The organism is Carnobacterium alterfunditum DSM 5972 (assembly GCF_000744115.1).
GTDB lineage: Bacteria > Bacillota > Bacilli > Lactobacillales > Carnobacteriaceae > Carnobacterium_B > Carnobacterium_B alterfunditum.
The window spans coordinates 2,287,745-2,345,415 of sequence record NZ_JQLG01000004.1; the positions used below are offsets into that span (position 1 = coordinate 2,287,745).

Below are 57,671 nucleotides of genomic sequence, written 5' to 3' on the forward strand. Positions count from 1 at the left end.
CGTCTGTTGGAGCTGTTTTAGCTATTGCAGATAAATTGGAAAGTGTTTTAAGTTTCTTTGCAGTTGGAATGATCCCAACTGGATCAAACGATCCATATGCCTTGAGACGTCAAACCTATGGTATTGTTCGTATTATTGAATCGAAAAATTGGATTTTTCCAATGATCTCATTGAAAGAAAATATTCTAACGGCCTCTGTTATCGCACAAAGCTCCTTGATCGAAGGTTACAAGTCAAGTGCTGCACAAGTAGGGGATTTTACTAAAGCTCGTATCCGTCAATTATTAATGGCAGAGAGCATACGCCATGATGTAGTTGATGCAGCCTTAAGTTCTCACCAAGAAGATTTACTAAAATTGATTGAATCTAGTCGAGTCTTGAACAGCCATGTATCAGATGCTGTATTTAAACCGACGATCGAAGCGTTGACCCGGGTCGTTAATCTAGCTAGTAAAGGTGAAGAACTGCTTGACCAAGAAAAAATAAAAGTGAATACTGACTTATTTGAAACGAAGTCTGAAAAATTATTGCATGAAGCATTTGAAGAAATCATAAAAACGATAGACGAAAGTGATAGTGCTAAAAACTATGTAGCATTTGAGCAGTTGCAACCATTGATTGAGGAATTTTTCAATGAAAATATGGTCATGACTGACAATGAGGCCATTCGCAATAACCGCTTAGCTTTATTGATGGAGATTTCTAATTTCGTTTTATCTTTTGCTAGTGTAGACAAATTAGTAGTTAAGTAACCTTTAACAAATCAGTTTACTTTATGCTCCACTAGGGATAGAATTTTCCTTAGTGGAGTTTTATTTTTTTAGCCAGATAAAGGGGCGAGCAGAGATGATCAATTATCCGTTAACGATGAAACGAGTATATGAAAAAAGTGAAAAAGAAGATGGCTATCGTATTTTAGTGGACCGAATATGGCCCAGAGGGGTATCGAGAGAAAAAGCTGATATAGATGATTGGACAAAAGAAATCACTCCAACGACAAAAATCCGTAAAGAATTTGATCATCAACCGCAAAAATTTGATTGGTTTAAAAAAGCTTACTGGGCTGAATTAGAATCAAATCCTTATGCACAAGAGTTTATTGAACATGTTTTCGATGAGTTGCAGCAATCGCCAGTAACGTTTGTCTACGCCGCAAAAGATGAACAATTCAACCATGTGGTGATTTTAATAGAATTCGTTCAAACTAAAATGCAATAGCATACTTAGTAAATTGTTTGAAAAATAAATAAATCCGTTTGGAGGACACTATGTTAAAACGTTTTTTCAGTTATTATAAACCGTATAAAAAATTATTTATCTTAGATTTTGGCTGTGCGATACTCGCAGCTATTTTAGAGTTATCTTTTCCAGTTGTAGTCAACCGTGTGATCGATGACTTATTGCCTTCAGCAAATTGGACATTGATTGTAACGATTTCGCTATCTTTACTCTTTTTGTATCTCGTGAACACTTCTTTGCAGTATGTCGTTGTTTATTTTGGGCACAAACTAGGAGTGAATATCGAAACAGATATGCGCCGTGAATTGTATGGGCACTTGCAAGAACAGCCTTTTAGTTATTACGATAATCAAAAAACCGGCAAATTAATGACGCGCTTGACTACCGACTTATTTGAAATATCAGAAGTTGCCCATCATGGTCCAGAGGATGTATTTATCACTTTTATTACTTTAAGTGGGGCTTTCTTGTTGATGTTAACGGTCCATGTTCAACTTGCTTTGGCAACGTTTGTGATGGTCCCTTTTATCACGATCGCATTAGTGTTCTTTAATAAACGAATGACCAAGATCAATACAAAGATTTTTAATGATTTAGGTGAATTCAATGCTGGAATCGAAGCTTCTGTCAGCGGCATACGTGTTATTCAAGCTTTTGCTAATGAAGAGCACGAAGCCGGCCGATTTGAAGTATTGAATAAAGCTTATCGAAAGTCGAAAATTTTATTTTACAAAATGATGGCAATCAGTTCTTCGTATAATTATTTTCTGATCCGTTTAATTAATTTGTTTGCTTTATTTTTTGGTGCTTATTATACGATCCAAGGCGAAATCAGTTATGGTGACTTTGTAGGCTTTATCTTACTAGCTAATATTTTTGTTCGGCCGATCGAAAAAATAAATACGATGATTGAAAGTTACCCTAAAGGAATTGCTGGCTTCAAGAGGTTAACCGAAGAATTGGATAAAAAACCGGCTATTCAAGATAAGAAAAATGCGATTGAAGTAGACCGCTTGAAAGGCGATATCGACTATAAAAATGTTTCCTTTTGGTATAATTCATCAAAAAAAGTTTTAGATGGGATCAATTTATCGATTCGTGCGGGAGAAACGGTTGCCTTTGTTGGACCAAGTGGAGCAGGTAAGACGACTATTTGTAATTTGCTGCCTCGTTTTTATGAAGTGAGTGAGGGTGAAGTAACCGTTGATGGAATCAATATTCAAGATATGACCATGCAGTCATTGCGGAATCAAGTTGGCGTGGTCCAGCAAGACGTCTATCTTTTCCCGGGAAGTGTCAGAGAAAATGTTGCTTATGGGAAACTGGATGCAAGTGAAGCAGAAATAAGTGAAGCCGTTCGATTAGCTCATTTAGAAAAGGTTGTAAACGATATGCCTAGGGGGCTAGATACGATCATTGGTGAAAGAGGTGTGAAATTATCTGGTGGGCAAAAACAACGATTATCCATTGCACGAATGTTTTTAAAAAATCCTCCGATTTTGATTTTAGACGAAGCAACTTCTGCTTTAGATACTGAGACAGAACAAGTGATCCAAGAATCCCTAAATTCATTAGCAAAAGGCCGCACAACATTGATTATTGCACATCGATTAGCGACTATTAAACATGCTACGCGTATTATTGTGGTAGATGAACAAGGAATAGTTGAACAAGGCAGTCATCAAGAATTGATCGCAACTGATGGTGCATATAAGAAGTTGTATGAAGCTCAATTTGGTCAATGAAATCGATCAAAATAAACCACTAGTGGGATTTTTATTTTCCTTACGCTAGTGGTTTTTTCTAGTTAGTCCGTTCAAGGGTAATGATCAATAAATGGGGTTTATTGTTGATTCGAAAAGGGAATATGCTATTTCCGATTCCACGGCTGACGACTAGTTTTTTTGAAGAGTCTGCCTCACTAGTGTAGATTCCGTTGGTGTATTTAGGAAACAAGCCTTGACCAGGGGCGTATAAAGGGCCGATAAGTGGGAGTCTTATTTGTCCACCGTGGGCATGGCCGCTAAAGGTGATGTCCGGTTGGATCAATGGGTTGGAAGTTAAGTACTGCTCAAAGTATTCAGGGTGATGAGCGAGCAGTAGGGTCGGTACACCATCGCTTAGGGGATCTAGTAAAGGTATTTCGTCAGGATAGCTTTCATCGCTAACACCGGCTAAAATAAGTTGAGCACCGTTAACCGCTAAGGTGAGTTGCTCATTATTTAACAGAACAACACCGCTATTTTTAATGTTATATTCCCACTCTGGTAAGTGTCCGCTGCTTGTTTCGTGATTCCCGGATATGGCATAGGTTGGTGCAATAGCGACTAATGAACGACCAAATTCCTCTAACGGTATCTTGCTTAAATCAGCCGTACGATCGATCAAATCTCCGGTCAAGAAAATGAAATCAGGTTGTGCTTGCTTGATGGCTGAAAGTAAGGTCTCAATTGAAATACGATTTTTTTCAAAATGCGTATCAGATAGATGGACGATTTTTAATTGATCTAACTCTTGCGGTAAGTCATCTAATAGGATGGTTTGATGCTCGATATCTAATGAACGGTTCTGTTGATAGCCATATAGGCAAAAGGTGATAGCTAGACCAATAAACAGAAGAAAAACAAGTATGATTTTTTTCATATGATCTCCTTATTGAAAACTTTTTTTAAAGTATAGCATACTTTGAAAGAGTTCTTGCTCCTAACAATTTCATTTTAAAAGCTTCAATTGAAATAAATTAAGGTATAATGAGCATAAAAAGAGTGTAAAAATTGAAAAGGACTGATTTTTTATGGAGGCAACTAAAAGAAGAGACAGCATTGTTTCGATTTTATCACAGGAAAATAGACCGCTAAGTGCCAGGAAATTAGCGGCATTGCTAAGTGTGAGTCGGCAAATCATTGTAGGCGATGTAGCTTTATTAAGAGCGAGCGGTGTCGATGTCATAGCTACTCCAAAAGGATACGTATTAGAATCGGCATCTATGACAAATAAATTTGTCGGCCAACTAGCTAGTCACCACAGTGCAGCGGAAACAAAAACTGAATTGTATGCGGTAGTGGATAATGGGGGAGAAGTAGTAGATGTTATCGTTGAACATCCGATATATGGGGAGCTGAGAGGGCGGTTATCGATTTCTTCGCGTTACGATGCAGATCGATTTATGGAAACGATAGAGAATAAACAAGCCAATTTACTATCTGAATTAACAGGTGGTGTTCATTTGCATACCATTGCATGTGCAGACAAAAAAACATTTGATCGTATCAAAAAAGAGCTTGATGATTTAGGCCTATTGTACAAGAATTAAAAGGTGTCTTGACAACTTGCTGAAATCACCTATAATTAAATTTATCGATGTGTCTTGACACGTGTAAAGGTGCATTTAATGATAGGAGTTGTTGATATGAAAACGAATAAAGTTCATAAATTGACCATAGCGGCGTTATTAGTAGCTGTAGGTATTTTGATTCCCATGATCTCACCGGTCAAATTAGTCTTAGAGCCAGCTTCTTTCACATTAGCTAGCCATGTTGCTATTTTTATCGCTATGTTTATTTCACCGATGGTTGCGATAACTGTAGCTTTGGGCACAGCTGTAGGTTTTCTGTTGGGAGGGTTTCCAATTATCATCACATTAAGAGCTTTGACTCATGTCATTTTTGCAGGGTTAGGATCTTATATCCTGCTTAAAAAGCCTGATATTCTTCAATCCACCATTAAAATACAATTCTATTCTTTTTTTATCGGTGTGTTGCATGCTGTTTCTGAGGTGGCTGTCGTTTCTGTTTTTTATTTTGGTGGAGAAATGACAACGGCTTATTATACGCAAGGATTCTTGCAATCTGTTTTCTTATTAGTCGGAGCAGGTACGATCATTCATAGCATGATCGATTTTATTCTTGCTCATGCTGTCTGGAAATCGCTGATGAGTCGTAACTCATTTGCTGCAACTGTGGCCAAAATAAAATAAATAAATTGTTCTTGAGAACCCAGTACTTTTAAAACCCTATCAGGTTTTTAAAAGTACTGGGTTTTTTCGTTAGTCTCTAGATAAGGTAATAAGGCAGTACATAAATTTAAATGCGAAATCAAACGTGTAACAATAAAATAATCAAATCGTATTTTTGCATCGATAAGGTTTACGCCGGTGGTTTTAATTATAATAAATTGTTTGTGTTATTCATTTTAAAAAATTGTTTTTTTTCACAGAATGTGCTATTATGAAAAATGTATAGTTCTGTCTGATAATAGATTTAGAGAATAAAGTCGCACTTGTTTATGAGTGCGGCTTTTAGAGACTGGATAGTCTTTCTGACAGGACCTAACGTTCTTTATTTTTTACTAAGAGGTGAACAGCTTGGCAATGATGATTCCAGAAGAAACTGTCAATAAAATACGGCAAGAAACTAATATAGTGGATGTTGTCAGTCAGTATGTTCAATTAAAAAAGAAAGGTAAAAATCTTTTTGGCTTTTGTCCTTTTCATGAAGAACGAACTCCTTCATTTTCGGTAACAGAAGAAAAACAAATTTTTCACTGTTTTAGTTGTGGACGTGGCGGTAATGTGTTTACTTTTTTAATGGAAGTCGATGGACTCACTTTTCCAGAAGCTGTCATTAAGACAGCTGAACTGGGTCAATTTCAACTAGATGATTCCTTAGTACACGATCACGACCATAAAAATAAAACGAACGACTCAACAAAAGAAAAACTGATTCGTATCCATGAAGAAAGTGCTGAATTATTTCATCATATTCTGTTGAATACAAAAATCGGAGAAGATGCTTTAGCGTATTTAACTCAAAGAGGATTGACTCGAGATATAATTGATACATTTAATATTGGGTTTGCTCCGCGAGAACGAACTATGCTGCAACAATATTTACTTGGGAAAAATAGTGAGCAAGAATTGTTGGGAAAAACGGGTCTATTTGTGGAAAAAGATAATGGAGATTTGCTTGACCGATTTTACAATAGAATCATATTCCCCATTCGAAACCAGCAAGGGAAGACCGTTGCTTTTTCGGGGCGTATTTTTCAGCAAGAAGCTGATGAGGGCGCACCTAAATATTTAAATAGTCCTGAAACCCAGCTATTTAATAAACGAACGGTTCTGTTTAATTTTGATCTTGCACGTCCATCCATAAGACGAGAAAAAGAAGTTATATTATTTGAAGGTTTTATGGACGTTATAGCAGCTTGGAAAGCTGGGGTGACCAATGGAGTCGCTTCAATGGGAACCAGTCTTACAAATGAGCAAATCCATTTGATCGATCGAGTAACGGATCATGTACTGATTGCATATGATGGAGATCCGGCAGGAATTGAGGCAACCAAGAGAGCCAGTGATCTTTTAGCAGCAGAGACTAATTTTGATATCGATATTATTCGTTTCTCTGAAGGTATGGATCCAGATGAGCACATTAAAAAAAATGGGGCTGATGCTTTCAATGAATTGATCGCTCATGGAAGAGAGACGCTTTTTGGCTTCAAAATGGCTTATTACCGTAAATCGCTCAATCTATCAAATGAGAGTGAACGCTTAGGGTACATTGAGAAAATATTAGCTGAACTGCTCTCGGTCACTTCGGCTGTTGAACGTGAACTTTACTTTAAACAATTAGCGAATGAATTCGAACTCTCTATTGATTCTTTAAAGGAACAGTTTCAGCAAAAATTTCATGATTCTCGTAATCAACGAACAAAAGAAAAACAACAACAAACGTATCCAAAGCAGACTGTTGAAGTGAATTATCCTCAAGTACACATGCAAAAAAGAAAACCAGATAACATTGAATATGCAGAGCGTTTATTATTAAATCGCTTGTTTCATTTTGAAGAAGCCTGGATAATCGTTAAAGATGGTTCAGCTGATTTTCATTTTGTGCACGATGAATACCAAATGTTGTTTATTTTATATGAAAGTTTCCGAGAGCATACAGATAATGAAGGGCCTATTGATGCGTTTATTGACTTTGTAAAAGAATCAGAATTGAAAAATCTGATTGTTGAAATTGAGCTTTTGTCAATAAGCAATGAGATCTCTGCAAGAGAAGTAGAAGATTACCTGGATATGATTTCAAGGAAATCGGTTCTTCAAATGCGTTTGAAAGAAAAACAAGAAGCCCTGACAGAAGCATCTAGGCGAGGCGATAAAGAGCAGCTTCGTGTATTAATGATTGAAGTAGTCGATCTATCTCGTTTATTAAAAAATAAATAAGTGAAATCCTGGTAACAAGTGTTAGTAATTTTAAAAGGGGAGGCTTTTTAATGGCTGAAAAAAAAATAACAACAAAAAAAGCGTATGATAACGAAGTCAAGAGTTTTATCAAAGAGCACAAGATAGTAGGGACCGTTCATTACGATGAATTAACAAATAAAATAGCAACTCCTTTTTCTTTAAATGCTGAAAAAATGGATGCACTGATCCAAACAGTTGAAGATGCAGGTGTTGGAGTGGTTGGAGACGATGGTGGCCCAACAGCTCGACAACTAAAAATCAAAGAAATGAAAGCAGAAAAAGACGCAGAAAAACCAGAAGACTTAACAGCTCCTCCTGGAGTAAAAATCAATGACCCCGTCAGAATGTATTTAAAAGAAATCGGGCGAGTGAATTTATTGACTGCAGCTCAAGAAGTTGAACTGGCTATAAAAATCGAAGAAGGCGATCAAGAAGCACGCCAACGTCTTGCAGAAGCTAACTTGCGTTTAGTTGTAAGTATTGCCAAACGCTATGTTGGACGTGGGATGCAGTTCTTAGATCTGATCCAAGAAGGAAACATGGGATTGATGAAAGCTGTTGAAAAATTCGATTATAAAAAAGGCTTTAAATTCTCTACGTATGCTACTTGGTGGATCCGTCAAGCTATTACGCGTGCGATTGCCGACCAAGCTCGCACCATTCGTATCCCAGTACACATGGTTGAAACAATCAATAAGTTGATCCGTATCCAACGTCAATTATTACAAGATCTAGGACGCGAACCTACACCGGAAGAAATCGGAGCAGAAATGGATCTGCCAACTGAAAAAGTTCGTGAGATCCTAAAAATTGCTCAAGAACCGGTTTCTTTAGAAACTCCAATCGGGGAAGAAGACGATTCTCATTTAGGCGACTTTATCGAGGATCACGATGCAACTAGTCCAGCAGAGAACGCTGCTTACGAATTGTTGAAAGAACAATTAGAAGATGTGCTAGATACACTGACAGACCGTGAAGAAAATGTATTGCGTTTACGTTTTGGTCTTGATGATGGGCGTAACCGTACACTTGAAGATGTCGGCAAAGTATTTGGCGTTACGCGCGAGCGTATTCGTCAAATTGAAGCTAAAGCACTTCGCAAATTGCGTCACCCAAGTCGTTCAAAACAATTAAAAGACTTTTTAGAATAACAAAATAAAATGGTCGTCCAAAATGAGCGTTACTTGGGCGATCTTCTTTCGTTTATAGAGATAAATATGAACGATAGGTAAAAAAACTGGTATAATAGTAAACGATGTAAAAATGAAGGGATGAATGACATGTTATCATTTGAAGAAAAAAAGGCTATCTTTGATAGTTATGAAGAACTGACTGCAACAAAAGTATCGATGAACCGATTGAATTACCATTTTAAAGATAGTGCAGTACCTAAGACAATGGCCGTACGTTTCCTACACCCGAATGGAAATGCGTTGATTTATGCAGGCTATTTGCCTAAAGAAGAAACAGATAAAGGGTACATTTCTGTTAGAGACGAAACGGAAGAAACCATCCGTTCATTAGTGGATCAAGCAATTGCTCATTTAAAGAAAACCGCTGATGGCTATGAAGAAGGCTACACTGAGCTATGGTTCGACAATAAAGGCGATATCTTAAAGTTGGTCTATGATAATCCTACATGGCTTGTAGCATTGCCAAATGATCAAGTTGAAGGAGTTTTTCATTCTAAAGATGCCGCAGAAGGTTACTTGATGGATGAAGAGTTCTTCGAAGGATAAGCAATTTATTAAAAGAAAGAAGTGATAAGTATGGATGAAAGTCAATTATCGCTACGTTTAAGCAGAGCTGCGTCTTATGTTGAACCGGGTGATCATTTAGCAGATATCGGTTCTGACCACGCTTATTTGCCTTGTGCTTTAGCAAGTAAGGAAAAAGTTGCTTTCGCTATAGCGGGGGAAATTGTTGAAGGCCCATTTCAAGCGGCACAAAATCAAGTGAAACGTTTAGGGTTAACAGAAAAAATCAGTGTTCGTTTAGGTGATGGATTAGAAGTTATTTCTCCAGAAGATGAAATAACGGCTATTACCATATGTGGTATGGGCGGTTTATTGATTGCGGCTATTTTAGATAGTGGGCTTAAAAAAGGCCATCTGACTGGTAAAGAACGTTTGATTTTACAGCCGAATATAGGCGAAAAAACGTTACGCGAATGGTTAGTTGCACATTGTTATACCGTTACGGCTGAAGAACTTATTGAAGAAAATGATAAAATTTATGAATTGATGGTCGCAGTAAAAGATCCATCAAAAAAACCAACGGCCACAGCGACCCAGTTGACGTTTGGTTTTCATTTGAAAGATGAAAACTCTGCTATTTTTAAAAAGAAGTGGCAAAAAGAACTTGAAAAAAATCAGCGCATTCTTGACAGCTTAACAAAATCAAGTACAGACCAAACCGCTAAAAGTATACAATTTCAAGCAGAGATCCAAGAAATAGAAGGGGTGCTGAAATGACTGAGACTTATGGAAGTGAGTTTATCCAAAAATTTGAATCATTTGCTCCAAAACAATTGGCTGAAGCTGGGGATCCGGTTGGGTTAGCAGTAGGAACCTTGAATAAACCTATCAAGAAAATGATGGTCACATTAGACATTCGTCCTGAAGTAGTGCAAGAAGCGATTGAAAAACAGGTTGATTTTATTTTTGCTCATCACCCGCCTATTTTTCGTCCAATCAAAAATCTAGCTACAGACAATGCACAAATCAACATGTACGCTGATTTGTTGAAGCAGGATATAACCGTTTATGCGGCTCATACGAATTTGGACGTGGCTACTAACGGTATGAATACGTGGCTAGCAGATGCGTTAGCATTAAAAGAGACTGAAATTATGCATGTAACGAAGCAATTTTCTTATAAAAAAATTGCGGTATTTGTTCCTAGAGAAAATGAGGCAGAAGTTCGAAAAGCTTTAACAGATGCAGGAGCAGGTCAAATAGGTCCCAATTATAAGGATTGCACGTATACCTTTGAAGGTGTTGGACGGTTTACACCAATCAATCAGGCCAATCCTAAAATAGGAGAACTTGACCAACCTGAGCGTGTAGCTGAGGCTCGAATTGAAGTCGTTTTTCCAGAACAATTAACGCAAACGATTGAAAAAGCTTTATTTGAAGCTCACCCGTATGAAGAACCGCCATACGATCTATATACCATTGAAAATTTTGTTGATGAATATGGTTTGGGAAGAGTGGGTAATTTAACTGAACCTATTTCAGTTCATGACTTTGCTCAAAAAGTGAAAGATCTTTTCGGGGTATCAGGCTTACGTTATGTTACGCCGGATAAAGATAAACTGATCCAACGCGTAGCAGTATGCGGTGGAGATGCAGGGAAATACTACCCAGATGCGCTTAAAAAAAATGCAGATGTTTTTATCACTGGAGATGTGTATTACCATACGGCTCATGATATGTTAGCCGATGGATTAAGTGTGATCGATCCAGGTCATCACATTGAAAGTATCTGTAAACCGCGATTAGTTGACTTGTTTACAGAATGGAAAACAGAAGCCGAATGGGATTTTGACATCATTCAATCGGATTTGAATACGGATCCTTATAGCTTTATTTAAAAAAAAAGATTTTTGAAAGGAAGATATCTGTTATGTATGAAAATCTTGTACCACGTTTTATTCGTTATGTAAAAACAGAGACCCGTTCTGATGAGAACAGCTCGACGACCCCTTCAACGCAAAGCCAAGTTGAATTTGCTAAAACGTTAATGGAAGAGCTAAAAGAAATCGGACTAAGCGATATCGCTTATAATAAAAGCAATGGCTATGTGACGGCTACTTTGCCAAGTAATACAGCTAAAAAAGTACCGACGGTCGGCTTTATAGCCCATTTAGATACGGCTGACTTCAATGCGGAAAATGTGAACCCGCAATTCCATGAACAATACAATGGAGAAGCAATTGTCTTAAATGAAGAACAACAAGTTGTTTTAGATCCGAAAGATTTTCCTAATTTAAAAAATTATATTGGTCAAACATTGATCACGACCGATGGAACGACTTTATTAGGCGCTGATGATAAAGCTGGGATCGCTGAAATCATGACGGCTATGGAAATATTGATCAATGATGATTCTATTGAACATGGCGATATTCGTGTTGGTTTTGGTCCTGATGAAGAAATTGGTATCGGAGCAGATCGTTTTGATGTTCCTGGATTCAATGCGAAATTTGCTTACACCATGGATGGCGGTCCAGTTGGCGAATTAGAATTCGAGAGTTTTAATGCAGCAGCAGCTGTTGTTAAGATCCAAGGGAAAAATGTTCACCCAGGCACAGCTAAAAATACGATGGTAAATGCTGCGAAAATCGGAATGGCTTTTGATGCGTTGTTGCCTCAAGATGAAGTGCCGGAGAAAACAGAAGGTCGTGAAGGATTCTATCATTTAGTGGGAATCACTGGTGAAGTTGATGAAGCAACATTAACGTATATTATCCGAGATCATGACCGCAAAAAATTTGAAGCCCGTAAAGCCTTTATGTTGGAACAAGCGGCTAAATTAAATGAAGCTTATGGAAGCGAACGCGTCACGATCGAATTAAATGATTCTTACTACAACATGGGTGAGATCATTGAAAAAGATATGACCGTAGTCGATATTGCTGAAGAAGCAATGAATAATTTAGCTATCAAACCAATTATTGAACCGATTCGCGGTGGAACAGACGGCTCTAAAATTTCCTTTATGGGGCTGCCAACACCGAATATTTTTGCCGGCGGAGAAAACTTTCATGGCCGTTATGAATTTGTAGCAGTTGAAAGTATGGAAAAAGCTACAGCTGTTATTGTTGAAATTGCGCGTCTAAATGCTGTAAAAGGAGTTTAGTGAATGACTATAGTAGCTGCTTACCTTCTTTTATGCAATAGTCTTTTGTTTCTGCTGATGGGCATAGATAAACGAAAAGCGGTCAAGAGACAATGGAGAATTCCTGAAAAGACGCTTTTAGGTTTAGGTCTTGTTGGCGGCGGGTTTGGCGGCATCTTAAGTATGCATTTGTTTCGTCATAAAACGACCAAAGGATCTTTTAAAGCAATCTTTACTCTAGGAACAGCCGTTGCTATTTTCTTATTCGTCTATTTTTTATAATTTCATGAAATAAAATAAAAGGCTGTATAATTTTTTGTGTTGATAGACTTAATCTAATGGCATTACTTACTCAAAATTTATGAAGGAATAGGGTTGCTTGTAGCCTAAAATGAAGCACTGTGGGCAAATAACGCCCAAGTGTATCATGTTTGTAAGCTGCTAAAGCAGCAACAACCATGACAACTTTCTTTTAGGCTTCAGGCGTTCCCTTGGCTCTCCACAAGCAAACCCGTCCATTCCAGAATAAATTTTTTTGAAGCATCCACACCATTTGTTGTAGAACCAAATAAAAGGACCTATACGATTTTTATTTCGTATAGGTCTTATTTTTTGCGTATGTTAAAATAAAAGGGACAGAAGTTGAATGAGAGGATGTGTGAAACACTATGGGATTGCAATTTGTTTTAGGCCGCGCGAATCGTGATAAACGTTCGGTCCTGCTCGATGAGATAGCAGAAATTCTGACGAAAAATACAAAAGAGTCTATTTTTTATTTAGTGCCAGACCATATTAAATTCCAAGCTGAAATGACAACGCTAGAAAAGCTAAGTGACTATCCTTATTTTAAAAAGAAACCGATGATGGGCATGATGCATTTACAAGTATTCAGTTTTACACGATTAGCTTGGTACTGGTTAAAAGATACGGATATTTATGCTAAGCCACAGTTAACAACGACTGGATTATCAATGCTGATCCGTAAATTATTGATCGAACATGAAGAAGAATTGACTATTTACCGTGGGGAAGTTAGGAAAGATGGCTTTGTTCAGCAAATGACCGATTTATTTTTAGAATTGCGCAGCGGACGTATCTCACAAGTCGATTTAGATCAAATGATCATTAATTTAGGGAATTCGCCTAAAGAAGCCGATTTTAAATTGAAATTGCGCGATCTATCTTTGATCTATCAAGCATTTGACGCAGCTTTACTGAATAAATATATCGAGTCAGAAGACATTGTGTCTGCATTGATCCAAAAAGTAGGCGAATTAGATTTATCCGGCACGACGATTTTTATTGAGAGTTACTATCAATTTACTGCTCAAGAACAAGCGCTCATCCTAGCGTTAATGAAAGCCGCTAAAAAGGTAACCATTGCACTGACTGCAGACAAAGGCTATGCCGTTGAAAAACCGGAAATGCATAATCTGTTTCAAACATCTGGTACGACTTACTATAAATTGTACCAATTGGCTCGCCAAAATAATGTACCTGTTTATAAAGATAAAATCATCCAAGAAATAGATGCAGCTTATTGTGCTGAATTAAATCAACTGGAAGCGTTTTGGGTAGAGACAAGTCAACTCACTCCAGCAACTCATAAGCCTTTATCTGATCCTGATACAGTCGGAAATAGCATTGAGATATGGGCAGCAGAAAATAAACAAGCAGAAATAACACATGTTGCGAAAGAGATTCGTAAACTGGTCGCCTCTGGCCATTATCGGTATAAAGATATTTTGGTCTTGACCCGTAATATGGATGATTATTTAGCCATCATAGAACCCTTATTTATTAGCCATAACATTGAGCTGTTTATTGACAGCGCAGAATTGATGAATCAACATCCGCTCATTGAAGTCCTAGATACATTAGTGAACATCTACAAACGCAATTGGCGCTATGCAGATGTGATGCGGCTGCTCAGGACAGAATTAGTGATTCCCATGACGGATGGGCAAGAACCGCTTGCAAAAGAACGGACGCAACGTGTGAGTCAGCATATCCAGCGCACACAAACATTCAGAGAACGAGTAGATATCACCGAAAATGTGCTGCTGGCCTATGGATACGAAGGTTACCACTGGACAAAAACTGAGCCTTGGCATTATACACGTTATTTTTATGAAGATGCAGCGTTCCAGTCAGACAATGACCAACGCATCGAACAAATTGCTAATTCTATCAAAGCCGATCTTTCAGGGATACTGATCCCATTTTTTAAACGGTTAGAAAAAGCCAAAACGAGTAGAGAGGCTGCTAAAGAACTCTATTTATTTATGGAAACTATCGGTGTTAAAGACCAGATAGGCTTTTGGCGAGATCAAGCCATTGAAGACAATGATCTTGAAAAAGCACGCAAACATGAACAAACGTGGCAAACTTTTTTGCAGCTGTTAGATGAGTATGTAGAGGTATTAGGAGATGAGCCGTTCGAACTGGATAGTTTCCACGCTATTTTAATGACTGGATTTGATAACGCTACTTACAGCATGGTTCCGCCAAGTATTGATCAAGTGACATTTTCAGGAATTGAAGGCACCCGGATCGGAACTGCGAAAGTCACGTTCATGCTAGGTGTTACAGATGCTCATTTGCCAGCTAAAACCGAAAATAAAAGTATTTTGACTGAAGAAGACCGCGATTTATTTTCAGATTTCTTAGACGATACACAGTATTTAAAGCCAGCTGTTGAAGCCGTCATGGCCTCCGAACCATTTATTGCGTATCAAGCTTTCTTAGATTCTTCCGAAAAATTGATTTTTAGTTACCCGACAAGTGACGAAACAAAAAACGGTCCGAAATTATCACCCTATGTGGATCGGATAGCAAAAGCATTCCATCTGCCTATTCAAACGAAATTAATGGATATCACATCTTTAGAAAACCCAAGCGAAACAGAATTATTGCATTTTGTTGGAACGAAGAAAACGACCATCAGCCAGCTTTTGATGGTTTTACGCAAAGAGCAAGATCAAAAAGGGCAATTGAATGCATTTTGGCAAAATCTATATATTTTCTTTAAACGAGATAAACAAGTAGCCCGTGATTTTAATCACTTGCTCGTTAGTTTAGTTAAAAAAAATCTGCCGATGCCTTTAAAGAGTTCGATTGCGACCGATCTGTATGGCAAAGACTTGTATTTATCTGTTTCTCGACTAGAAGCTTTTTATGCAGATCATTATGGTCATTTCTTGACTTACGGGTTGAAACTAAAAGAACGAGATGTTTTTGAACTTTCACCAGCTGGTACGGGGGAATTCTTCCATGATGCACTGGATCAGTTATTTAAAACGATCATTCAAAAAAATCTGAGTTTCGATCAATTAAACGAAGAGTCCCTTGAGGAATTAACGGCAGAAGTCTTGACTGAACTCTATGGCAAGGCGAAATTTTCGATCCTAAATGCGTCTAATCGAATGAAATACATTCGTGATCAATTAGGCCAAACCATCAAAAAAATGGTGTGGGTCATCGGCAATCAAAGTCGACGCACAAATATGAAGAACATTCAGACCGAAGTATTATTTGGTCAAGTCGCGCTTCAAAAAGGCATTGAGGGATTATCCTTTCCACTCAATAATGGCGGTACTCTTTATCTGCGTGGCAAAATCGACCGAGTGGATGCTATGTCGCTCGGGGATGAGTATTACCTGAGTGTAGTAGATTACAAGTCAAGTGCGCATAAATTTAATTACCAGGATGCCTATTATGGATTAGCGATGCAGATGATCACATACTTGGACACGGCGCTTCAAAATGCAGTTGACTTGATCGGTCACGAAGCTAAACCCGCGGGTGCGTTTTACCTGCACGTATCCAACCCTTTTATGAAAAAAGGAACTTTTTTGGATGAGGATGCCTATATCAAAGAATTATTGAAGTCTTATAAAATGGATGGATTGCTGCTTGAAGATGAAGAGATGCTTCTCTCGCTTGATCCAACGATCGAACCGACGACTGCTTCACTGGTCTATCCTTTTAATCAATTAAAAAGTGAAGCCTTAAAATCCAATAAATTTGTCACCCTAGACGAAATGACGGCCTTACGTCAACACAATAAAAAATTGATCATCGATGCCGGTAATAAAATAGTTGATGGCGTCACAACGCTGAATCCTTTTTATGAAAAAAGACAGTTTATTCCAACCGTTAATGGACCATTGCGTGCCGTGTCGCAATTTGATGCGATGTTGCCAGAAAATAATTACCGCCGGATGGATCCATTAAAAAGAGAAGATATTCTTAAGAAAATACAAGAAGAAGAGGAGGAAAATGAAGAATGATGAACCCACTTCCGCTAAAACCTGAAAATAGTCAGTATACAGATGGACAATGGCAAGCTATCTATGAAGCAGGGCACAACATATTGGTATCTGCTTCGGCTGGTTCAGGAAAAACAACGGTTCTTGTCCAACGTGTGATCGAAAAAATAAAAGCTGGTACAAATGTTGATGAAATGCTGATCGTGACCTATACAGAAGCTGCTGCTAAGGAAATGAAAGCTCGGATCCAAGTTGCGATCCAAGAAGCGGTCACTTCGGAAAGCGATCTAGCATTAAAACGACACCTTACCAGACAAGTAACGTTGATCAACCAAGCGTCTATCAGTACGCTGCACGCTTTTTGTCTTCAAGTCATTCGCCGCTATTATTATTTGATCGATTTAGACCCGATTTTTCGTTTATTGACAGATGAAACAGAGATTCTTTTATTGAAAGAAAATGTTTGGGAAGAAGTAAGAGAAGTGTTGTATGGTGAAGAAGACAGCTTATTTAAAGCTCTGACAGCCTCTTATTCAAATGATCGAAGCGATGCCGGCTTAACAGATTTGATTTTCTCATTATATGAATTTTCAAGAGCCAATCCTAGACCAGCTGTATGGTTGGAACAGTTGTCTTATTTGTATCGTGTTGAAGACAACAACTTAACAAATGGCGTTTTGTTCAAAGAACTGTTAAAACCACAAATAGTATCCGTATTAGATAGTCTGGTCGAACTTTCTCAAGTTGCAGCTCAACTAGGAGAAGGCAGCGAGGAACTAAAGAATCAAACAGAATTGGTTCGTAGCGAGTGGCTGGCTTTACAAGAGATCCAAACGCATATCAAAGAAAATAATTATCAAGCAGCATACGATGGCTGCAAAGTATTTGAATTTGCGCGTTGGAAGTCGGTCAAAAAAGGTACTGACGAAGCGCTAAAAGAAACAGCCGAAGAAATGAAAAATTTAAGAGATGAGTACAAGAAGCGATTCAAAGAATTAGCTAACGATTATTTTTCTGCTTCGCCGCAAGAACAAATCGATCTTATGTTGAATGCAGCACCGCTTGTAGATGAAATGGCACGGGTCACGCAACTGTTCACAGATGCCTACCGTCAACGTAAAGATGAACGTAATGTATTAGATTTTAATGATTTAGAACATTTGACACTGCAGATCTTAGCTCAGATCCAAAACGAAGAGTGGTTCCCAACTGAAGCGGCTATGCACTACCGCACTAAATTTAACGAAGTCATGGTCGATGAATACCAAGATATCAATCAACTCCAAGAAAATATTTTACGCTGGCTAGCGCATGACCAAGCCGATCAGGGGAATTTGTTTATGGTAGGAGATGTCAAACAATCGATTTATTCGTTTCGTTTAGCTGATCCGGGATTATTTTTAAAAAAATATGAACAATATGGACACCATCAATCGGGTGAGCGCATTATATTAGCTGAGAATTTCCGTTCTAGAGGAGAAGTCTTACAGTTTACTAATTTGATTTTTGAACAGCTGATGGACAAAGCTGTCGGACAAATGGATTATGATCAAGCAGCTCAATTAGTACAGGGATTTACGGGTTTTCCAGACTTGCAAAAGCATCAGCCGGAACTGTTGATTTATGAAAAAGGCACAAACGATAGTGAGGATGAGGAAGAAGAGACCGAGTCGATCAATTGGGATATGCGCATAGAAGATAAGACTGAAGGCGAATTATTGATGGTCGGGCAAAAAATAAAAGAACTTATTCAAACTCAATTTCCGATCTATGACAAACGTTCCAAAATGACTCGGCCCATCAGTTACAAAGACATTGTCTTATTGACACCGACAAAAAAGAACAACTTGGTTTTAATGGAAATGTTTAAACGATTGGCTATTCCTCTTCAGGTAAATGATACGCAAAATTACTTTCAAACGACTGAGATCACGATCATGATGTCATTATTAAAAATTATCGATAATCCTTATCAAGATATTCCGTTAGCTGCAGTCTTGCGCTCACCGCTGGTGGGTTTAGATGAAAATGAATTAGCCGCTATTAGAATCAGCCAAAAAACGGGCGATTACTACGAAGCCCTAAGAACATTTTATCAAACCTACCCAGGCGTGGAGAAAAGCAGTCGCTTTACTTCAAATTTATACGATAAAGTCACTGTTTTCATGATTCGGTTAAACAAATGGCGAGAAATCGCTCGTCGTGACCACTTAGTTGCGCTTATTTGGACGATTTATGATGATACAGGCTTTTTAGACTATGTTGGAGGTATGAGTTCAGGAAAACAACGCAAAGCTAATCTGCATGCTTTATATGAGCGTGCAGCTAGTTACGAAAAAACAAGTTTTAAAGGGTTGTTCCAATTTGTCCGCTTTATTGAAAAAATGCAAGAAAAAGATAAAGATTTAGCAGAACCTACAGCTATATCTGAAGATGAAGATGCTGTTCGGGTCATGACGATCCATGCTAGCAAAGGCTTAGAGTTTCCAGTGGTCTTTGTCCTCGATTTAACGAAGAAATTTAATTTGCAGGATATCAAGAAAAGTTATGTTTTTAATGAAACATATGGTGTAGGGACAGACTATAAAGATTTAGATCGGCGTATTCGTTACCCATCTTTGCCAGAAACAGCCTTAAAAGTAGAAAAGAAAACAAAATTATTATCGGAGGAAATGCGGAAGTTATATGTTGCATTGACCCGAGCAGAAGAAAAGTTGTTTTTAGTGGGGTCTTATAAAGATGAAGAGGCCGCTTGGAAAGAGTGGGGTGTAGTCAGTTCTCATTCGCCAACAGTTTTACCAGCTGATATCCGTTTCACAGCTGGTAGTTTAATGAAATGGATCGGACTATCTTTGATCCGCCACCCTTCAAGCGAAAATGATGTCACTTCTTTCATCGCTCGAAATGGCGAGATCACAAACCATCCAGCTCGATTTGTGATCCATTTTTATGATGAAAGTGCGATCCAAGAACGACTAGTTTCAAAAGACACTGATTTAGATGAAAACTGGCTAGAAAAGTTAGATCAGTTGCAAGAAAAGACAACAGCAGATGGAACAACAAAAGAAACAGTTGAAAAAGCCTTAGCATTGATGAATTATACCTATGAACATGAAGGGGCTTCTCATACAACCAGTTATCAATCCGTTTCCGAAATCAAACGCTTATTTGAGGAACCCGAAAGCGATCAAATGGTGAAAATTGATATCAATCAACCAAGAAATCGAAACCGTTACGTTGAAGAAACGTTGGACCGACCTTTATTTATGGCAGAATTGACCGTTCCTTCAAGTGCCGAGATAGGAACGGCAACTCACTCAGTCATGCAAGCCGTTGATTTAAAAACAACGCCTACTAAAGAATCGATTGAAGGTTTGATCGCGACACTGATCAAAGATGGGGTTCTAAAAGAAGAAGTTGCTTCAAAAATCAAAGTAGGACAGTTGGTTCAGTTTTTTAATACACCGTTAGGAAAAATGATTTTAGAGGATGCAAAAGATGTTCATCGTGAAGAACCTTTCTCACTTTTATTGGAAGCTGAAAAAATCTTTACCGATATGAATGGCGATGCTGAGGATAAAATTTTGATTCACGGAATTATTGACGGCTACATCGAATTGGAAGATCATATTGTTTTATTTGATTACAAAACAGACAGAGTGGATCATTATGGATCACAAGCAGGCCAAAATATGCTAGAGAAGTACAAAGGTCAAATGAATCTATACCGTTCTGCATTGGAATCTATTTTAGATAAAAAAGTAACTGAAACCTATCTTTGCTTGCTGGATACAGGTGAGATCGTATCTGTTCCATAAAAAAAGGGGAGACTGGGGCATAACTAGCTGAGAATAAGAAAAAGGATCTGCTTATCAGTAAACTGATGAGCAGATCTTTTTTCTTATTCCATATTGTAATTTACACCTTCTGTATAGGTGTTAGTAGCATCCCAAAGCAAGAATTCATTTACTCCAGCATCATGCAAAGCTCTTACTTGGTCTTCGACTTGCGCTGCACCATAGTTTTGGTAATTTCCTGCTCCTAAGTAAGAAGCGGTAAAATCTTGCAACCAAGGCCTGGATTTAGGAGGCGTTTCTAAACCTGAAAGCAAGTCATTTTCTACTTTTATATATTCAGAAACTAATTTATAAGGTTCTAAATCAGGCTTTTGAATTCCGAAGTAAGTGTTCCAATGACTCGGATAGATCATTGAAGAAATGACATCCACATTTTCAGAGATTTTAGCAAAGTTTTGTCCGATACCAGGCGCTTCTGGAACAGTAGCGGCATAGCCAAAAATATCTACTGAAATTTCAACACCATACGGTTCTAACTCTTCACGAGCGTATTTAACGAAACCAGTAACAGCTTCAACTCGTTGTTGGACATCATCTAAGTCGCTTGTTTCATGATCGCCACGAGAGTATGTCAATGAATCACTCTTGTTTTCAAAGCCTTCAGGAAAGCGGACGTAATCAAATTGGATTTCTTTAAAGCCCAATTTAGCTGCTTGTTTAGCAACTTCGATATTGTAATCCCATACTTCTTTAGAAAATGGGTTAACAAAAGCATGATTACCGTTATCTTTCCAAACAGTACCATCTGCCTTTTTAAACGAAAGGTCAGGTCTAGCTTCAGCTAATACAGTGTCCCTAAATACCACGATACGTGCAATAGGGTAAATCTTATTTTCTTCTAAATGCTTCATCATACTCGTTGGGTCTGTTACAAGTGTTTCAGTGTTTTGTTGAATAATTTTATTTTCCGATTTAAGATCCATCGTCATTTTCCCGAAATCATCTTTTACGTCGATCACCATAGCATTTAAACCACTAGAATGAGCAAATTTCGTTAATTCTTTCATTTTAGCTGTTCCACTAGCCGAGTTAGCTGTAACGTAAATACCTTTTACGCCATTTTCGGGATAGTCGATATCAATTCCGCTGTCATAAATAAATTTAGCAGGGAACTTGGCAGGTGTGCTTAGAATGGGTTCTGCGTTGATCTCTAGTAAAGTAGGTTCAGGGTTCTCTTCAGCAGATACACTTAGTGGAGAAAATACGACCCCCGTTGTTGCTAATAAACCAAACCAGAATGATGCTTTATTTCTCATAATCATTTATTCCTCTCTCTCAGGTAATTCAATAAAGTTAGGATCAACTAAAGTATAGCCTTTTTCAATTAGGCCCTCAGCAATTGAAACAACCGCATCATTTGTCCATGAACGATCGTGCATCAATAAATTAGCGCCGTTATTTAAATAATCTGTATTCAGCATGATAGCGGTCAAAGCTTCGCTATTTTGATAATTAGCCTCCCAATCATACCCATAGGTCCAATTCATCGAAACCATGCCTTCTTCAGCCATTATCGCAGCAGAAGTTTCAGTTGTCACACCATGAGGAGCACGGAAGAAGTGCGGTTTTTCACCGATCACTTCATAGATGGCTTCATTGGTTGCGATGATCTCTTCTCGTTGTTCCTCAGGACTGATGGTACTTAAATTTGGATGTGTTTGGGTATGATTACCGATGGCAAATCCCATATCATAAAGTTGTTTCAACTTATCTTTGCCTTCGTCTGATGCTATGTACATACCGTTTACAAAGAAAATGGCGGGTGCGTTGATCATTTTTAACTGTTCAGCTATCTCTACGGCATGTTGATCAGGAGCGTCATCGAACGTTAACAGCGCAACTTTTGGATCAATAGTTTCATCTATCGGTTCAACAACTGAAGTAGCGGCGTTTATTCGATAGCGGTAAGCTTCTTTTTCGGCAGGCAGTTCTTCTATAGAGTCTATTGAACTTTGAGCGGTACTGCTTGCTTCTCTCGCTATTTTTTCATTTGGTTGATTAGATTGATTTTCACTTGTGTCAGAAAAAAATGAGCTTCTTGCATCTTGATCAGCTGCGTCAGACGTCTGGCAACCGCTCAAGACAACGGCACTCATAAGGGAAACTCCTAGCAAAATCAGTTTCATTTTTAAGACTCCTTTACAGTTCGTTTAGTTTGAGGATTCATTTAATTGGTCAAGTGATTTCATTGTAGTTTTATGTGAAGCTTGTACCTCGACTAGCTGCTGGTCTAACTGTAAAAGCCATTCTTTTGTTTTTGCGTCTTGCTCATTGATCGTTTCCATACCCATTGTAAGTGTTTCGTAGGTGGCTTCTTCTTTACTTAGATCCGTAAAGTAGGTTGCTTGTTCTGTCAATGCGGTCTCATAATGAGTGACATAATCATCTAAACTAGCCGTTAAGTGTTCGATACTTGTGGTCAATTTATCCAATTCTTCTTGTGGCAATTTATCACTCATTTTTTCATCTAAGAGTATTTGTTCCTCTTTGATAGCTGCAGCTGTTTCCTTCAATTCAGAAAGAGAAGCGGAACGCGCATCGATATTTTCAAAAACACTGGAGGTACCATCTCCAAATGTACTTAATGACTCGTCTTTTGAAAGAGTCGCTTCAAAAGTCTGTTGTAAATTTTTTTCTTGCTCAGTAATGGCATTTAAGTCAACCACGATCTGTTCTGTTTTCGTTTCAACTGATGTAGTTGATTCGATAGCTTCTGCAACATCATTCGTGCTGCAAGCAGTCAAGAACAACGAGACGGCAAATAAATTTGTGGCCAAATATCTTTTTTTCATCTTTTACAAAACTCCCTTTATTAGTGTAACCAAAATCGGCCCAAAGAAAAGAACGTCTATGATACCGCATCACGTTCTGTATTAAATGAGCAACTTCCTCCAGTATAACAAACGCTTCTTAATTTCTAAAGTGATATGACAAGTTATTTAATATCGGAAAGTAAGCGATCAAAAATAAAAAACTATCTCTTAACTAGAGAATCATGTAAAATGGATTAGTAAGTGTAAAACAGAATGAAGTAAAGAGAGGGCTAATATGTTCGTATATTATATCTTAGCAGCCATCATAGTGGCCGCTGATCAGTTCACTAAACTTTTAACCGTGCAGAATATTGACTTATATGAAATAGTAGAAGTTATTCCAAACGTTTTATCTTGGATGTACATTCAAAACACCGGTGCAGCTTGGAGCATTTTAGAAGGACAGATGTGGTTCTTTTACCTTGTAACTATTGTAGTAGTAAGTGTAGTCATCTATTACTTGCAAAAATATGGCAAACAAAGTCGCTTGTTTTCAACCGCGTTAGCACTTATTCTAGCTGGTTCATTAGGGAATTTTATTGATCGCATTCGGTTTGAATATGTTATTGATATGGTTCGTTTAGAATTTATTGATTTTCCGATTTTTAATATAGCTGATATGTCTTTAAGTATTGGGGTTTTCCTAATGATTATTTTTGTTTTCATAGACGAAAGAAATGAAAAAAAGAAACACTAAACCATTCCTAGATTGTAAAGAGAAGGTTTAAAAAAAGGAGATCGAGCATGTTACAAGAACATAATTTTATTATCAAAGAAGAAACAGGTCGCTTAGACAAAGTGTTGACTGAATTGCTGCCAAAGATCACCCGTTCACATATCCAACAATGGATCAAAGAAGGAAATGTATTGATAAATGGGGAACAATTAAAACCCAATTACAAAGTACAAGCAGGAGATGCAATTTCGGTTATTGAACCAGAGCTTGTCTCTTTAGAAGTGCTTGCAGAAAACATTCCTATCGAGATCGTTTATCAAGATGAAGATGTCGTAGTGGTGAATAAAGCACAAGGAATGGTCGTTCATCCTTCTGCTGGTCATCAAACAGGAACTTTAGTGCATGCGTTGATGTATCACATCAATGATTTGTCTGGCATCAATGGGACCATTCGTCCAGGAATCGTTCATCGAATCGATAAAGATACTTCAGGTTTGTTGATGGTTGCTAAAAATGATGTAGCTCATGAAAAATTAGCCGCTCAATTAAAAGATAAAACCTCTGTGAGAGAGTATATAGCACTCGTTCATGGTGTGATCCCTCATGAAAAAGGGACGATCGATGCTCCGCTTGGGCGCTCAAAAATAGACCGCAAAAAACAAGATATCATCGATGGTGGAAGAGAAGCTGTGACACATTTTACCGTTCTTGAACGGTTTAAAGATTTCACTTTGGTTTCATTGAAACTAGAAACTGGCAGAACCCACCAAATCAGAGTCCATATGAAATACATTGGTTATCCTCTAGCTGGAGATCCAATTTATGGCCCTAGAAAAACCTTAGAAGGCAAAGGACAATTTTTACATGCCCAAGTACTAGGATTCAAACATCCGACTACTGATGAATTTTTAACTTTTGAAGCGCCATTGCCACAGTTGTTTGAAGATACTTTAACAAAACTAAGAGATGAATAACTTTTTTGATTGACTTTTTAAAAGACGCTCTGTATAGTCAACAGTGACAGAAATATAAAATATCCTTTAATCCTAGTCCTGTGAGACTAAGAAGGAGCATAGTAAGAAAAGGTGACCGTGCCTTCTCTTATATTACTCAACAGTAATATGCCCTCTTCGACCATTAAAGGTTAAGAGGGCATTTTTTATTGGCGGGTCCTATTAAAGCGATATTAAAAAATGGAGGGGAAAACATGTCGATCAAATCAGAAGTAGAAGTAGTTGATCAAGCTGCTGTGAAACGAGCTTTGACGCGTATCACCTATGAGATCATTGAAAGAAACAAAGGAATAGAGGACCTGATTTTAGTTGGCATCAAAACACGCGGTATTTATCTTGCGCGAAGAATTGCTGAGCGGATGAAACAATTAGAAGGTGTGGATATTCCAGTCGGTGAATTAGATATCTCACTTTATCGAGATGATGTCCATTCAATTGATTCTGCTAATGAACCTCGCATAAATGGATCGAATATTCCCGTACCTATTGAAGGCAAACAAGTGATTTTAATTGATGATGTCTTGTATACAGGCAGAACGATTCGCGCAGCGCTTGATGCCTTAATGGATCTAGGTCGCCCAAGTAAAATTTCTGTAGCAGTACTTGTTGATAGAGGACACAGAGAATTGCCGATTCGTGCGGATTTCGTAGGTAAAAATATTCCGACATCCTTGGGAGAACAAATCAAAGTCGGGGTCGAAGAACTTGACGGAGAAGATCATGTTCTGATTCAAAAACTAACTAACTAACTAACTAAATAAAAATCAAGTGAAACTTTAAATTAGCCCTGTGAGACTAATAAGGTCATTGTGATAATACCACCCGGATCTTGTGCTGGAAATGCAAAGCCAGCTGCGGGGGGATTATTCTAGAACCTAAAGTTCTCAATAAACTTTAGGTTCTTTTTTTATACTGTTTGACTACTCTCACAAATAAAAACAGACCAGGAGGAAGAAGACAATGGAAAAAATTTATGCATCGATGGCTTTAGACCATTTTATTTCTGTAGAAGCTTTAACAAATGAAGAGGTCCTTACTTTAATTAAACGGGCATCACAATTAAAAAAAGGGATCCTTCCAACGCAGATAAAGGAGCCTCTTTATGCCGTGAATTTGTTCTTTGAAAACAGTACACGTACGCATAAAAGTTTTGAAATGGCTGAAAAAAAATTAGGCATTGAAATCATTGACTTTGAACCTTCCACAAGCAGTATCAAAAAAGGTGAGAGCCTTTATGACACCGTTTTGACCATGTCAGCGCTAGGAACGGACATTGCTGTCATTCGTGACAGTAAAGAAGCTTTTTATACGGAATTGATCGAAAGTTCTTCCATTAAATGTGCCATCATCAACGGAGGCGATGGAACAGGTCAGCACCCAAGTCAATGTTTACTAGATTTAATGACGATCTATGAAGAATATGGCCATTTTGACGGCTTAAAAATAGCAATCGTCGGTGACTTGAAGCATTCAAGAGTCGCTAAGTCAAATATGACTATGCTTAAGCGGCTTGGAGCAGAGGTGTTCTTTTCAGGTCCTGATCAATGGATAGACGGATCATTTAGCGAGTATGGCAACTATTTAGCCATCGATGATTTGGTTTCTGAAGTAGATGTTGTGATGCTGTTACGTGTGCAACACGAACGTCATGAAACACACGAAACGGTCAGTATTGAAACTTACTTGGATAATTACGGCCTTAATGAAACACGTGAAAAGAAAATGAAGCCTGCAGCAATCATTATGCATCCTGCACCAGTCAATCGTGATGTGGAATTGGAAAGCTCGCTCGTCGAGTGTGATCGATCAAGAATCGTGACTCAAATGTCGAATGGCGTATATGCAAGGATGGCTATTTTAGAAGCGATCATAGCCGGAAGAAACAAAGTTGACAAACAAGCTGATGATATTTTCACCTCAGGAGATGAATAGATGACGATCTGGATAAAAAATGCCATTATGTTGAATCAAAAAGAAGAATACAGGCCAATCGAACTTTTGATCAAACAAGAAACGATTCAAGCCATTGGAGAAGATCTCACCGCGCTAAGTTCAGCCACAGATGAAATTATTGATGCTCACGGAGCATTAGTTGCACCAGGTTTGATCGATGTCCATGTCCACTTAAGAGAACCGGGTTTTTCTTATAAGGAAACCATCAAGACAGGAACGATGGCAGCTGCGCGCGGCGGATTCACAACCATTTGTGCCATGCCAAATGTACGACCAGAACCGGATACAGCTGAAAAAATGGCCGCATTACAAGTGAAAATAGCACAAGATGCTGTTGTAAAAGTTAAACAGTATGCACCACTTACAATGGGCTTACACAGTGACACTTTGACCAACCAAACCGATTTATTAGCAGCTGGAGCCTTTGCCTTCACAAATGATGGTGTAGGGGTTCAAACAGCTGGTACGATGTATCTAGCGATGAAAGAAGCAGCTGCAAACCAGACTGTGGTCGTGGCACATACAGAAGACGATTCGTTATTATTCGGTGGTGTGATGCACGAAGGGATACGTAACAAGGAATTGGGACTGCCAGGGATACTCAGTGCAACCGAAGCGAGTCAGATCGCACGGGACGTTTTGCTGAGTGAGGCAACCGGAGCTCATTATCATGTTTGCCATGTTTCGACAAAAGAAAGCGTACGGGTCATTCGTGAGGCAAAGTGTGCGGGTATAAACGTAACCGCTGAAGTGACTCCTCATCATTTATTATTAACAGAAAACGATATTCCGGCTGACTCGAGCATCTATAAAATGAATCCTCCATTGAGAGGGAAAGAAGATCGGCAAGCCTTGATCGATGGGTTAGTGGACGGTACGATCGATCTGATCGCAACAGACCATGCTCCACATAGTAAAGCAGAAAAAACAGGTGGGATGTTGGGCTCGCCTTTTGGAATCGTGGGCAGTGAAACAGCTTTTTCCCTGTTGTACACTCATTTAGTTGGACCAGGGCTCGCAACACTTGCCCAACTTATTGACTGGATGACGTATAAACCGGCAAAAGTATTTGGTTTAGAAGGTGGAACGATCGAGGTTGGTCAAAAAGCTGATTTAGCCTTCTTTGATCTAACGACTCCAAAAAAGATCCTAGCCGAAGAATTTCTTTCCTTAGCAACGAATACACCGTTTATCGGATGGGAAGTCAAAGGGACAACAACCATGACACTGGTCGATGGAATAGTCGTCTATAAGGAGGGATCGATAAGATGAAACGATTATTATTGCTTGAAGACGGAAGTATCTTCAAAGGAAGAGGTTTTGGCTCAACAAATGACGCTTTTGGAGAAGTCGTTTTCTCAACAGGGATGACAGGTTACCAAGAATCGATTACCGACCAGTCATATAATGGCCAAATGTTGGTCTTTACTTATCCCTTGATTGGGAATACCGGGATCAACCGAGAAGATTACGAATCGATCGATCCAACAATGAAAGCCGTGATCGTAAAAGAATTTGCTCGCGTCCCCTCTCATTGGAGAAGCCAAATGAGTTTAGATGAATTCTTGAAAATCAAAAAAATACCTGGAATAGCCGGTATCGATACAAGAAAACTTACACGTCTCATTCGCGAGCAGGGAACGATGCGTGGATTGATCATTGACGCTGAAGATGATATCAAGCATGCTTTCGATCAATTAAAAGCGACTGTTTTCCCTCCGAATCAAGTTGCTCAAGTGTCAACGACTCGTCCATACGTTAGTCCGGGTGAAGGGAAAAACGTGGTCGTTATTGATTTCGGATTAAAACAGAGTATTTTAAAAGAATTAAATAAAAGAGATTGTCATGTGACTGTCCTGCCATACAATACGACCGCCGAAACGATCCTAAGCTTAAATCCAGATGGGGTGCTGTTGACTAATGGTCCAGGAGATCCAACATCACTACCAAATGTCCTTATGGTAATTCAAACTATCCAAGAGAAATTGCCAATATTCGGTATCTGTTTAGGTCATCAATTGATTGCTTTAGCAAATGGAGCCAGTACGTTCAAAATGAAATTTGGGCACCGAGGATTTAACCATCCGGTAAATGAAATCGCAACCGGGAGAATTGATTTCACTTCGCAGAATCATGGATACGCAGTTGACGCCAATTCGATCGATAAAGAAAAATTGTTTGTGACTCATATCGAATTGAATGACGGAACAGTAGAAGGTGTCAAGCACCGTCATCATCCCGTGTTCAGTGTTCAATATCATCCGGACGCTGCACCGGGACCACACGATGCCGCTCACCTGTTTGATCAGTTTATGGAGTCAATGGATGCTTGGAAGGAGATAAAAAAGAATGCCTAAACGGACAGATCTAACAAAAATCATGGTCATCGGTTCAGGGCCAATCGTCATTGGCCAAGCAGCTGAATTCGATTACGCGGGTACTCAAGCGTGTCTGGCCTTAAGAGAAGAAGGTTACGAAGTCGTATTGGTCAACTCCAATCCCGCTACGATCATGACGGATAAAGAAATTGCAGATAAAGTTTACATCGAACCGATCACCTTAGAGTTTGTCTCTCGTATCTTGCGAAAGGAACGTCCAGATGCTATCGTTCCGACCCTAGGCGGACAAACGGGACTTAACATGGCTATGGAATTAGCTAATTCTGGGATCCTTGAGGAATTAGGTATTGAATTGCTTGGAACCAAATTAAGCGCGATCGACCAAGCAGAAGACAGAGATTTATTCCGTAAATTGATGCATGAGTTAAACGAACCCGTACCAGAAAGTGATATTGTCCATACAGTTGCAGCCGCTTTGTTATTTGCTGAAAAAGTCGGCTTTCCAGTCATCGTCCGTCCAGCCTTTACACTAGGCGGGACAGGTGGCGGGATCTGTGATAATGAGGAAGAGTTGAAAGAGACCGTTACGAATGGATTAAAATTATCGCCCGTTAGTCAGTGTTTAGTCGAAATCAGCATAGCCGGGTATAAAGAAATCGAGTACGAAGTGATGCGAGATAAAAAGGATAATGCAATCGTTGTCTGTAACATGGAAAATTTCGATCCAGTTGGGATCCATACCGGAGATTCAATCGTTTTTGCTCCCACACAAACTTTAACGGACAGAGAGCATCAAATGCTGCGTGATGCATCTTTAAAAATTATTCGCGCTTTAGAGATCGAAGGAGGATGCAATGTTCAATTAGCCCTTGACCCAGCTAGTTCAAATTATTACATCATTGAAGTGAATCCGCGTGTCAGTCGCTCTTCAGCTTTAGCAAGCAAAGCAACGGGTTACCCAATCGCTAAATTAGCCGCAAAAATCGCAGTCGGCTTAACGCTCGATGAGATGAAGAACCCAGTGACCGGGACAACGTATGCTGAGTTTGAACCAGCGCTCGATTATGTCGTCGCGAAAATCCCCCGCTGGCCTTTTGATAAATTTGAAAACGGTGACCGTCGACTTGGGACGCAGATGAAAGCTACGGGTGAAGTTATGGCGATTGGTCGGACACTGGAAGAAGCCTTATTAAAAGCGGTACGTTCGCTAGAAATAGGGGCATCTCATGTCTTAATAGAGGAAGCTTCCCAAGCTGAAGATGGAGCACTGATCGGAAAAATGATCAATGCCGAAGATGATCGCTTATTCTACTTAGTAGAAGGTATAAGGCGTGGCTATCCGATCGAAGACTTAGCAAACTTAACAAAAATCGATTTATTTTTCTTAGATAAGTTACTGCATATCGTGGAATTAGAAGAGGAACTGAAGCAAAGTGTTAAAGATATTGATGCCTTAGCTACCGCCAAAGAATATGGCTTCTCAGATAAAGCAATCGCTCAGTTATGGGATACCACTGAACGAGCCGTATCAGAATTGCGTTATAAGAATGATATTGTTCCAGTCTACAAGACAGTCGATACGTGTGCAGCAGAGTTTGAGTCCAACACGCCTTATTTTTATAGTACGTATGAAGAAGAGAATGAGAGCATTGTGTCAGCTAAGCAATCGGTTTTAGTTTTAGGATCCGGTCCCATACGAATCGGACAAGGGGTAGAATTTGATTACGCCACGGTCCACTCGGTTAAAGCCATTCAACAAGCAGGCTATGAAGCGATCATCATGAACAGCAATCCAGAAACCGTTTCGACTGACTTTTCTATTTCAGATAAATTGTATTTTGAACCTTTGACTTTAGAAGACGTGATGCATGTCATTCGGCTGGAGCAGCCAATTGGGGTGATCGTTCAATTTGGAGGGCAAACAGCTATCAACTTAGCAGAACCGTTAACGGAAATGGGTGTTACCCTATTAGGGACCCGTGTAGAAGATTTGGATCGAGCTGAAAACCGGGATCTATTCGAACAAGCTTTGAATGAACTTCAAGTTCCTCAACCCTTAGGAGCGACAGCGACAACTGCAAAAGAAGCTGTAGCTATTGCAGATCGAATCAGCTACCCCGTTTTAGTTCGTCCAAGTTATGTTTTAGGCGGGCGCGGGATGCAGATCGTAGACACACAACCGGATTTAGAAAATTATATGCGAAATGCGGTCAAAGCTTCACCTGAACACCCGGTCTTGATCGACCGGTATTTAGTCGGAAAAGAAGTTGAATTGGATGCAATCTGTGATGGTGAATCAGTCCTTATTCCGGGCATTATGGAGCACATTGAACGCTCGGGTGTCCATTCAGGAGATTCGATGGCCGTTTATCCGCCTCAATCCTTATCCAAAGAAATCCAAAATACGATCGTCGACTACACTACTCGCTTAGCTCTTGGCCTGAATTGTTTGGGCATGATGAATGTTCAGTTTGTGATCCATGACAACACCGTCTATGTTATCGAGGTTAACCCTCGTGCCAGTCGTACAGTTCCCTTTTTAAGTAAAGTGACCGGGATCCCAATGGCTCAAGTAGCAACTAAAGTGATCTTAGGCCAATCTTTAAAAGAACAAGGATATACCAACGGCTTGTATAAAGAGTCTGAACTCATTCATGTGAAAGCTCCTGTATTCTCCTTTACTAAATTGAACAAGGTAGACGCTTTATTAGGCCCTGAAATGAAATCAACAGGAGAAGTCATGGGAAGCGATACAACACTGGAGAAAGCTCTTTACAAAGCTTTTGAAGGAAGTTACATGCATTTGCAAGATCACGGAACGGTATTGTTTACGATCTCTGATGAAGACAAAGAAGAATCGCTAGCTTTAGCCAAACGCTTTTATAACATTGGCTACACGATCGTTACGACTGAGGGGACCGGACAGTACTTTGCAAAGAATCAGCTGCAGGTAAAAATAGCAGCGAAAATCCATCAAGAAGTTGATGAAACGGTATTGGATCTTATTCAAGGGAATGGTATTCAACTAGTTATCAATACGCTGACGACCGGAATGGGCGTAATAAATGATGGCAAAGTGATACGAAAAGCAGCTATTGAGCAAGGCATACCTTTACTGACGTCACTTGATACGGTCGCAGCTATTCTGAACGTGCTTGAATCGCGTAACCTCATGATAAGTCCGTTATAGCATGCGAAAAAGGTGCAAGAATCGATTTGATTAAAAGAAAACTAAATGGAGGTCAACAAATGAATCGTTTAGCAGTAAAACTACCAGGACTAGCTTTAAAAAATCCCATTATGCCTGCCAGTGGAACATTTGGCTTTGGTGAACTTCATCTGGACAAGTATGACTACGATCTATTAGGGGCCATCATCATTAAATCAACGACTATTGATGCACGAGCAGGAAATGCGAATCCACGCTACCATCATTTAGAAACGGGAGTTTTGAATGCGGTAGGCTTGAAAAATCCAGGTGTTGACGTGATCGTAGCCGAAAAGCTGCCTGCATTAGCTCGATTCAATACACCAGTGATCGCGAGCGTAGCCGGAACAACAATTGAGGATTACTGTGAAGTCACAAAAAAATTGTGCCGATCTTCAGTAGTCCGTGCACTTGAAATCAATGTTTCTTGTCCAAATGTGAAAGAAGGTGGGTTAACTTTTGGTTCCAGCCCTGAATCGGTTTATGAAATCACTAAAGCAGTAAAAGCGGTCGCGACGGTTCCAATTTATATTAAGTTGACCCCAAATGTAACCAACATAGTAGAAATAGCTCAGGCTGCTGAAAAAGGCGGAGCAGATGGGATCAGTATGATCAATACTGTAGTAGGAATGAGTATTGATTTAGCGACCAAAAAACCGATCTTAGCGAATAAGACAGGCGGACTTTCTGGTGCGGCAATCAAACCAATTGCTATCCGAATGGTTTATCAAGTCTCACGGGCAGTTTCAATTCCCATCATTGGAATGGGCGGACTTTCAACTGTTGACGATGTGCTCGAAATGCTGATGGCTGGAGCCAGTGCAGTCGCGATCGGTACCGCGAATTATGCTAATCCACTGATTTGCAAAGAATTGATCGAAGCATTACCTAAACGAATGGATGAATTAGGCATCGAATCCATTGAGTCGTTGATAGAAGAAGTAAAGGCAGGTCAAAAAGATGACAAATAGACCCATTATTGCGTTAGATTTCGCAACGTTGCCTCAAGTAAAGCAGTTTTTAGCTCAGTTTAATGATGAATCGCTATTTGTTAAAGTAGGTATGGAATTGTTTTATCAAAATGGGCCAGAGATCGTAACAACACTTAAACAATTAGGTCATGATGTTTTTTTAGATTTAAAACTGCATGATATTCCAAATACGGTCCAACGTTCACTGAAAGGAATAGCTGCACTTGAGGTCGACATGATCACTGTTCATGCTGCGGGTGGACGAGAAATGATGGAAGCCGCGATGGAAGGCATCATTTCAGGGACATCGATTGGCAGAAAACGGCCTAAAGTGATCGCGGTCACGCAATTGACTTCGACCACACAAGAAACCATGCAACACGAACAGCTGATTCCAGTTTCTTTACTGGAGAGCGTGATCCATTATGCAAAACTAACGCAGTCAGCAGGTTTAGACGGTGTCGTTTGTTCTGCTTTAGAAGCACGTCAAATAAAAGAAAATACAGCAAAAGATTTTTTATGTGTTACTCCGGGAATACGTCTAGAAGGAATGGCTGTTGGAGATCAAAAACGAATCGCTACACCTTTTACAGCTAGAAAAGAAGGAGCTTCATACATTGTTGTCGGTCGGCCTATCATACAAGCTGAGGAACCTGTTGCTGCTTATTATGCTATCAAAGAGCAGTGGAATGGAGTGGATAAGAAAAATGAGCAATGAAAAAAGAATTGCTGAAAAATTATTAGCGATAGAAGCTGTAAGTTTAAACCCAACAGACCCGTTTACATGGGCCAGCGGAATGAAAAGTCCGATTTATTGTGATAATCGGATCACCATGAGTTACCCCGCAGTTCGCCGAGACATTGCAAAAAGCTTAGCAGAATTGATCAAAAAGCATTACCCAGAAGTAGAAGTCATTGCGGGCACAGCGACGGCCGGTATTCCTCATGCTGCATGGGTAGCGGAATTGCTGGACTTACCGATGGTTTACATCCGAAGTAAAGCGAAAGATCACGGCAAAGGAAATCAAATCGAAGGGCGGATAACGCATGATCAGAAAATGGTCGTGATCGAGGATTTGATTTCCACCGGTGGAAGTGTCATCGAAGCAGTGCAAGCAGCCTCCAATGAAGGTGCTCAAGTCTTAGGGGTCGCAGCAATCTTTACTTATGAGTTGCCACAAGGAATAGCAAATTTCTCGAAAAACAAGATCCAATTAAATACATTGACGAATTATTCTGCTTTGATTGAAGGAGCATTAGAAAAAGGGCTGATTGATGCATCCGAAATCGCTCTTTTAAAAGAGTGGAAAAAAGATCCAATCAATTGGCTAAATAAATAAAAAGGCTGAATAATTTTTGGCGTGGATAAATAAATGAAAGAAATGACTCACCTAAAATTTATAGAGGAATAGGGTTGCTTGTAGCCGTGTATTGGATTCAATGAGAATTACAAAACGTTGGCGCTTTAGCGCGATTACGGTTTGTTTGAAGCTTGAAATGAAGCACTGTGGGCATAATGCCCAAGTATATCATGTTTGTAAGCTACTAAAGTAGCAACAACCATGACAACCACAGGCTTATAGACGGTGCCACGGCTCCACAAGCAAACCTGTATATTCCAGAATAAATTTTATTTTGAGTATCCACACCAGTTGACGAAGAGCCCATAAAAAAAGTAACGCACACCTTATTTAACAGGTATGCGTTACTTTTAGTTCTTACTCTTTCAAGCGGTTGACCAAATCTTTATCCGGTGTTACGAATAAGGTGCGTTGTCCCTCATAGATGACGAAACCTGGTTTTGCACCATTTGGTTTTTTTATTTTTTTCACTTCAACATAATCTACTGGAACGGATGCAGATAACTGTGATTTTGAGAAGTAAGCAGCAATATTAGCAGCTTCTAAAAGCGTTTCTTCACTAGGATCAGCAGATTGAATGATAACATGTGACCCTGGAATATTCTTTGTGTGCAGCCAAATATCTGATTTCCGTGCTGTCTTAAGGGTCAATTGATCATTTTGCAGATTATTTTTCCCAACTAAAATCGTTGTCCCATCTGAAGAGCGGTACTGATCTGGCTTACTTAATTTAGCTTGTTTTTGTTTTTTCTTAGTCTTCTTTTTCTTCATGTATCCTTGTTGGATCAATTCTTCCTTAATATCCGCAATATCTTTTGGAGTAGCTAATTCCACTTGGGTCGAAACGGATTCTAGGTAATCGATTTCTTCTTGAGTTAATCGCATTTGTTCGTTTACAAACGCGATTGCATTTTTTAATTTTTGATATTTCGAAAAATATTTTTGTGCATTTTGAGAAGGTGTTTTTCTTGGATCAAGAGGAATAGTCATTGGTTTTTCTTCATCATAAAAATTTGTTAAGGAAACTTCTTTTTGTCCTTTAGTCATTTTATAAAGATAAGCCGTCAACAATTCGCCTCGTACTCGGTAATCATCGGCTAGTTCGGTTTCGTTTAACGTATTTTGCAATTTTTTCATCTTTTTCTTATTGCGTTGAAGTTCAGTTTGGATCAAATGGATCAGATCTGAGCCTTGTTGCTTAACGCGGTCTCTATCTGCTTTACTTTCATAGTACTTATCTAATAATTCACTCAAAGTAGTGTAACCCACATGTTCTCCTTCAATACTTAAATAAGGAAGGGGAGTGAAAAATTCTTTTTTAGGACCGATTGTCAACGTCGGTGAGATATTTCCTTTACGAATATTAGTCATAAACGAATCAAATAAAATCGGTAAATTTTGAATATTATTTTCACTGCGGTGCAATAGTTCTTTAGCCGTATCAGCACCGATCCCTTGATAGACATGCTGCAATCTTTTTTCATACGGTAAATCTTGATCTTCAAAAGAAGTCATCAATTCCGTGAGTTCAGAGCTGCTTGTTTCAAAAGGATTCAATTTATCTTGGTGAGGTGGAGATTGATAGGTAGCACCGGGCATAATAAACCGATACGAGTTTTGGCTAGTCGGTACATGTTTGATCGTGTCTAAAATACGTTGTGTATCTTGTTCGATAAGTAAAATATTACTATGACGGCCCATCAACTCTACGATCATGATAACATTTTGGACATCCCCGATTTCATCTCGGCTTTTAAATCTAAAATGGATGATACGATCATTTCCGACTTGTTGGATATCTTCTAAGATGGCTCCTTCAAGATGTTTTCGCATGATCATACAAAAATTTGGCGGCGAACTTGGATTTTCATATGGAATTTCGGTCAATTGAATACGTGCATAACTTGGATGAGCAGATAATAGCAGCTTATGATTTTTGCCATTTGCCCTCATAACAATAATTATTTCATTCGGGTAAGGCTGATGGATTTTTGATACTCGTCCATTTTTTAGTGCGTTGCTTAATTCATTTACCATCGCATGGGTAAAAATACCATCAAATGACATATATTCCCCTTCTTTCATGATCAATTATTTTAATCGATCCTATCTGACTAATAGAATTAGTTACTCCTATTAGTGCTGTATTTTTAATTATACCACTTTTTGTAAGAAAATTGTTATTAGAAAATCAGAGTGAAATAGTTGCAGCCTTATTGCTAAAAAAGTTATAATAAATTCTTGGAAACTTTAGGAGGGGAATTAAATGGAATGGAATTATCAAGGGGATAGAGGACCGGAAAATTGGAACACGATTTGTTCAGCTTTTCATCAAGCAGAATCAGAAAGTTTACAATCACCGATCGCATTAGATGATGATCAAATAACGGCAACGATCTCACAGCAATCGCTGATATTTGACTACAATAAAACGTTGTTTGAATCATCTTTTTTTAATCACACCGTACATTTATCGCCAAAAACAAATGAGAAACTGAATACCGTTATATTTGATCACAAAAGATATTTTTTAGAAGATCTGCATTTTCATTTACCGAGCGAGCATGAGATCAATCATGAATCCTTTCCTTTAGAATTTCATCTTGTCCATCGTTCTGTAAAAAATGAGCTTCTTGTTGTAGGCGTCACAGTACTGCCTTCTGAACGGCCAATGAATACGGTATTTGCTGCCGTAGATGAAAGAGCTCTGCATCCGCGTGTAGCAGGAAGAGGACTGACTGTTCCGATTGAATTAACAAGGCTTTTGCCGGAAAATAAACAATTCTATCATTACACAGGCTCATTGACTACACCTCCGACTTTAGGACCAGTCGAGTGGATCGTATTCAGCCAGCAAACATTTATGCGTCAAGGTTTGCTTCAAGCCTTTAAAAAGACTGTCGGCAAAACAAATAGACCTTTGCAACTTATAATGAATAGACCTATTTACTTATCAAACAACTAAATTATAATTAAATTCTCATTTAAAGCTTGACACACAAACGAACAACTAGTAAGATCACTGTAATAGAAAAATAACAAAGGAGTTCTTATGATGCTAATTAACTTTTCTTATAATGTACAATTGAATAGCAGTTGGCAAAGCCAAGATAGATAGGTTGATCCATGAGAACGCTCATAGATGCAACCTTCAGTATACTGAATGTCTGTATCTATGTTGGTTTATTTGAAGACAAAATAGACTTCTGATCCACATAGAGAGAATATTTGATTCTATTTCTATGTGGATTTTGTTTTGCAAAAAACAGCTCCCACGTATCTTTTGTGGCAGCTGTTTTTTTATTGATCTAATTTAAGAGGTGTGGGAAATGGAAAAGAAGCGATGGCGATTTTATTGAAAAAATCTAACAAAAATCAATAATTACTGGGGGATAAAAAGAAATGAAAAAAATGATTGGGTTCATTATTGGTTTGACGGCAATTTTAACGGTTGCATTTTTTACTTCTTCAAATGAAATAGAAACGATGAAAAAAGCTAAACCAATGGTTGGCATTTTACAACTCACTAGTCATCCAGCGTTAGATCTTATTTATCAAGGAACGGTAGATGCATTAAATGACGCTGGATATATTGACGGAGAAACAATGACGTTAGATTTTCAAAATGCTCAAGGAGATCAAAGTAATCTAAACTCGATGAGTACTCGCTTCGTCAGCAGAGGGGCAGCCGTTATGGTTGGTATTGCTACTCCTTCCGCACAAGCATTGGCTAATAGCTCACAAGAAATACCGATCGTGTTAGGCGCAGTCACTGACCCTGAAGGATCAGGATTAGTTGAAAGTAATGAAGCCCCTGGGGGAAATATAACTGGTGTGAGTGATTTAACACCGATAAAAGAACAATTTTCATTGATCAAAGAGATTCTTCCAGAAGCTCAAACGATTGGTATTTTGTATTCATCTAGTGAAGATAATTCAATTGTTCAAGCGGATCAAGCTATTGAGATCGCGAAAGAAATGGGACTGGATATTGAAGTGATGACTATTTCATCTACAAATGATGTTTCACAAGTTGGAGCTACATTAGCTTCACAAGTAGATGCTATCTGGGTACCTACCGATAATACAGTAGCTAGCGCGATGACGACATTGGTTTCTGCTGCTGATTCAAACGGGATACCTATTTTTCCAGCTGTAGATACGATGGTTGAAGAAGGTGGACTAGCTACTGTTGGATTAGATCAATATGAATTAGGTCGGTTAACAGGAGAAATGGTTGCGGCTATTTTAAACGGCGAGTCAGATCCAGCAACGACACCTATTCGTTATTTAGATGAAGGGGAAATCATTATAAATCAAGAGAAAGCCAAACAACTTGGTATTACTATCCCGACACAACTATTAGAACAAGCGAAACAAGCAGAATAAACAAATCAATTAGCAAGAGTGGAGGAAGTCAAATGGATTTAATTGTTACCGCTACAGCACAAGGGTTATTGTGGGGAATGATGGCTTTAGGCATTTTTATTACTTATCGTATTTTAGATTTACCGGACATGACTGCAGAAGGTTCTTTTCCTTTAGGAGCGGCTGTATGTGCTCAACTCATTATTTCAGGGGTTCATCCTTTAACTGCAACAGCTATTGCTTTTGTAATAGGAGCTTTGGCTGGAGCAGTTACTGGATTCCTGATCACAAAAGCACACATTCCAGGTTTATTAGCTGGAATATTGACCATGACCGGACTGTATTCAATAAATTTAAGGGTCATGAGTCGTGCTAATTTAAGTTTACTCGGAGAAGCAAAGTTAACAGATTTTTTCACTCGATTTAACTTGCCAAGCCAATTTGATACCATTTTTATGGGAATCGTGCTTGTGTCTAGTCTGATTGTGTTACTTGTTTTATTCTTTAAAACCGAACTTGGTCAAGCTGTTATCGCTACTGGAGATAATGAAAAAATGGCACGTTCATTAGGGATCTCTACAAATCAAACGAAAATATTAGGTCTGATGCTTTCAAATGGTTTGATTTCTGCTGCGGGCGCTTTGATTGCTCAAGATAATGGTTATGCTGATATCAGTATGGGTATAGGCACGATTGTTATCGGCTTAGCATCAGTTATTATTGGAGAAGTTATTTTTGGAAACTTATCTTTTGTTAATCGCCTTATATGTGTCATCTTAGGAGCCATCATATACCGGTTGATCATCATGTTTGTATTATTAATGGGATTACAACCGAATGACTTGAAACTTATCTCAGCTGTCATTTTAGCGGTATTTCTTGCATTACCTAGTATCCGTACTCGATTTAATTTGAATTTCTTCCAAAAAAAGGAGTTGTTGTAATATGAGTTCTACACCCGTTCTGATTTTAAAAGGAATCACTAAACAATTTAATAAAGGGACCGCCAATCAAAATACGGTCTTAAACCAGTTAAGCTTAGAAGTAGAAAAAGGGGATTTTATTACTATCATTGGAGGTAATGGAGCTGGTAAGTCGACTTTACTGAATAGTATTGCAGGAAATTTTATGATCGATCAAGGAACTATCATGCTTGGAAATAGAGATTTGACTACCTTGAAAGAAGAAAAACGAGCCGGATTTATCGGACGCGTTTTTCAAGATCCAGTAATGGGAACAGCGCCTCGAATGACTGTAGGTGAAAACTTGGCTATTGCTTATCGAAGGGGGAAAAAACGTTCTCTACGAAAAGGGACGACCGATAAAGAACGTGAATATTTCAAAAATAGTTTACTTGAATTAGGCTTAGGATTAGAGGATCGTTTAGACAGCGAAATGGGATTGTTATCTGGTGGACAACGACAAGCTATTGCTCTTTTAATGGCTACTATGAATAAACCAGAACTCTTATTGTTAGATGAGCATACTGCAGCCCTAGATCCTAAAACAGCTAAAATTGTTTTAGAAATCACTCAAAAACGAATCGAACAAGAAGAATTGACTGCTTTAATGATTACTCATAATATGAATGATGCATTAAAATACGGCAATCGATTGATCATGCTAGATGCCGGACAAGTTATTGTAGATATATCTGGCGAGGAGAAAAAGAACTTAACAGTTGCAGATGTATTGGTTCTTTTTCAAACAGCTACGGATGAAGAAAATGGAGCTGGCCAATTACCAGATGAACTTTTATTAAGTCGCTAAATAAGAAGTTTTACAAATCTAAAACCTAGGAGAAATCCTTGGTTTTTTTTGTTTAATAGACATTCCAGGCTAATAGTTGTATAATACATGTATATTGATTGCAATATACAAATATACTGATATAGGAGGGTTTCGATGGATAATCAATCGGAAATGCCAATGCACTCATTGATTCAGCGGTTTAGTGAATTTAATCATCATTTTTCGAAATTAGAAAAACAAATACTTGCTAAATATGGGATCACTAAATCAGGTTTTTCTATCATGTCATTTATTAACGATAAAAAAATAACGCTTAATGAATTGGTAAATGAGTCCGATTTAGATAAATCTACTTTAAGTAGACAAGTTAAGCAATTGGAAAAAAAGGGCTTTTTAACGAAGGAACCTGGAACGGATAAACGGTATATGTATCTTTCTCTAACTCCTGAATCACGACAGCTCATACTCGCTTTTTCATTTGAATTTGAAAAATCCTATAGCTTGATTTTTAAAAGCTGGCCAGCAGATGAAAAACAACTTTTACTTGTACTAATGGGAAGAGTGAACAGGAGTATCCAATCCTTTCAATTAGTGAAGTAGCAAAATTTTACAATTAGGTAAAAAGCACTTACAATCATAGTGAATTAAGTAAACAAAGGAGTTGACTAAATGGATCCCAAAACGCTTAATGATTTATCAAAAGAAGATTTAATAGAGCTTATCATTAGTCAGAGTGAAGAGTTAAAAGAACAAGACATTCAGTTAGAAGCTGAAGTAGAAGAAAATCGATTTATAAAAAGCCTTGGTTTTGTAGATGGTTATAAAAATCATCAGAATTACTTTATTCGTTTCTTTGAAGATGAGAGTGATGGGACAGCTAAAAAAGGCAGTATTTTTTTAGGGATCTTAGAGGATTTTATCAACGATTACGGCAGCGAACCAGTTCATGAGCTAATAGAAGAGTTTACCGAAGAGCATATTTAAGGTGCGCGATATTTGCGCTTCCTACATAGAATTGATAAACTACATTTAGAAATAAACTGAAAATTTTAAGGAGGAATAGCTATGTCATTAGAAAACAAGAAAATTATTGCTTTAGTCAGTGATGATTTTGAAGATTTAGAACTATGGTATCCTGTTTTGCGCTTAAGAGAAGCTGGAGCGACGGTACATCTAGTAGCCGAAAAGAAAGACACTGTTTATCACGGGAAATACGGCGTACCTGTAACTTCTGATTACAGTTTTGAAGAAATCACTAAAGAAGATTATGATGGTATTGTAGTTCCTGGAGGTTGGTCACCTGACAAATTAAGACGCTTCCCTAAGGTTATTGAATTTGTTCAATATTTTGATCAACAGAAGAAGCCAATCGGACAAATCTGTCATGCCGGATGGGTATTGATTTCAGCAGGTATCCTTAACGGTGTAAACGTTACGAGTACTCCCGGGATAAAAGATGATATGACGAATGCAGGTGCAATTTGGCATGATGTTCCGGCTATAACAGACGGGCACATCATTTCCAGCCGCAGACCTCCTGATCTTCCTGAATATATGAAACAATACATCGCTTCATTTAAATAAATGAGTTGCTCATAACAGATTAAAAAGACTAGGAATTGTTCCTAGTCTTTTTTGTGTGCAGAAAAGCTTCATAAACATAGAGGGGATTATGAACAAAATAAGCAATAAAAACAATATTGTTTTTATTTAAAAAGATTTAATAAATAAAAAACCTTGTTAGTACAATGTTTTGATCTTTTTTTTATCAGTAGAATTTTTCAAATCACTCTAGAATCTCACGTTTCATTGCTTCTATTTTTTTTAAAATCTATACTTGCATTTGTGTGAAAGAAAACGATTTTGCGAAGTCTTATGGTTTAGCAGGTAGTAACAATTTCTTTTATCGTTTTCTATCTTAATGACCATAGAAAAGCTTATAACGAGAGGATGGTGCCCTTAATTGATTGAACTAAAAAGTGTTTCCAAAAAATTCAATGGACAACACGGTGTATTAAAGGCTGTAGATGATATTAGTTTATCTATTGAAAAAAATGAATTGTTTGGGGTGATCGGGGAAAGCGGTGCAGGAAAATCAACCTTGTTACGCTTTATCAACGCTTTAGAAAAACCGGATGACGGACAAGTACTAGTTGATGGTGTAGATGTTCAACAATTGACAAAAAAAGAATTGCGACTACATCAAAAAAAGATCAGCATGATTTTCCAACAATTTAATTTGCTTAGCAACAAGACAGTTGAAGAAAATATCCATTTGCCTTTAGAAATGTATGATTACAAACATTTTCTGCCAATGGAAACGGTGTTGGACTTTGTAGTTTTAAAAGATAAGCGGCACAGTTATCCAGCTGAATTATCTGGTGGGCAAAAGCAGCGTGTTGGTATTGCTCGTGCACTGATCACACGTCCAACTATTTTATTGTGTGATGAACCAACTTCAGCTTTAGATCAAAGCACTACAAAAGAAATCGTAGATGTTTTGAAAAAAGCTCATCAACAATTTGGGATGACCGTAGTGATCGTGACTCATGAGTTAGAAGTTATTAAAGAATTATGTACTCGTGCTGCAGTGATAGAAGAGGGAAAACTGATCGATACTATTCAAGTGAAACGTAAAAAGGAACAGAAAGAATTCCAAACGTATCACCAGCGAGCCTTGGAGGTGTTAGGAGATGCCTAATGCTCTAGAAATCTATCTTGAGAGCATCATTGATTATGCTCCAAGTTTGATTGAAAGTCTCTATGAGACGGGGATAATGATGGGTTTTGCAATGGTTGCAGCTATCCTACTTGGGCTGCCATTAGGAACCTTGCTTTTTTTAACAGCCAGAGGAAAGCCGATGGAAAATAAATTTCTGTACCGGACAGCAAATATCTTTGTTAACATCATTCGTTCTTTTCCTTTTTTGTTATTGGTGATAGCTATGCAGCCCGCTATTCGGTACTTTTATGGAAGGGCAACAGGTGATCCAATTGCTGCTTCATTTCCAATGATGCTTATTGCAATTGTCTTATATGCACGTTTTGTTGAGCAGTCGCTGCTTGACGTACCAAAAGGTGTGATAGAAACGGCTCATTCAATGGGAGCGACTATGCCTCAACTGGTATGGAAATTTTTATACGTCGAAGCGAGAAGTTCATTACTGATTGGATTTACAACGGCTTTTGTCAGTTTCATTTCCTATTCAACAATTATGGGAGTGATCGGTGGTGGAGGGATTGGCGATTTTGCGATTCGCTATGGTTATCAGCGGTATGAAACAGCCATTATGTATACAGCAATTGTTATTATTATTATTTTTGTAGTCCTTATGCAGTGGTTAGGACTACAAATCGCTCGGAAACTAGATAAACGATAATAAATTTTATATTTTAAAGGAGAGAGTTAGTTATGTTGAAAAAAGGATTGGTTTTAAGTAGTTTAGCATTGCTGCTAGCAGCATGTGGTACAGGAAATTCAGATTCAGACAGTTCAGGTGAAGTCGCTACAAGTGAAGGATCAACCGAGCAAGAAGAAATTGTGATCAAAGTTGCTTCACATTTGCCGCCGATGACAGATATCGTTGAGATTGCTGGAGATGTTATTGAAGAACCGTATAAAGTAGAGTTGGTAGAAGTATCGGATAATATCCAATACAATGAGGCGTTGTTGAATGATGAAGTAGATGCCAATTTTGCTCAGCATGAACCCTTCATGGAAAAATTCAACGAAGAACGTGATGGTAATTTAGTGGCACTTCAAACTATTTATAACCCGGTTGTTGGGTTTTATTCACCCGTTTATGACTCAATCGATGAAATTGAAGATGGTTCAGAAGTAGCTCTTCCAAGTGACTCTACTAATGAAGCGCGTGCTTTAGCAATACTAGAGCATTATGAATTACTTACGTTAGACCCTGAAGTGAACAAATATGAAGTAACTGTAGAAAATGTAACAGAAAATCCACATGATTTTACTTTTACGCACATCGACCTATTGAATTTGACAAGTGCTTATGAAGACGGAGTAGAATTAGTTTTTAACTATCCTACCTACATTGAAAGTATCGGATTGACAACAGAAGACGCATTGCTATTAGAAGACGAAGAAGATCTTACTTTTGCTTTGCAATTGATCGCACGCGAAGATAACCAAAAATCAGCTGAGATCCAGGCCCTACTTAAAGCTTTTACTTCACAAGAAGTACATGACTATCTAAATGAACTGTCAGAAAAGGGCCACTTAGAGCCAGCTTTTGACCCTGGTGAGTAAATTTTAGGATAGCGTACCTGACAATGTTGAAGTAATAAAATAAATAGAAAATTCTTAAGGTTGAACTTCAAAATTTTGAGTGAAATCTAATTTTTGAAGTTCAAAGCCTTGAGTCTTTTTCTTTTTTTATGGCTAAACAAGTTGGAGTATGGATCGACTATTTTATTGGACTGATAAAAAACAGATATGATTCCAAAAATTGATAGGATATTCAATACTTAAAGGTACTAAAAAGCAAAGAAATTTATAATGATATTCTTAACCTGAATAATTCATACTTTTTCTAAAACGCTCTGGAAAAGCTGTTATAACGCTAGTTTGAGTTAATTTTCTCAGCACCCTTTGGGTGTGCAAAAAGAACCCCAATCTGCTATGGTTAAAGCGACTAAACATAACCAAAGAAAGGGGTTCTCTCTATGGCAACTTTACATGAAAATCGTTTGCTTTTCAATTCAAACATTACGGTATCTCACTCTGGGGGTAATTTATCCTCAGATTCCGGATTGATATTAGTTAAGGAATTCATGCACACCATTAATTTCTCTAACATTTTGAAACAAACCCTCACTATTAACGATGATCGACTTTACTATAACCATGCTAATCATTCAATTATTGAACAAATCCTTTTTCAATTGATTGCTGGATATCAAACGGATTCTTCGGCTGACGTTTTATCAAAAGATCCCATTTTCCAGAGTCTATTAGCTAAAGAGCAACTCGCTTCACAACCGTCTATTTCTCGTTTATGGGATCGGTTAAGTCAAGAAAACATTTCCCAATTACAAGAAGTCAATCAAATCCTGATTGATAAAGTACGTACTGCTCGTAATACAACTGAAATGATTTTTGATCTAGACTCAACACATTCGGATACCTTTGGCAATCAGGAGAAGTCGAATTATAATGCCCATTACCAAACGAATGGCTATCATCCACTTGTTGCCTTTGAAGGTCTGACTGGCGACTTTTTGAAAGCAGAACTTCGTTCTGGTAATGTGTACACATCCAATGGTGTTGCAGATTTTGTCCGACCACTTTTTGACCATTACCAAGAAACCGTACCTGTAAGTTCTATTCTAGTGCGTGCAGATAGTGGTTTTGCAACTCCTGAATTATATGAACTGTGTGAAAAACGTCAAAATTTTTATATTGTTCGATTGAAATCGAATCGCAACTTAGGAAAAATCGCTGAGCAATTTGTATCTATAAATGACCAGCAGGATTGGGATAAAAAAGAAGTTCACTACGCTTCTACACTCTATCAAGCTAAGAGCTGGACACATCCACGAAGAATTTGTATTAAATCTACGCGCGAAGCAACCGAATTGATTGCTCGACATGAATTTATCATAACCAATTTATCAGAGAACCTTTCTGCAGAAGCGGTCTTTCAAACCTATTCTAAAAGAGGCACCATGGAAAATTACATTAAAGAGGCCAAAAATGGATTTTATTTCGATAAAACCAACAGTCCTCGTTTTTTAGAAAATCATGCACGTATGATGGTGAGTGTACTAGCTTACAACATCGTCAATTTTATGCGTACTCTTTGTTTTACGAAAGAAACCAAAGGTTTTCAAGTTTCAACTATTCGTTTGCTCTTATTTAAAGTAGCGGGTAAACTTGTTCATTCTGGACGAAAAACCTTTTTAAAACTCAGTTCCTATCACGTTTACCATGAACTCTTCCATAAAATCTTGCGGAATATTCAGCATTTCAAATGGCAGTAGCACTCACACCTAATGGAATAGTTTAAAAAAAAAGGCTAATTTCAAGGGGTTAGTATGCCTAAAAATCTTAATTTTCTGACAAAAAAATGAGTGACTTGGAAATTTGAAGTAAAATAAGTAAACCTAACAAACTAATGACCTGAAAGAAGTGAAAAATGCACCAATTATTATTTTTTTTAAAAGTATGAATCATTCAGGCTTAACAAAATAATGTAAAATAACAGTGAATACAAGAGAAGTGCATTTTTTTATAGAAAGAAGGGGTTACGGTGTACCAAAAAAATAGGAGTGCTTATAGAACCGCTATTTTAGGTATTCTTACGGCTATCATTATTATTCAAAATTTCGTTCCATTACTGGGATATATTCCTATCCCTCCTTTAAATCCTACGATCATTCATATTACAGTTATTGTAGTATCTATTACACTTGGAACAAAAGATGGTATGATCATTGGCTCTGTTTGGGGAATAACTCGAATGATAAAGGCTTTTACGATGCCTGCTTCGCCTTTTGATTATTTTTTATGGAGGAATCCAATTATTGCAATCATTCCTCGAATTCTGGTAGGTTTTGTGGCTGGATATGCGTATAACGTGTGTAAAAAAAGATTCTCTAAAGATTCAACAGCGATGATCGTCTCCTCGGTCTTAGCGTCATTAACAAATACAGTTATGGTTTTAGGCTTGATTTATGTAATATATGGTGAAGCTTATGCCTCACTTATAGAAGTTGATTATTCGAATCTTTTAGGAGTATTGGCAACCGTTGTTTTGACAAATGGAGTCGGTGAAGCAATAGCCGCTGCCATTATCGCGCCTATTATCGCACGCTCGTTGAAGAAATTCAGTACCAATAAATAAAAAAAGGTTCTACATCAAATGGTGTGGATGCTTCAAAAAAATTTCTTTTGGAATGGACGGGTTTGCCTGTGGAGAGCCGAGGGAACGCCTGAAGCCTAAAACCAAAAGTTGTCATGGTTGTTGCTGCTTTAGCAGCTTACAAACATGATACCTTGGGCGTTATTTGCCCACAGTGCTTCATTTTAAGCTACAAGCAGCCTTATTCCTCCAGAATTTGGGTAAGTAATGCAACTAGATTGAGTTTATCAACACTAAAAATTATAGATCCTAAAAAAATAAGACCCTTTAGAATAAACTCTTCTAAAGGGTCTTATTTTTATAGCAGTTCTTTTCTTAGTTGTTCAGGTGATTTATCTGACAAGTAGGACATAGGAACATCTAGTACGCTGAAAGCACCGGTTTTTCCTTCTTTTTTAAACTTAACTGCGGCTCTTACATAGGCAACTAAAACAGAAGAGGTGAATTCAGGATTGCTTTCTAAATCAAGTTGAAATTCAGCTTTTTGTTTGCTTCCAGCTCCAGATTCACCGGTACGGATAACAAATCCACCGTGAGGCATCTGTTGATGGTCTTTTTCAAATTGTTCTTCGTCAATAAAATGAACAACGGTCTCGTAAGGTTCAAAGTAATTCGGCATCGTTTTGATCGTTTGTTCAATTTTTGATTGATCTGCTCCTTCATCAGAAACAACGTAACAAATACGTATATGTTTCTCACGTGTAGAAAGGGAAGGGTTCAGTCCTTTACGAACTTTTTCTAAAGCTTGATCTAATGGGACGGTATATTGAACCCCTTTTTTGACACCAGTTATGCGACGAATCGCATCAGAATGACCTTGGCTTAAACCTTTACCCCAGAAAGTATAAGTCTGTCCAACGGGTAGAACGGCTTCAAATAATGCACGGTTGATTGAAAATAAACCTGGATCCCAACCGACAGAAATAATACTGACATTTTGCCCTTCTTTAGCAGAATTATCCATATCTTCAAAATAGGCAGGTATTTTTGCATGATTATCATAACTATCAATAGTTGAAAAATGTTTTGCTAATTCTGGTCCTTGCTGTGGTAAGTCAGTAGCTGACCCACCACATAAAATCAATACATCGATATCATTTTTATAATTTAAAATATCATCGATTTTTATTGCAGGAAGTACGGAATTTACCTCTGCTGGATTCCGTCTCGTAAAGACAGCGATTCCTTCCATATCAGGAAATTGATTGATCGCTAGTTCAACCCCTCTGCCAATATTACCGTAGCCGACTAAGCCTATACGAATTTTTTGATTCATTTTTTTTGACTCCAATCTGTATTTGAAATTATATCGTTCGCTTTTAGTATAATAGATAATGAAAAATAAACCAATAAGGTGAGTATAAAAAAACAAACATTCGTTCTTTTTCACATCTGTTTATGGTACAATTTAAAAAGTAGAAAAGTTTAAGACGGTGGCTAACTCTTTTAAAATGGGGTGATGCCGATGTTTTTTGTTTGGGCTTTCCCTAGAAAGGAAAACCCATGAGTGTTTATGAAACTCTGATGTTTGCATTAGCTTTTGCAACTCTTGTTTTAAAAATCTCATCAGACAAAAAAAAGTAACCGTCTAAGCTTTAGCGAGTAGGACGATTACTTTTTGTATTATGTTCTATAGTAGCTGCCGTCTTTAACGGTTCTATCCTAAAGAGGGGTATGTTGACGCATATCTCTCTTTTCATTCATATTCTAGCATGTGTAGCGATCTTTTTCAATTAAAAACAATCTTTAAGGGTTGTTTTTTGAACGTAAATAACAGTTAGAAATAAAGTAACTTAAAAACGAAATAGAATGGTAATACTAGCTTAACGTATTTAATCCATTTCAATGGTATACTGAATTAGTAGTTTTTGGAAATACTGAAAACAGCGTAAAAATCACTTGAAAAGATTGGAGAATCAACATGAAGAATTCTAAGGATAATAAAAAGAGTACTCGTTCAAATAAATACGATAAAGAAAGAAAAACGGTAAAAATATTGACGTTTGCAGTAGTGATTGCAGCTTTGATCGTAATCATATTATTGATAATGTCGCTTTTCAGTGGAGGAGATAAGCCACAAGAAAGTACAACTGATAATTCTAGCATGATCATAAAAAATAGTGATGATTCAACCCAAAGTGATGTACAAAGCTCTAAGGATAGTTCTGAAGATAGTTCTGAAAGTAGTTCTGAATCAGTAGAGAGCGAATCAGTAGAATCTGAAAGTAAAGAAAGCGAAAGTAAAGAAAGCGAAAGTAAAGAAAGCGAAGAATCTGAAAGCGAGAAAGCTGAGTCTGTTGAGAAAAAAGAAGTTGAACCGACTGATGAAAATGTAGAAGAAGTTTATACTGAGGATTGGGAACCAGTAGAAACGGAGCAAGAGGGAGAACATAAAACTAATTTCAGCGATGGTTCTCAAGACCGTATCGAAATCAAAAAAGCTGCTGCAGTTGCAACCGATTTGAGTGAAGCAAATATGATCGAATGGTGGGTTGAAAATAGTGGGGAAGGGCAGGTAGTAGCAACTGTCTCAGATAAAGACCAAACTAAAACGTACCGCGTCTACTTAAACTGGGTAGACGGTCAAGGATGGCAGCCAACGAAAGTAGAACAACTAGAAGAAAATGATAAACGATAAGAAATCAAAAAAAGCACCTAACTGTGAATCCATTTGCAGTTAGGTTTTTTGATCGATAACGATTGGTAGATACGTATTCATTTCTTCAAGATAAAGATAATGGTAAAATAAGATATAAAGATACAGAAGACCGCGTTAAACAGTTGGAAAATAAAAGGAGGGTCGCTATGAAAAATTTAGATAAGAATCTTAATATAGTTCAAGATATTTTAAACAAAACTGAAGAAGAACTAAAAAAAATGAATCCCGTCAATGTGCTGGTAATCGGTAAAACAGGAGTGGGAAAGAGTACACTGATCAATAACGTCTTTAGAGAAAATCTAGCTTTAACAGGCATCGGCAGGCCCATAACGAAACATTTAAGACGGATTTCTAAAGATGGAGTCCCAATGGTCTTATATGATACTAGGGGATTGGAATTGAGTCTAGAAGTACAAAATGAAATTAAAAATGAAATTTTTGATACTATTAAAGAAAACAAGAAATTAGGCGTTAAGGAAGAGATCCATATTGCTTATTACTGTATCAATGCCAATTCTTCTCGTATAGAGCCTACAGAACTTGAACTGATCAGTGAATTGAGTGAGAAAGTTCCTGTTGTTATTGTTTTAACTCAGTCTATTGGTGAGCCTGCGACCATGTTTAAAGAGTATATTGAAAATTTGAATTTGCCAATTTATGGTGTTGTATCTATTATGGCTGAAGATTTCAAAGTAACGGAAGACTATTCAGTTTTATCATTTGGCTTAAAAGAATTGCTTGAATTAAGTTTTGAGATCATACCGGAAGAGGCAAAAAAAGCTTTTAATAATGCCCAACAAGTGGATATAGCTCGAAAAGCTAATTCTGCACGCAGTTGGGCGTTAAGATATATTGGAACATCCTTTGGGGTTGGCTTTTTGCCGATACCTTTTTCTGACGCATCCGTTCTGGTACCTATGCAAGTAACTTTATTGGCTCATATTACGGCTATTTTTGGTATCTCGATGGATAAAGCTACTATTGCAAGTCTTGTAGCAGCAATAGGAGGGACTGGGGGAGCAACTTTTGCAGGAAGATACATCGTTTCTAATGTTATAAAATTGATACCTGGTGCTGGTACAGTTGTTGGAGGATTCATTAGTGGTTCAACAGCTGCAGTCATCACAACAGCTCTTTCTATGAGCTATATTGAGGTATTGGCAATTATAGCTGCAGGAGAAAAAGATGGAAAATACCCTGATCTTAAAAATATTGAAATCTTAATGAGAGAAAAATTTCAAGAACGGTTAAAAAAGGGTTCTAAAATCGATAAAAAAATTGATATAACAACTGACTTACCAAAAGAAAACTTAGAATTAGACGATTCAAAAAAAGATTATTTTTTAAGTAAATTTAAAAGGTTAATCAAGCCAAAAAATTCTAAAAATGATTCATAAATACAGTTTGTTCTAAATTAAAAAAATAGCAAAAAATACTAAAAAACCAAAATAATTATTTTGGTTTTTTAATTAGGGCGTGTCTGAAAACTGACTGCCATCCTGATTTTCGGTATAATAAAAGAAAACAGGAGTGATCATGATGAGTATTGAACGTTATGAGCTGACTGATGTGCAGTGGAATCAAATCAAAAATCTGTTTCCCGAATATCACACAGGTAGACCACCTAAAAGCAATCGTATAATGTTCAATGCTGTTTTATGGATTGCTAGAAGCGGTGCTGCTTGGCGAGATCTGCCAAAAGAACGTTACGGATCATGGAAAACGGTCTATAGCCGCTTTTGTTTATGGCGTGATACTGGTTTACTTGAATCCCTTTTTATTACGTTGAATTATGAAGCAGATTACGAAAACTTGAGTATCGATTCAACCGTTGTAACGGCGCATCAGCAGAGTGCCGGTGCAAAAAAAGGGGGCTAAATTCTGTCATCTCGCAACATATCGGTAAAAGCAGTGGTGGGCACACAACAAAAATACATGTCATCGTAGACGGATTAGGAAATCCATTATATTTTCAGCTATCAGGTGGAAATCTCCATGATAGTGTTCTCGCTATTGAAGTTCTTCAACACGTTGAAATACAAGGCAGTAATGTTATTGGCGATCGTGCATACGGTTCTTTAGACATTCGGACTTATGTGACGAATCACGATGCGACTTATACCATTCCACCAAAGAAAAATACAAAAGAACCTTGGACTGTTGATTGGTGGCTATATAAAGAACGTCATTTGGTGGAGTGTTTCTTTAATAAGTTAAAGCATTTCCGTCATATCGCGACACGTTATGATAAACTCGCAACGTCCTACTTAGCCTTTGTATATATAGCAGCTATTTTTCTCTTAACCAAATAGTTTTAAGACACAACCTAATTATAATAATTCTGCAGTACATTTTAGTTAACCATAATTTATTTATGTTAACTACATAGAACGATTTAGCGCTAATGAATAATGTTCCCTTTAAAGATTCAGTCTTAGATGAATTTTATATAAAGATTCACTTTAAGATGAATCTTATGGTATAATCAAAGAAAGAGGTGATCAGATGACCAGACAAACTGTAGGGACTCCATATGCAGCCATTATAGGGGATATTAAAGACTCTCGTAAAATTGCGGATCGAAAAGAAGTGCAAGAACAATTTCATTCTATTTTGAAAATAATAAATGAGAAATATGCAGAAGATATTGCTTCTAATTTCATTATTACTTTAGGAGACAGCTTCCAAGGATTACTAAAAAATAAACAAGTGATTTTAAGCATTATTTTTGAAATCGAATTGGCCATGGCTCCCGTTGAATTACGATTTGGCATTGGCTTAGGCAGTATCAGTACACCGATCCAACGAGATAATTCTATGGAGATGGATGGCACAGCCTACCACCGCGCAAGGCAAATGATTGAAACTATTGAAGGAAATGAAAATAAATATACCACAAGCGAGACCAATATGATGATTTGTTCCGGAGAAGGCTACCAACGAACAGATCAGCTATTGAATACTATTCTGTCACTAGCCACAGCATTGAAATCAAAGTGGTCTGCTAGACAAAAAGAAGTTATGTATGCTTATTTCACGCATGGAGAAAATCAATATAAGACAGCTGAAGAATTAGGGATTGGCCAATCTAGCGTTAACAAAGCTCTGAATACAGCGAAATATTATACCTATAAAACAGCTTTGATAGACACTAGCCACTTTCTAATTCAGAATATTGAGGAGGATGAATAGTTGAATCAAGTCTTATGGATAGTATTATTTATCGGACATATATTGGGAGACTTTTATTTCCAATCGTCTGCGTTAGCGAGAGAAAAGGAAGTATCTGGTAAGAAATTAGTGCTCCATTGTTTTATTTATTTGATCACTATGGTAGGCGTGATTATTCCTATTTTTAGTTGGTCTTTATTAAAAGTGGTCATAGGGATTTCAGTGCTACATTTCATGATAGATGGTCTAAAATTTTTGCTTACGAATCGCTTTTTCATTCGTAATGATAAAGATACGCCTATCTTTCTAGTAGACCAAGGGTTACACATCCTTGTATTACTTGCGGCAGTTGTCTATATCACAGTATCTTATATAGAGATTGAATATATGCCAGGATTAGAAACCTTGTCAAGCAGTTTAGGTTTGGATATGAAAAATATTTTGTCATGGATACTGATTCTATTGGTGATGATCCGGCCATGCAGTGTAACTATAAAAAAAGTATTGAATCACTATCGCCCAACCAATGAAAATCAAGTAGATGAGGGTATCCCAAGTGCTGGGGCGTTGATTGGTGTTTTTGAACGTTTCTTTATTTTGCTGATGCTGTATGCTAATCAATTTACTGCTATTGGATTTGTTCTGACAGCGAAGTCCATTGCTCGGTACAATAAAATTTCAGAAAATCCTCAGTTTGCAGAATACTATTTACTGGGAACCTTATTGAGCACTTTGTTGATTATCGTCAGTTACTTCTTTATTTTCTGATGATGCAGCTGTAAAAGAATCAATTGTTGAGATTCGCTTATTGTTGAATCATTGGACTTTTGAATTGGTATTTAAATAATCAAAGTAACATTTGTTCCCTTATGTATTATAAACTATAAGGACAAGGTGTAGAATAAAGTCATTACGCATAAGAAAAAGGAGAATTCTATGGTATTTAAGCAAATTGAGACACAAGAATTACCGGATATTCAATCCGTGGGAACCGTTTATGAACACGTTGAGACAGGAGCCAAGGTTCTTTATCTAGCAAATGACGATTCCAATAAGGCGTTTACGATTGGGTTTAAGACACCTCCGTATAACGATAACGGAATTGCTCATATCATAGAGCATTCAGTTTTAAATGGATCTGAAAAATACCCTTCAAAAGAACCATTTGTTGAATTAGTCAAAGGGTCATTGAATACGTTCGTCAATGCAATGACTTTTTCAGATAAGACAATTTATCCAGTTGCTTCTACTAATAAAAAAGACTTTATGCATTTAATGAGTGTTTATTTAGATGCTGTGTTTAAGCCGAACTTTTACGGTAATGCACAAATATTAGCGCAAGAAGGTTGGCATCATCATTTAGAGTCAGCAAAAGATGACCTGATTTATAAAGGCGTTGTTTACAATGAAATGAAAGGGGCGACAGCCTCTCCTGAAAGACAAGTTCAACAGCATTTGACTCATCAGTTGTACCCCAACAGTATTTACCGTCACGAATCTGGTGGAAATCCAAAAGCCATCCCTAGTTTAACGCAAGAAGAATTTGTTGCTTTCCATCAAACTTATTACCACCCAAGTAATTCTCTGACTGTCTTATATGGAGACATTGATAAAAAAGAAACTTTTGCTGCATTAGAGGACTATTTCAGTGGCGCAGGCAAACAGAGTGAAAAAGTCGACTTATCTTTTGAACCAGCTGTTCCTGATGATGCTGTATTTGAAGATACTTACTCAATAACTGCAGGAGATAACCCTGAAGGAAAAGATTATTTGGCTTTAGGGTGGCATGTATCTGAACCGAACGATGTACTGGATATGTATGGACTAGAAGTTTTGGAAGAGATTTTATTTGGCAATAATCAATCACCGCTTAAAAAAGCTTTATTGGATGCGGATATAGGTGGGGACATAATAGGTGGCGTTGCTGATTTTGGCTATCCAACGGGATTTATGATCACTGCTAAATATTCTGATGCTTCTAAGATGACTCGATTCAAAGAAGTTGTTCAAGAGACTTTAAAACAGTTAATGACTGAAGGGATCGACGAAGGGCTGATTGATTCAGCGTTGAATAAAATTACTTTTCAAACGAAAGAAGCGGCTATTTCGGAAGACAACCCACGTGGAGTCATTTATGCCATCAATGCTTATCAATCTTGGTTGTATGACAAGAGTCCTTATGTGAACTTGCAATTTTCGGGCTATTTGAAAGAACTAGGAGAATTGGCAGGTAGGGGGTATTTTGAGCAACTGATCAAAGAAAAACTATTAAATAATCCTTTGCGTACTGCAGTGATTTTAAAAGCTGAACCGGGTAAAAGCGATCAATTTGAAGCGAAATCTCATCAGCAATTGCAAGAATATAAAGCTAATCTATCAAAAGAAGAAATCGACAAAATGATAGCTCAAACACAAGAGTTGATCAAGCGTCAAGAAGCGACGGATAAACCGGAAGATCTAGCAAAGATTCCAACACTGACGAAAGAAGATTTAAGCACACAGGTAGAAGAGTATCCACTAACGGAAATTCCTTTTAATGAAGGAACTCATTTTTATCAGGCTGAACAATTCACTTCCGGCATTGACTACCTTAGTTTGTATATTGATTTGAAAGATGTTACAGCTGAAGAATATCAGTGGTTGGGTTTATTGAGTCATCTTCTTGGTAAGCTAGCCACTGAGAAATATGATGTCGAAACTTTGCAGCGTCAAAAAGATCTGTACACAGGCGGTATTTACGGAAAGATTGATATTTATGAAGATAAAGCAGGACAGCTGCAGCCTTATTTTGTTTTACGCGGAAAATCTTTGGAATCTTCTTTTGAGGAACTGGTCTCATTAATGCAAGAAATCTTGTGCCACACCCAATTTGAAAATAAAGATGAGATTTTGAAAATCACTCAACAGCTGATTTCTAATTTCGAACGACGCATTAATTCCAGTTCCCATGTTCTAGCTGCAAACCGGGCCTTAAGTCAAGTGAAATCTTCAGCCAAATTAAAGGAACTGATCAGTGGAATGGATCAATTCCTTTTTTTGAAAGACATTCGTACTGATTTACAATCCGATAAGTCAAAAGAGGCAACAGAGCGTATCAAGCAGTCAGTAAAGGGTTTGCTAAATAAAAATCGCTTGAACATTTTATACGTCGGTGAGAAAGATCGAGGAGTACTGGTCAAAGAAAAATTACAAGCAGCATTTTCTGAGTTGCCTAGTGTTGAATTAGGTGAACTAGCCGTCATTAATCCGGGTGCGAAGCAGCATGAAGCTTATGTCACTGCTCAAGACGTGAACTATGTAGCTGTTGCTTCAAATGCCAATGATAAATTTGACTACACTGGCGCAGCGAAAGTATTGGCAACAACTATTCGTTACAGTTACTTGTGGAATGAGATCCGTGTCAAAGGTGGTGCTTATGGTTCGCTTTATAACCATCAACGAACTGGTGAATTTGCCTTGAGTTCTTATCGTGACCCCAATATCCGTAAAACATTAGAAACCTATAAAGGTTTGCCTAACTATGTAGCACAAATGGAGTTGTCTAACAGCGAATTATTAAAATACATTATTGGCACGATCAGTCCCATGGAACAGCCAAAATCAGCTTTCAGCAAAGGTTTAACCGCATTCAATCGTCTAAAAACAGGCGTGACTCGTGAAGAGTTGGTTCATTTGAAGGAAGAGATTCTAGCGGTTGATTCAAATGCCTTACAGATGCTTAATAAGATCCTAGACAGTGTATTGGAAGAGAGCACGGTGGTCGTAATAGGGAATAAGGGCCAAATCGAAACCGAAAAAGACTTGTTTGATAAAGTATACGAACTGTATTAATAAAAGAGGTCATGAAATCACGGCGCTTTAGTGCAATAAGCCTCAAAAGCGCATGAGAGTTGCTAGAAGATAATATTAATAAGCATAAAAGTTAGATAAAGGTAGGGGGAGAGAGGAGAAATAACCTTCTCTCCCCCTATTTTTTATGTCGAATAGTAGGAGAGAGCATCGCAGGTGTAAAATAGTTCTCGAGAGGATATTATCTTTTTACTA

48 protein-coding genes (1 of these 48 cut by a window edge) are annotated in these 57,671 nt (G+C 37.9%); 42 read left to right on the forward strand and 6 right to left on the reverse strand.

Features of this window, described 5'->3' with window-relative positions; all coding sequences use genetic code 11:
* The 3 genes from glyS to BR50_RS11220 all read left to right on the forward strand — a co-directional run.
* A protein-coding gene (gene glyS / locus BR50_RS11210; RefSeq protein WP_034548670.1) for a glycine--tRNA ligase subunit beta crosses the window boundary here: on the forward strand, positions 1 to 752 show its end. The gene continues 1,333 nt to the left of window position 1, outside the view; the window shows 752 of its 2,085 coding nt (coding positions 1,334–2,085); its start codon lies beyond the left edge, outside the window; its stop codon occupies positions 750 to 752.
* Positions 753 to 846: 94 nt separating this feature from the next.
* Complete coding sequence (locus BR50_RS11215; RefSeq protein WP_034548671.1) at positions 847 to 1,218, forward strand: DUF488 domain-containing protein; 372 nt, start codon at positions 847 to 849, stop codon at positions 1,216 to 1,218.
* A gap of 50 nt (positions 1,219 to 1,268) precedes the next feature.
* Positions 1,269 to 2,984, forward strand: coding sequence for an ABC transporter ATP-binding protein (locus tag BR50_RS11220; RefSeq protein ID WP_034548672.1), 1,716 nt, complete (start codon positions 1,269 to 1,271; stop codon positions 2,982 to 2,984).
* A 58-nt stretch (positions 2,985 to 3,042) separates the two neighbouring features.
* On the opposite strand, the gene BR50_RS11225 is transcribed toward BR50_RS11220, so the two are convergent.
* Entirely contained in the window at positions 3,043 to 3,882 is an 840-nt protein-coding gene (locus BR50_RS11225; RefSeq protein WP_034548674.1) for a metallophosphoesterase, read from the reverse strand.
* Between the two features lie 151 nt (positions 3,883 to 4,033).
* On the opposite strand from BR50_RS11225, the gene BR50_RS11230 reads away from it, so the two are divergent.
* The 11 genes from BR50_RS11230 to addA all read left to right on the forward strand — a co-directional run bounded on the left by BR50_RS11230 (position 4,034) and on the right by addA (position 20,417).
* Positions 4,034 to 4,552 (forward strand): transcription repressor NadR, encoded by a 519-nt coding sequence (locus tag BR50_RS11230; RefSeq protein WP_034548675.1) that lies wholly within the window; start codon positions 4,034 to 4,036, stop codon positions 4,550 to 4,552.
* A gap of 96 nt (positions 4,553 to 4,648) precedes the next feature.
* Positions 4,649 to 5,215 carry a hypothetical protein gene (locus tag BR50_RS11235; protein ID WP_034548676.1) on the forward strand — a complete coding sequence of 189 codons (567 nt, stop codon included), beginning with the start codon at positions 4,649 to 4,651 and terminating at the stop codon, positions 5,213 to 5,215.
* A 393-nt stretch (positions 5,216 to 5,608) separates the two neighbouring features.
* Positions 5,609 to 7,465, forward strand: coding sequence for a DNA primase (gene dnaG, locus BR50_RS11240; RefSeq protein ID WP_245792851.1), 1,857 nt, complete (start codon positions 5,609 to 5,611; stop codon positions 7,463 to 7,465).
* Positions 7,466 to 7,515: 50 nt separating this feature from the next.
* Positions 7,516 to 8,637: an RNA polymerase sigma factor RpoD gene (gene rpoD, locus BR50_RS11245; protein ID WP_034548679.1), complete on the forward strand. Its 1,122-nt coding sequence runs from the start codon at positions 7,516 to 7,518 to the stop codon at positions 8,635 to 8,637.
* Positions 8,638 to 8,766: 129 nt separating this feature from the next.
* The gene (locus BR50_RS11250; RefSeq protein ID WP_034548680.1) at positions 8,767 to 9,225 is read left to right on the forward strand and encodes a hypothetical protein; all 459 of its coding nucleotides are present in this window, start codon (positions 8,767 to 8,769) and stop codon (positions 9,223 to 9,225) included.
* Positions 9,226 to 9,255: 30 nt separating this feature from the next.
* Positions 9,256 to 9,960, forward strand: coding sequence for a tRNA (adenine(22)-N(1))-methyltransferase (locus BR50_RS11255; RefSeq protein ID WP_034548681.1), 705 nt, complete (start codon positions 9,256 to 9,258; stop codon positions 9,958 to 9,960).
* On the forward strand, positions 9,957 to 11,081 hold the full coding sequence (locus BR50_RS11260; protein WP_034548682.1) for a Nif3-like dinuclear metal center hexameric protein: 1,125 nt from the start codon (positions 9,957 to 9,959) through the stop codon (positions 11,079 to 11,081). Before BR50_RS11255 ends, BR50_RS11260 begins: the two co-directional genes overlap by 4 nt.
* A gap of 32 nt (positions 11,082 to 11,113) precedes the next feature.
* Positions 11,114 to 12,349: a peptidase T gene (pepT, locus tag BR50_RS11265; protein WP_034548683.1), complete on the forward strand. Its 1,236-nt coding sequence runs from the start codon at positions 11,114 to 11,116 to the stop codon at positions 12,347 to 12,349.
* A gap of 3 nt (positions 12,350 to 12,352) precedes the next feature.
* The gene (locus BR50_RS11270) at positions 12,353 to 12,610 is read left to right on the forward strand and encodes a DUF1294 domain-containing protein (protein WP_034548684.1); all 258 of its coding nucleotides are present in this window, start codon (positions 12,353 to 12,355) and stop codon (positions 12,608 to 12,610) included.
* A 386-nt stretch (positions 12,611 to 12,996) separates the two neighbouring features.
* Positions 12,997 to 16,620 (forward strand): PD-(D/E)XK nuclease family protein, encoded by a 3,624-nt coding sequence (locus tag BR50_RS11275; RefSeq protein ID WP_034548686.1) that lies wholly within the window; start codon positions 12,997 to 12,999, stop codon positions 16,618 to 16,620.
* Positions 16,617 to 20,417 carry a helicase-exonuclease AddAB subunit AddA gene (gene addA / locus BR50_RS11280; protein WP_143298358.1) on the forward strand — a complete coding sequence of 1,267 codons (3,801 nt, stop codon included), beginning with the start codon at positions 16,617 to 16,619 and terminating at the stop codon, positions 20,415 to 20,417. The genes BR50_RS11275 and addA overlap by 4 nt, the downstream gene beginning before the upstream one ends.
* Before the next feature lie 83 nt (positions 20,418 to 20,500).
* Here addA and BR50_RS11285 read toward each other — a convergent pair whose 3' ends face one another.
* The 3 genes from BR50_RS11285 to BR50_RS11295 are packed head-to-tail and all read right to left on the reverse strand — an operon-like array spanning position 20,501 to position 23,248.
* Positions 20,501 to 21,712, reverse strand: a complete 1,212-nt coding sequence (locus BR50_RS11285) for a putative glycoside hydrolase (RefSeq protein ID WP_034549183.1) — start codon at positions 21,710 to 21,712, stop codon at positions 20,501 to 20,503.
* A 6-nt stretch (positions 21,713 to 21,718) separates the two neighbouring features.
* A complete protein-coding gene (locus BR50_RS11290) occupies positions 21,719 to 22,582 on the reverse strand; it encodes a polysaccharide deacetylase family protein (RefSeq protein ID WP_034548687.1) in 864 nt (287 codons plus the stop codon).
* 24 nt (positions 22,583 to 22,606) lie between these two features.
* Positions 22,607 to 23,248, reverse strand: coding sequence for a YkyA family protein (locus BR50_RS11295; protein ID WP_034548689.1), 642 nt, complete (start codon positions 23,246 to 23,248; stop codon positions 22,607 to 22,609).
* Between the two features lie 256 nt (positions 23,249 to 23,504).
* Between BR50_RS11295 and lspA the strand changes: the two genes are divergently transcribed.
* The 10 genes from lspA to pyrE all read left to right on the forward strand — a co-directional run bounded on the left by lspA (position 23,505) and on the right by pyrE (position 34,769).
* Positions 23,505 to 23,966 (forward strand): signal peptidase II, encoded by a 462-nt coding sequence (lspA, locus tag BR50_RS11300; protein WP_034548690.1) that lies wholly within the window; start codon positions 23,505 to 23,507, stop codon positions 23,964 to 23,966.
* Positions 23,967 to 24,013: 47 nt separating this feature from the next.
* Complete coding sequence (locus tag BR50_RS11305; protein WP_034548691.1) at positions 24,014 to 24,919, forward strand: RluA family pseudouridine synthase; 906 nt, start codon at positions 24,014 to 24,016, stop codon at positions 24,917 to 24,919.
* Between the two features lie 233 nt (positions 24,920 to 25,152).
* Positions 25,153 to 25,707, forward strand: a complete 555-nt coding sequence (gene pyrR / locus BR50_RS11310) for a bifunctional pyr operon transcriptional regulator/uracil phosphoribosyltransferase PyrR (RefSeq protein ID WP_034549185.1) — start codon at positions 25,153 to 25,155, stop codon at positions 25,705 to 25,707.
* Between the two features lie 211 nt (positions 25,708 to 25,918).
* Positions 25,919 to 26,890 carry an aspartate carbamoyltransferase catalytic subunit gene (locus BR50_RS11315; protein ID WP_034548692.1) on the forward strand — a complete coding sequence of 324 codons (972 nt, stop codon included), beginning with the start codon at positions 25,919 to 25,921 and terminating at the stop codon, positions 26,888 to 26,890.
* Positions 26,891 to 28,183, forward strand: a complete 1,293-nt coding sequence (locus tag BR50_RS11320) for a dihydroorotase (protein ID WP_034548693.1) — start codon at positions 26,891 to 26,893, stop codon at positions 28,181 to 28,183.
* On the forward strand, positions 28,180 to 29,268 hold the full coding sequence (locus BR50_RS11325; RefSeq protein ID WP_034548694.1) for a carbamoyl phosphate synthase small subunit: 1,089 nt from the start codon (positions 28,180 to 28,182) through the stop codon (positions 29,266 to 29,268). Before BR50_RS11320 ends, BR50_RS11325 begins: the two co-directional genes overlap by 4 nt.
* Positions 29,261 to 32,440 (forward strand): carbamoyl-phosphate synthase large subunit, encoded by a 3,180-nt coding sequence (carB, locus tag BR50_RS11330; protein WP_034548695.1) that lies wholly within the window; start codon positions 29,261 to 29,263, stop codon positions 32,438 to 32,440. The genes BR50_RS11325 and carB overlap by 8 nt, the downstream gene beginning before the upstream one ends.
* Positions 32,441 to 32,499: 59 nt before the next feature.
* A complete protein-coding gene (locus tag BR50_RS11335; protein WP_034548697.1) occupies positions 32,500 to 33,429 on the forward strand; it encodes a dihydroorotate dehydrogenase in 930 nt (309 codons plus the stop codon).
* Positions 33,419 to 34,147 (forward strand): orotidine-5'-phosphate decarboxylase, encoded by a 729-nt coding sequence (gene pyrF / locus BR50_RS11340; RefSeq protein ID WP_034548698.1) that lies wholly within the window; start codon positions 33,419 to 33,421, stop codon positions 34,145 to 34,147. Before BR50_RS11335 ends, pyrF begins: the two co-directional genes overlap by 11 nt.
* A complete protein-coding gene (pyrE, locus tag BR50_RS11345) occupies positions 34,137 to 34,769 on the forward strand; it encodes an orotate phosphoribosyltransferase (protein WP_034548699.1) in 633 nt (210 codons plus the stop codon). Before pyrF ends, pyrE begins: the two co-directional genes overlap by 11 nt.
* 378 nt (positions 34,770 to 35,147) lie before the next feature.
* Here pyrE and BR50_RS11350 read toward each other — a convergent pair whose 3' ends face one another.
* Positions 35,148 to 36,857 carry an NFACT RNA binding domain-containing protein gene (locus BR50_RS11350; RefSeq protein WP_034548700.1) on the reverse strand — a complete coding sequence of 570 codons (1,710 nt, stop codon included), beginning with the start codon at positions 36,855 to 36,857 and terminating at the stop codon, positions 35,148 to 35,150.
* Positions 36,858 to 37,056: 199 nt separating this feature from the next.
* Here BR50_RS11350 and BR50_RS11355 point away from each other — a divergent pair, with 199 nt between their 5' ends.
* The 12 genes from BR50_RS11355 (at position 37,057) to BR50_RS11410 (ending at position 47,779) form a co-directional block, all read left to right on the forward strand.
* Complete coding sequence (locus BR50_RS11355; RefSeq protein ID WP_034548701.1) at positions 37,057 to 37,755, forward strand: carbonic anhydrase family protein; 699 nt, start codon at positions 37,057 to 37,059, stop codon at positions 37,753 to 37,755.
* A gap of 437 nt (positions 37,756 to 38,192) precedes the next feature.
* Positions 38,193 to 39,179: a tryptophan ABC transporter substrate-binding protein gene (trpX, locus tag BR50_RS11360; RefSeq protein ID WP_034548702.1), complete on the forward strand. Its 987-nt coding sequence runs from the start codon at positions 38,193 to 38,195 to the stop codon at positions 39,177 to 39,179.
* A 32-nt stretch (positions 39,180 to 39,211) separates the two neighbouring features.
* On the forward strand, positions 39,212 to 40,102 hold the full coding sequence (locus tag BR50_RS11365; protein ID WP_034548703.1) for an ABC transporter permease: 891 nt from the start codon (positions 39,212 to 39,214) through the stop codon (positions 40,100 to 40,102).
* A gap of 1 nt (position 40,103) precedes the next feature.
* Positions 40,104 to 40,928: an ABC transporter ATP-binding protein gene (locus BR50_RS11370; protein ID WP_034548705.1), complete on the forward strand. Its 825-nt coding sequence runs from the start codon at positions 40,104 to 40,106 to the stop codon at positions 40,926 to 40,928.
* A 135-nt stretch (positions 40,929 to 41,063) separates the two neighbouring features.
* The gene (locus BR50_RS11375) at positions 41,064 to 41,510 is read left to right on the forward strand and encodes a MarR family winged helix-turn-helix transcriptional regulator (protein ID WP_034548706.1); all 447 of its coding nucleotides are present in this window, start codon (positions 41,064 to 41,066) and stop codon (positions 41,508 to 41,510) included.
* A gap of 69 nt (positions 41,511 to 41,579) precedes the next feature.
* Entirely contained in the window at positions 41,580 to 41,894 is a 315-nt protein-coding gene (locus BR50_RS11380; RefSeq protein ID WP_034548707.1) for a hypothetical protein, read from the forward strand.
* Between the two features lie 81 nt (positions 41,895 to 41,975).
* Entirely contained in the window at positions 41,976 to 42,494 is a 519-nt protein-coding gene (locus tag BR50_RS11385) for a type 1 glutamine amidotransferase domain-containing protein (protein ID WP_034548708.1), read from the forward strand.
* Positions 42,495 to 42,873: 379 nt separating this feature from the next.
* Entirely contained in the window at positions 42,874 to 43,611 is a 738-nt protein-coding gene (locus BR50_RS11390) for a methionine ABC transporter ATP-binding protein (RefSeq protein ID WP_034548709.1), read from the forward strand.
* Positions 43,604 to 44,290, forward strand: coding sequence for a methionine ABC transporter permease (locus BR50_RS11395; RefSeq protein ID WP_034548710.1), 687 nt, complete (start codon positions 43,604 to 43,606; stop codon positions 44,288 to 44,290). Before BR50_RS11390 ends, BR50_RS11395 begins: the two co-directional genes overlap by 8 nt.
* A gap of 32 nt (positions 44,291 to 44,322) precedes the next feature.
* Entirely contained in the window at positions 44,323 to 45,183 is an 861-nt protein-coding gene (locus tag BR50_RS11400; RefSeq protein WP_178377450.1) for a MetQ/NlpA family ABC transporter substrate-binding protein, read from the forward strand.
* Positions 45,184 to 45,599: 416 nt separating this feature from the next.
* Entirely contained in the window at positions 45,600 to 46,916 is a 1,317-nt protein-coding gene (locus BR50_RS11405) for an IS1380 family transposase (RefSeq protein WP_034546678.1), read from the forward strand.
* Positions 46,917 to 47,185: 269 nt separating this feature from the next.
* Complete coding sequence (locus tag BR50_RS11410; RefSeq protein ID WP_034548711.1) at positions 47,186 to 47,779, forward strand: ECF transporter S component; 594 nt, start codon at positions 47,186 to 47,188, stop codon at positions 47,777 to 47,779.
* 316 nt (positions 47,780 to 48,095) lie between these two features.
* Here BR50_RS11410 and BR50_RS11415 read toward each other — a convergent pair whose 3' ends face one another.
* Positions 48,096 to 49,073, reverse strand: coding sequence for a diaminopimelate dehydrogenase (locus BR50_RS11415; RefSeq protein ID WP_034548712.1), 978 nt, complete (start codon positions 49,071 to 49,073; stop codon positions 48,096 to 48,098).
* A 645-nt stretch (positions 49,074 to 49,718) separates the two neighbouring features.
* Between BR50_RS11415 and BR50_RS11420 the strand changes: the two genes are divergently transcribed.
* The 6 genes from BR50_RS11420 to BR50_RS11445 all read left to right on the forward strand — a co-directional run bounded on the left by BR50_RS11420 (position 49,719) and on the right by BR50_RS11445 (position 57,458).
* Entirely contained in the window at positions 49,719 to 50,435 is a 717-nt protein-coding gene (locus BR50_RS11420) for a YrrS family protein (protein ID WP_034548713.1), read from the forward strand.
* A gap of 167 nt (positions 50,436 to 50,602) precedes the next feature.
* Entirely contained in the window at positions 50,603 to 51,853 is a 1,251-nt protein-coding gene (locus BR50_RS11425) for a GTPase (protein WP_034548714.1), read from the forward strand.
* 139 nt (positions 51,854 to 51,992) lie between these two features.
* Positions 51,993 to 52,768 (forward strand): IS5 family transposase gene (locus BR50_RS12665; RefSeq protein WP_143298334.1). Its coding sequence is split into 2 segments (ribosomal slippage): positions 51,993 to 52,332 and positions 52,332 to 52,768, totalling 777 coding nucleotides; the frame shifts between segments, so codons are not numbered across the junction.
* A 193-nt stretch (positions 52,769 to 52,961) separates the two neighbouring features.
* Positions 52,962 to 53,648, forward strand: a complete 687-nt coding sequence (locus BR50_RS11435) for a SatD family protein (RefSeq protein WP_034548715.1) — start codon at positions 52,962 to 52,964, stop codon at positions 53,646 to 53,648.
* Positions 53,649 to 54,395, forward strand: a complete 747-nt coding sequence (locus BR50_RS11440; protein ID WP_034548716.1) for a DUF3307 domain-containing protein — start codon at positions 53,649 to 53,651, stop codon at positions 54,393 to 54,395.
* Between the two features lie 168 nt (positions 54,396 to 54,563).
* Complete coding sequence (locus BR50_RS11445; protein WP_034548717.1) at positions 54,564 to 57,458, forward strand: insulinase family protein; 2,895 nt, start codon at positions 54,564 to 54,566, stop codon at positions 57,456 to 57,458.
* The last annotated feature ends 213 nt before the right edge of the window (positions 57,459 to 57,671 follow it).

Bases quoted from the DNA above. Each gene is read 5' to 3' on its own strand.
- BR50_RS11235 (WP_034548676.1), top strand. From the start codon at position 4,649: ATGAAAACGAATAAAGTTCATAAATTGACCATAGCGGCGTTATTAGTA.
- BR50_RS11290 (WP_034548687.1), bottom strand. From the start codon at position 22,582: ATGAAACTGATTTTGCTAGGAGTTTCCCTTATGAGTGCCGTTGTCTTG.
- BR50_RS11350 (WP_034548700.1), bottom strand. From the start codon at position 36,857: ATGTCATTTGATGGTATTTTTACCCATGCGATGGTAAATGAATTAAGC.
- lspA (WP_034548690.1), top strand. From the start codon at position 23,505: ATGTTCGTATATTATATCTTAGCAGCCATCATAGTGGCCGCTGATCAG.
- rpoD (WP_034548679.1), top strand. From the start codon at position 7,516: ATGGCTGAAAAAAAAATAACAACAAAAAAAGCGTATGATAACGAAGTC.
- BR50_RS11275 (WP_034548686.1), top strand. From the start codon at position 12,997: ATGGGATTGCAATTTGTTTTAGGCCGCGCGAATCGTGATAAACGTTCG.
- BR50_RS11405 (WP_034546678.1), top strand. From the start codon at position 45,600: ATGGCAACTTTACATGAAAATCGTTTGCTTTTCAATTCAAACATTACG.
- BR50_RS11305 (WP_034548691.1), top strand. From the start codon at position 24,014: ATGTTACAAGAACATAATTTTATTATCAAAGAAGAAACAGGTCGCTTA.
- BR50_RS11315 (WP_034548692.1), top strand. From the start codon at position 25,919: ATGGAAAAAATTTATGCATCGATGGCTTTAGACCATTTTATTTCTGTA.
- pyrF (WP_034548698.1), top strand. From the start codon at position 33,419: ATGACAAATAGACCCATTATTGCGTTAGATTTCGCAACGTTGCCTCAA.
- BR50_RS11225 (WP_034548674.1), bottom strand. From the start codon at position 3,882: ATGAAAAAAATCATACTTGTTTTTCTTCTGTTTATTGGTCTAGCTATC.
- BR50_RS11425 (WP_034548714.1), top strand. From the start codon at position 50,603: ATGAAAAATTTAGATAAGAATCTTAATATAGTTCAAGATATTTTAAAC.
- dnaG (WP_245792851.1), top strand. From the start codon at position 5,609: ATGATGATTCCAGAAGAAACTGTCAATAAAATACGGCAAGAAACTAAT.
- BR50_RS11285 (WP_034549183.1), bottom strand. From the start codon at position 21,712: ATGAGAAATAAAGCATCATTCTGGTTTGGTTTATTAGCAACAACGGGG.
- BR50_RS11365 (WP_034548703.1), top strand. From the start codon at position 39,212: ATGGATTTAATTGTTACCGCTACAGCACAAGGGTTATTGTGGGGAATG.
- BR50_RS11255 (WP_034548681.1), top strand. From the start codon at position 9,256: ATGGATGAAAGTCAATTATCGCTACGTTTAAGCAGAGCTGCGTCTTAT.
- BR50_RS11385 (WP_034548708.1), top strand. From the start codon at position 41,976: ATGTCATTAGAAAACAAGAAAATTATTGCTTTAGTCAGTGATGATTTT.
- BR50_RS11220 (WP_034548672.1), top strand. From the start codon at position 1,269: ATGTTAAAACGTTTTTTCAGTTATTATAAACCGTATAAAAAATTATTT.
- BR50_RS11370 (WP_034548705.1), top strand. From the start codon at position 40,104: ATGAGTTCTACACCCGTTCTGATTTTAAAAGGAATCACTAAACAATTT.
- BR50_RS11445 (WP_034548717.1), top strand. From the start codon at position 54,564: ATGGTATTTAAGCAAATTGAGACACAAGAATTACCGGATATTCAATCC.
- BR50_RS11215 (WP_034548671.1), top strand. From the start codon at position 847: ATGATCAATTATCCGTTAACGATGAAACGAGTATATGAAAAAAGTGAA.
- BR50_RS11415 (WP_034548712.1), bottom strand. From the start codon at position 49,073: ATGAATCAAAAAATTCGTATAGGCTTAGTCGGCTACGGTAATATTGGC.
- BR50_RS11230 (WP_034548675.1), top strand. From the start codon at position 4,034: ATGGAGGCAACTAAAAGAAGAGACAGCATTGTTTCGATTTTATCACAG.
- pyrE (WP_034548699.1), top strand. From the start codon at position 34,137: ATGAGCAATGAAAAAAGAATTGCTGAAAAATTATTAGCGATAGAAGCT.
- BR50_RS11435 (WP_034548715.1), top strand. From the start codon at position 52,962: ATGACCAGACAAACTGTAGGGACTCCATATGCAGCCATTATAGGGGAT.
- BR50_RS11295 (WP_034548689.1), bottom strand. From the start codon at position 23,248: ATGAAAAAAAGATATTTGGCCACAAATTTATTTGCCGTCTCGTTGTTC.
- trpX (WP_034548702.1), top strand. From the start codon at position 38,193: ATGAAAAAAATGATTGGGTTCATTATTGGTTTGACGGCAATTTTAACG.
- BR50_RS11400 (WP_178377450.1), top strand. From the start codon at position 44,323: ATGTTGAAAAAAGGATTGGTTTTAAGTAGTTTAGCATTGCTGCTAGCA.
- BR50_RS11325 (WP_034548694.1), top strand. From the start codon at position 28,180: ATGAAACGATTATTATTGCTTGAAGACGGAAGTATCTTCAAAGGAAGA.
- BR50_RS11335 (WP_034548697.1), top strand. From the start codon at position 32,500: ATGAATCGTTTAGCAGTAAAACTACCAGGACTAGCTTTAAAAAATCCC.
- BR50_RS11260 (WP_034548682.1), top strand. From the start codon at position 9,957: ATGACTGAGACTTATGGAAGTGAGTTTATCCAAAAATTTGAATCATTT.
- BR50_RS11270 (WP_034548684.1), top strand. From the start codon at position 12,353: ATGACTATAGTAGCTGCTTACCTTCTTTTATGCAATAGTCTTTTGTTT.
- BR50_RS11420 (WP_034548713.1), top strand. From the start codon at position 49,719: ATGAAGAATTCTAAGGATAATAAAAAGAGTACTCGTTCAAATAAATAC.
- BR50_RS11375 (WP_034548706.1), top strand. From the start codon at position 41,064: ATGGATAATCAATCGGAAATGCCAATGCACTCATTGATTCAGCGGTTT.
- BR50_RS11250 (WP_034548680.1), top strand. From the start codon at position 8,767: ATGTTATCATTTGAAGAAAAAAAGGCTATCTTTGATAGTTATGAAGAA.
- BR50_RS11355 (WP_034548701.1), top strand. From the start codon at position 37,057: ATGGAATGGAATTATCAAGGGGATAGAGGACCGGAAAATTGGAACACG.
- pyrR (WP_034549185.1), top strand. From the start codon at position 25,153: ATGTCGATCAAATCAGAAGTAGAAGTAGTTGATCAAGCTGCTGTGAAA.
- addA (WP_143298358.1), top strand. From the start codon at position 16,617: ATGATGAACCCACTTCCGCTAAAACCTGAAAATAGTCAGTATACAGAT.
- carB (WP_034548695.1), top strand. From the start codon at position 29,261: ATGCCTAAACGGACAGATCTAACAAAAATCATGGTCATCGGTTCAGGG.
- pepT (WP_034548683.1), top strand. From the start codon at position 11,114: ATGTATGAAAATCTTGTACCACGTTTTATTCGTTATGTAAAAACAGAG.
- BR50_RS11380 (WP_034548707.1), top strand. From the start codon at position 41,580: ATGGATCCCAAAACGCTTAATGATTTATCAAAAGAAGATTTAATAGAG.
- BR50_RS11395 (WP_034548710.1), top strand. From the start codon at position 43,604: ATGCCTAATGCTCTAGAAATCTATCTTGAGAGCATCATTGATTATGCT.
- BR50_RS11320 (WP_034548693.1), top strand. From the start codon at position 26,891: ATGACGATCTGGATAAAAAATGCCATTATGTTGAATCAAAAAGAAGAA.